The 56104-nt window shown below is 73.4% G+C and carries 51 protein-coding genes, 1 pseudogene and 1 riboswitch (2 of these 53 only partly in view); of the genes and pseudogenes, 24 read left to right on the top strand and 28 right to left on the bottom strand.

The window, feature by feature from the left end:
- From OG245_RS02545 to OG245_RS02490, 12 genes are all read left to right on the top strand, one after another.
- Positions 1–205 carry the final stretch of an alpha/beta hydrolase gene (locus OG245_RS02545; protein ID WP_371621901.1) on the top strand. 1340 nt of this gene lie to the left of the window's left edge, so 205 of the gene's 1545 nt are visible here — the last part of the coding sequence; the start codon falls outside the window, past its left edge; the stop codon is at positions 203–205.
- Positions 206–281: 76 nt separating this feature from the next.
- On the top strand, positions 282–983 hold the full coding sequence (locus tag OG245_RS02540; RefSeq protein WP_371621900.1) for a helix-turn-helix domain-containing protein: 702 nt from the start codon (positions 282–284) through the stop codon (positions 981–983).
- On the top strand, positions 970–2349 hold the full coding sequence (locus OG245_RS02535; protein WP_371621899.1) for an MFS transporter: 1380 nt from the start codon (positions 970–972) through the stop codon (positions 2347–2349). Before OG245_RS02540 ends, OG245_RS02535 begins: the two co-directional genes overlap by 14 nt.
- A gap of 252 nt (positions 2350–2601) precedes the next feature.
- Positions 2602–3534 carry a carbohydrate kinase gene (locus OG245_RS02530; RefSeq protein WP_371621898.1) on the top strand — a complete coding sequence of 311 codons (933 nt, stop codon included), beginning with the start codon at positions 2602–2604 and terminating at the stop codon, positions 3532–3534.
- Between the two features lie 169 nt (positions 3535–3703).
- Positions 3704–4750, top strand: coding sequence for a beta-ketoacyl-ACP synthase III (locus tag OG245_RS02525; protein ID WP_371621897.1), 1047 nt, complete (start codon positions 3704–3706; stop codon positions 4748–4750).
- On the top strand, positions 4734–5990 hold the full coding sequence (locus OG245_RS02520) for a beta-ketoacyl synthase (RefSeq protein WP_371621896.1): 1257 nt from the start codon (positions 4734–4736) through the stop codon (positions 5988–5990). Before OG245_RS02525 ends, OG245_RS02520 begins: the two co-directional genes overlap by 17 nt.
- Before the next feature lie 73 nt (positions 5991–6063).
- Positions 6064–8073, top strand: a complete 2010-nt coding sequence (locus OG245_RS02515; RefSeq protein ID WP_371627790.1) for an acyl-CoA dehydrogenase — start codon at positions 6064–6066, stop codon at positions 8071–8073.
- A 105-nt stretch (positions 8074–8178) separates the two neighbouring features.
- Positions 8179–8454, top strand: a complete 276-nt coding sequence (locus tag OG245_RS02510) for an acyl carrier protein (protein WP_371621895.1) — start codon at positions 8179–8181, stop codon at positions 8452–8454.
- A complete protein-coding gene (locus tag OG245_RS02505) occupies positions 8451–9674 on the top strand; it encodes a beta-ketoacyl synthase (RefSeq protein WP_371621894.1) in 1224 nt (407 codons plus the stop codon). The genes OG245_RS02510 and OG245_RS02505 overlap by 4 nt, the downstream gene beginning before the upstream one ends.
- 116 nt (positions 9675–9790) lie before the next feature.
- Positions 9791–9977: riboswitch (cobalamin riboswitch) on the top strand.
- A gap of 59 nt (positions 9978–10036) precedes the next feature.
- A complete protein-coding gene (locus OG245_RS02500) occupies positions 10037–11086 on the top strand; it encodes an ABC transporter substrate-binding protein (protein ID WP_371621893.1) in 1050 nt (349 codons plus the stop codon).
- Between the two features lie 56 nt (positions 11087–11142).
- Complete coding sequence (locus OG245_RS02495; protein ID WP_371621892.1) at positions 11143–12192, top strand: FecCD family ABC transporter permease; 1050 nt, start codon at positions 11143–11145, stop codon at positions 12190–12192.
- Positions 12189–13013, top strand: a complete 825-nt coding sequence (locus OG245_RS02490) for an ABC transporter ATP-binding protein (RefSeq protein WP_371621891.1) — start codon at positions 12189–12191, stop codon at positions 13011–13013. The genes OG245_RS02495 and OG245_RS02490 overlap by 4 nt, the downstream gene beginning before the upstream one ends.
- Before the next feature lie 102 nt (positions 13014–13115).
- On the opposite strand, the gene OG245_RS02485 is transcribed toward OG245_RS02490, so the two are convergent.
- Positions 13116–14165, bottom strand: coding sequence for a PRC and DUF2382 domain-containing protein (locus OG245_RS02485; protein WP_371621890.1), 1050 nt, complete (start codon positions 14163–14165; stop codon positions 13116–13118).
- Between the two features lie 228 nt (positions 14166–14393).
- On the opposite strand from OG245_RS02485, the gene OG245_RS02480 reads away from it, so the two are divergent.
- Positions 14394–15188 carry an adenosylcobinamide amidohydrolase gene (locus tag OG245_RS02480; protein WP_371621889.1) on the top strand — a complete coding sequence of 265 codons (795 nt, stop codon included), beginning with the start codon at positions 14394–14396 and terminating at the stop codon, positions 15186–15188.
- A gap of 16 nt (positions 15189–15204) precedes the next feature.
- Here OG245_RS02480 and OG245_RS02475 read toward each other — a convergent pair whose 3' ends face one another.
- The 8 genes from OG245_RS02475 to OG245_RS02440 all read right to left on the bottom strand — a co-directional run bounded on the left by OG245_RS02475 (position 15205) and on the right by OG245_RS02440 (position 23878).
- Positions 15205–16458, bottom strand: coding sequence for a sulfite oxidase (locus OG245_RS02475; protein WP_371621888.1), 1254 nt, complete (start codon positions 16456–16458; stop codon positions 15205–15207).
- A 16-nt stretch (positions 16459–16474) separates the two neighbouring features.
- Positions 16475–17707 carry a homoserine O-acetyltransferase gene (locus tag OG245_RS02470; RefSeq protein ID WP_371627789.1) on the bottom strand — a complete coding sequence of 411 codons (1233 nt, stop codon included), beginning with the start codon at positions 17705–17707 and terminating at the stop codon, positions 16475–16477.
- Positions 17704–19065: a bifunctional o-acetylhomoserine/o-acetylserine sulfhydrylase gene (locus tag OG245_RS02465; protein WP_371621887.1), complete on the bottom strand. Its 1362-nt coding sequence runs from the start codon at positions 19063–19065 to the stop codon at positions 17704–17706. The genes OG245_RS02470 and OG245_RS02465 overlap by 4 nt, the downstream gene beginning before the upstream one ends.
- Positions 19066–19309: 244 nt before the next feature.
- Positions 19310–19843 carry a thioesterase family protein gene (locus tag OG245_RS02460; protein WP_371621886.1) on the bottom strand — a complete coding sequence of 178 codons (534 nt, stop codon included), beginning with the start codon at positions 19841–19843 and terminating at the stop codon, positions 19310–19312.
- Complete coding sequence (locus OG245_RS02455) at positions 19840–20850, bottom strand: 3-hydroxyacyl-CoA dehydrogenase NAD-binding domain-containing protein (protein WP_371621885.1); 1011 nt, start codon at positions 20848–20850, stop codon at positions 19840–19842. The genes OG245_RS02460 and OG245_RS02455 overlap by 4 nt, the downstream gene beginning before the upstream one ends.
- 78 nt (positions 20851–20928) lie before the next feature.
- The gene (locus tag OG245_RS02450) at positions 20929–21822 is read right to left on the bottom strand and encodes a 3-keto-5-aminohexanoate cleavage protein (RefSeq protein WP_371621884.1); all 894 of its coding nucleotides are present in this window, start codon (positions 21820–21822) and stop codon (positions 20929–20931) included.
- Positions 21823–21905: 83 nt separating this feature from the next.
- Positions 21906–22841, bottom strand: a complete 936-nt coding sequence (locus tag OG245_RS02445) for a TetR family transcriptional regulator C-terminal domain-containing protein (RefSeq protein WP_371621883.1) — start codon at positions 22839–22841, stop codon at positions 21906–21908.
- Between the two features lie 155 nt (positions 22842–22996).
- A complete protein-coding gene (locus OG245_RS02440; RefSeq protein ID WP_371621882.1) occupies positions 22997–23878 on the bottom strand; it encodes an RNA polymerase sigma factor SigF in 882 nt (293 codons plus the stop codon).
- A 661-nt stretch (positions 23879–24539) separates the two neighbouring features.
- Between OG245_RS02440 and OG245_RS02435 the strand changes: the two genes are divergently transcribed.
- The 6 genes from OG245_RS02435 to OG245_RS02410 all read left to right on the top strand — a co-directional run bounded on the left by OG245_RS02435 (position 24540) and on the right by OG245_RS02410 (position 31820).
- The gene (locus tag OG245_RS02435) at positions 24540–25301 is read left to right on the top strand and encodes a GNAT family N-acetyltransferase (RefSeq protein WP_371621881.1); all 762 of its coding nucleotides are present in this window, start codon (positions 24540–24542) and stop codon (positions 25299–25301) included.
- Positions 25302–25604: 303 nt separating this feature from the next.
- The gene (locus tag OG245_RS02430; protein ID WP_371627788.1) at positions 25605–26894 is read left to right on the top strand and encodes a PP2C family protein-serine/threonine phosphatase; all 1290 of its coding nucleotides are present in this window, start codon (positions 25605–25607) and stop codon (positions 26892–26894) included.
- 120 nt (positions 26895–27014) lie between these two features.
- Complete coding sequence (locus OG245_RS02425) at positions 27015–27746, top strand: TetR family transcriptional regulator (RefSeq protein WP_371621880.1); 732 nt, start codon at positions 27015–27017, stop codon at positions 27744–27746.
- Entirely contained in the window at positions 27743–28543 is an 801-nt protein-coding gene (locus OG245_RS02420; protein WP_371621879.1) for an SDR family NAD(P)-dependent oxidoreductase, read from the top strand. Before OG245_RS02425 ends, OG245_RS02420 begins: the two co-directional genes overlap by 4 nt.
- 88 nt (positions 28544–28631) lie before the next feature.
- Positions 28632–29672 carry an NAD(P)-dependent alcohol dehydrogenase gene (locus OG245_RS02415; protein WP_371621878.1) on the top strand — a complete coding sequence of 347 codons (1041 nt, stop codon included), beginning with the start codon at positions 28632–28634 and terminating at the stop codon, positions 29670–29672.
- Positions 29673–30047: 375 nt separating this feature from the next.
- Positions 30048–31820: an ABC-F family ATP-binding cassette domain-containing protein gene (locus OG245_RS02410; protein WP_371621877.1), complete on the top strand. Its 1773-nt coding sequence runs from the start codon at positions 30048–30050 to the stop codon at positions 31818–31820.
- On the opposite strand, the gene OG245_RS02405 is transcribed toward OG245_RS02410, so the two are convergent.
- From OG245_RS02405 to dhaK, 4 genes are all read right to left on the bottom strand, one after another.
- Positions 31784–32287, bottom strand: a complete 504-nt coding sequence (locus tag OG245_RS02405; RefSeq protein WP_371621876.1) for an NUDIX domain-containing protein — start codon at positions 32285–32287, stop codon at positions 31784–31786. The two genes, OG245_RS02410 and OG245_RS02405, sit on opposite strands and share 37 nt — an antisense overlap.
- 66 nt (positions 32288–32353) lie before the next feature.
- Positions 32354–32764, bottom strand: coding sequence for a PTS-dependent dihydroxyacetone kinase phosphotransferase subunit DhaM (locus tag OG245_RS02400; protein ID WP_371621875.1), 411 nt, complete (start codon positions 32762–32764; stop codon positions 32354–32356).
- Entirely contained in the window at positions 32761–33372 is a 612-nt protein-coding gene (gene dhaL / locus OG245_RS02395; RefSeq protein ID WP_371621874.1) for a dihydroxyacetone kinase subunit DhaL, read from the bottom strand. Before dhaL ends, OG245_RS02400 begins: the two co-directional genes overlap by 4 nt.
- 124 nt (positions 33373–33496) lie before the next feature.
- Positions 33497–34489 carry a dihydroxyacetone kinase subunit DhaK gene (dhaK, locus tag OG245_RS02390; protein ID WP_371621873.1) on the bottom strand — a complete coding sequence of 331 codons (993 nt, stop codon included), beginning with the start codon at positions 34487–34489 and terminating at the stop codon, positions 33497–33499.
- A 294-nt stretch (positions 34490–34783) separates the two neighbouring features.
- Here dhaK and OG245_RS02385 point away from each other — a divergent pair, with 294 nt between their 5' ends.
- On the top strand, positions 34784–35287 hold the full coding sequence (locus OG245_RS02385) for a hypothetical protein (RefSeq protein ID WP_371628100.1): 504 nt from the start codon (positions 34784–34786) through the stop codon (positions 35285–35287).
- Here OG245_RS02385 and OG245_RS02380 read toward each other — a convergent pair.
- The 5 genes and pseudogenes from OG245_RS02380 to OG245_RS02360 form a co-directional block, all read right to left on the bottom strand.
- Positions 35246–35341, bottom strand: a pseudogene (locus OG245_RS02380) (IS5/IS1182 family transposase); the annotation flags it as partial. The gene OG245_RS02385 and the pseudogene OG245_RS02380 sit on opposite strands and share 42 nt — an antisense overlap.
- A 167-nt stretch (positions 35342–35508) precedes the next feature.
- Entirely contained in the window at positions 35509–36147 is a 639-nt protein-coding gene (locus tag OG245_RS02375; protein ID WP_371621872.1) for a hypothetical protein, read from the bottom strand.
- A 570-nt stretch (positions 36148–36717) separates the two neighbouring features.
- The gene (locus OG245_RS02370) at positions 36718–36906 is read right to left on the bottom strand and encodes a hypothetical protein (protein ID WP_371621871.1); all 189 of its coding nucleotides are present in this window, start codon (positions 36904–36906) and stop codon (positions 36718–36720) included.
- 513 nt (positions 36907–37419) lie between these two features.
- Positions 37420–37575, bottom strand: coding sequence for a DUF6131 family protein (locus tag OG245_RS02365; RefSeq protein ID WP_371627787.1), 156 nt, complete (start codon positions 37573–37575; stop codon positions 37420–37422).
- Between the two features lie 580 nt (positions 37576–38155).
- Complete coding sequence (locus OG245_RS02360; RefSeq protein ID WP_371621870.1) at positions 38156–38302, bottom strand: hypothetical protein; 147 nt, start codon at positions 38300–38302, stop codon at positions 38156–38158.
- Positions 38303–38660: 358 nt separating this feature from the next.
- Here OG245_RS02360 and OG245_RS02355 point away from each other — a divergent pair, with 358 nt between their 5' ends.
- Positions 38661–39560, top strand: coding sequence for a type II CAAX prenyl endopeptidase Rce1 family protein (locus OG245_RS02355; protein WP_371621869.1), 900 nt, complete (start codon positions 38661–38663; stop codon positions 39558–39560).
- Positions 39561–39672: 112 nt separating this feature from the next.
- Here the strand turns inward: OG245_RS02355 and OG245_RS02350 are convergent, their stop codons facing one another.
- The 3 genes from OG245_RS02350 to OG245_RS02340 all read right to left on the bottom strand — a co-directional run bounded on the left by OG245_RS02350 (position 39673) and on the right by OG245_RS02340 (position 42687).
- On the bottom strand, positions 39673–40476 hold the full coding sequence (locus OG245_RS02350) for a hypothetical protein (protein ID WP_371621868.1): 804 nt from the start codon (positions 40474–40476) through the stop codon (positions 39673–39675).
- Between the two features lie 255 nt (positions 40477–40731).
- Complete coding sequence (locus OG245_RS02345) at positions 40732–41946, bottom strand: S8 family peptidase (protein ID WP_371621867.1); 1215 nt, start codon at positions 41944–41946, stop codon at positions 40732–40734.
- Positions 41947–42192: 246 nt separating this feature from the next.
- The gene (locus OG245_RS02340) at positions 42193–42687 is read right to left on the bottom strand and encodes a MarR family winged helix-turn-helix transcriptional regulator (protein ID WP_371627786.1); all 495 of its coding nucleotides are present in this window, start codon (positions 42685–42687) and stop codon (positions 42193–42195) included.
- A 127-nt stretch (positions 42688–42814) separates the two neighbouring features.
- On the opposite strand from OG245_RS02340, the gene OG245_RS02335 reads away from it, so the two are divergent.
- The 3 genes from OG245_RS02335 (at position 42815) to ligD (ending at position 46510) form a co-directional block, all read left to right on the top strand.
- Positions 42815–44308: an MFS transporter gene (locus OG245_RS02335; protein ID WP_371621866.1), complete on the top strand. Its 1494-nt coding sequence runs from the start codon at positions 42815–42817 to the stop codon at positions 44306–44308.
- Positions 44309–44513: 205 nt separating this feature from the next.
- Entirely contained in the window at positions 44514–45527 is a 1014-nt protein-coding gene (locus OG245_RS02330; RefSeq protein ID WP_371621865.1) for a Ku protein, read from the top strand.
- A gap of 20 nt (positions 45528–45547) precedes the next feature.
- The gene (gene ligD / locus OG245_RS02325; RefSeq protein ID WP_371621864.1) at positions 45548–46510 is read left to right on the top strand and encodes a non-homologous end-joining DNA ligase; all 963 of its coding nucleotides are present in this window, start codon (positions 45548–45550) and stop codon (positions 46508–46510) included.
- Between the two features lie 102 nt (positions 46511–46612).
- Here the strand turns inward: ligD and OG245_RS02320 are convergent, their stop codons facing one another.
- From OG245_RS02320 to OG245_RS02290, 7 genes are all read right to left on the bottom strand, one after another.
- A complete protein-coding gene (locus OG245_RS02320) occupies positions 46613–47383 on the bottom strand; it encodes a trans-aconitate 2-methyltransferase (RefSeq protein WP_371621863.1) in 771 nt (256 codons plus the stop codon).
- Positions 47384–47492: 109 nt separating this feature from the next.
- Entirely contained in the window at positions 47493–48251 is a 759-nt protein-coding gene (locus tag OG245_RS02315) for an SDR family oxidoreductase (protein WP_371627785.1), read from the bottom strand.
- A 20-nt stretch (positions 48252–48271) separates the two neighbouring features.
- A complete protein-coding gene (locus OG245_RS02310; protein WP_371621862.1) occupies positions 48272–49156 on the bottom strand; it encodes a TauD/TfdA family dioxygenase in 885 nt (294 codons plus the stop codon).
- A 107-nt stretch (positions 49157–49263) separates the two neighbouring features.
- On the bottom strand, positions 49264–50532 hold the full coding sequence (locus tag OG245_RS02305) for an aspartate aminotransferase family protein (protein ID WP_371621861.1): 1269 nt from the start codon (positions 50530–50532) through the stop codon (positions 49264–49266).
- A gap of 64 nt (positions 50533–50596) precedes the next feature.
- Entirely contained in the window at positions 50597–54976 is a 4380-nt protein-coding gene (locus tag OG245_RS02300) for an AMP-binding protein (protein WP_371621860.1), read from the bottom strand.
- On the bottom strand, positions 54973–55533 hold the full coding sequence (locus OG245_RS02295) for a DUF6309 family protein (RefSeq protein ID WP_371621859.1): 561 nt from the start codon (positions 55531–55533) through the stop codon (positions 54973–54975). The genes OG245_RS02300 and OG245_RS02295 overlap by 4 nt, the downstream gene beginning before the upstream one ends.
- A gap of 20 nt (positions 55534–55553) precedes the next feature.
- Positions 55554–56104, bottom strand: the 3' portion of a protein-coding gene (locus tag OG245_RS02290) for a phytanoyl-CoA dioxygenase family protein (protein WP_371621858.1). Its footprint extends 298 nt past the window's final position; 551 of the gene's 849 nt are visible here — the last part of the coding sequence; its start codon lies beyond the right edge, outside the window; the stop codon is at positions 55554–55556.

Here is a 56104-nt window from a genome sequence, read left to right as displayed (position 1 = left end):
CGTGGAGGAGGGGCAGGGCCACGGCGTGTACGCGCTCGGCGTCAGTGCCTGCGCGGACGAGGCCGCCACGACGTACCTGACCACCGGGCGGCTCCCGGCCCGGGACGTCACCTGCGCGGCCGACCCGCTCTCCGCGGCCACCTCACGGTCCGCCCCGCCGGGCCCCGCCCCGGCGCCGGTCCGCCTTCCCTTCTCCGGTCGATGATCTCGGCGGCAACTCTCCAAAAAATATTCTGCAAAAATACTTTGGGAAAGTGCTCCTCCCGTTCTACGCTGAGGCCATGGACAGCGAAGACGGCCGTCGCGTACTCGATCCGGCGCAGGACGGGGCCGCCCTGAAGGCCCTCACCCACCCACTGCGCCTCACCCTGCTCGGACTCCTGCGGCAGCACGGCCCGGCCACCGCCAGCGAGCTCGCGGCCCGGACGGGGGAGTCCTCGGCCTCCACCAGCTACCACCTGAGGGTGCTCGCCAGATACGCGTTCGTCACCGAGGCCGAACACCGCGACAGTCGGGAGCGGCGCTGGAAGTCCGTGCACGGCATGACCTCCTGGAGCAACGAGGCGATGCGCCGCAGCCCCGGCGGCAGCACGATCCTCAGCGCCCTGCACCGCCGCCAGGTCGAGCACCTCCAGCAGTCGCTGGACCGCCACGAGATGGATCTGGAGAGCGGCCGCCTGGATCAGGAGTGGCAGGAGCCGTCGGGCGTCAGCGACTCGATGCCCCGGCTGACCCCTGAGTCGCTCGCGGAGTTGTGGGAGGCGATCCAGGCGAAGACGGACGAGCTGACCGCCCGTGATGCCGGGGACCCCCGCGCCGAGCAGGTCGTCCTCTTCACCGCCGGACTGCCGCTGGCCCCGGACCCGGTGCCCGGTCCGGGCCACGTGGACACCCCCACCGGGTCCGCCGCGACCGACGCCGGAGCGTCGGGCGCCAGTGGTGAGGGCGCCGCAGACGAGGGGGCGCCCCGTGGCCGGCGCTGAGGCCCTCGCCGCCTCCGCCCCGGGCGGCGGCCTCGACGAGGTGACCGCGCGCCGCCGGTTCGTCACGGTCTCCTTCCTCTTCTGGCTCCCCATCGGCATGTCCATCGCGACGGGAGTGCTCCTCTTCACCGAACGGGGCATGGGCCTCGCCGCCATCGCCGGCTTCTACGCCGTGCACTCCCTCACGGCCGCCGCGATGGAACTGCCCACCGGAGGCCTCTCCGACGTCATCGGGCGGCGCCCCGTCCTCGCCATCGCCGGACTGCTCAACCTGGCCGCCTTCACCCTCATCGGCCTGGGCGCCGCGGGCTGGGCCATCGTCCTCGGCATGGGGCTGATGGGCCTGGCCCGCGCCCTGTCCAGCGGGCCCGCCGAAGCCTGGTACGTCGACACCGTCCACGCCCACGCGGGGCCCGACGCCGATCTGCGTACGGGGCTGGCGCGCGGCGGCTCCGCCACCTCGGCCGCCCTTGCGCTCGGCACCCTGCTCGGCGGCGGGCTCCCCTGGCTGCTCGGGCTCGCCCCGGGCCTGGGGGAGTGGCTCACCGATACGACCGGCGGGCTCGTCATCCTGCTCTCCGTGCCCGCCCTGCTCGGCGCGCTGGTCGAGGTCGTCTTCGTGCTCTACGTGCTGAGCGCCCTGACCGAACCGCCCCGGGTCCGGACAGGTGTGCGAGGGGTTGTGGGTGGTGTGCCCGCCGCCATCGCCGCCGGGCTCCGGCTCGGCGCCCGGGACGCCCTGATCCGGCGCATCCTGCTGACCGCGAGCGCCGCGGGCGCCGCGCTCGCGGCCCTCGAACTGCTCACTCCCGGCCGGGCCGCCACCCTCATGGGGACGGCGGAGTCCGGGGCCCTGGTCTTCGCGGGGCTCGCCTGCGCCGGATTCCTCTGCCACGCCCTGGGCAGTCAACTCGCGCCGCTCGTCGCCCGGTTCGCCGGCAGCAGTGAGCGCGCCGTGCTCGTGAGCCTCGGGCTGGTGACGCTGGGGCTGACGTTCCTCGGCCTCACCGCGCACGCGATGAGCCCCCTCGCCACGACGGCCGCCGTCACCGGCTACGGGCTGGTGTATCTGGGCCTCGGAGCCGCGGGCCCCAACGAGAACGACCTGCTGCACCGCCGGGTCGACGCCTCGGGCCGCGCCACCGCTCTCTCCGTCCAGTCGCTCTCCCTGCAACTGGTCGCCGCCGGCGCCGGACTGACGGCGGGCTCCCTGCCTCCGGGCCCGCTGCCCTGGCTGCTGGCTGCCGCGGTCGTGCTGGCCGGAGCCCTCCTCTGGGTGCGCCGGGCCGCACCCGCGAAGCCGCTCCCGGGCGGCGTACCGCGTACGGAGACGGACGGCACCGCACCGGTGTCGGCGCATCCGTAGGAATCACTGTCCGGCCGGCCTCTCGGCACCGCCGGTCCATCGCTCGAACGGCCGGCTCGGGCTGTTGCGCGAAGTGGCCGTGTCCGGCGCGGGACTTCTCCACCGCCCTGCCTCCGGATCGTCGCCCTCGACGTGCACCGGCAGGCGGACGTCCACCGACGGATCGACGGGGCAGGATCGGTCCGAACGTGTTCGGAGGCCGCGCCGCCTACCAGGACACCCACGCCACGGCACTCTAGGAGACCCCACCCCATGCTCGACCACAGCGAACTGCTGGTCGTCGGCGAATGCGTCGCCGACATCGTCCGGCTGCCGGACGAGGCCCCCCGGGTCCACCCGGGCGGCAGCCCCGCCAACGTCGCGTACGGCCTGGCCCGCCTCGGCCACCGCGCCGTCCTGCTCACCCAGCTCGGCCCCGACGGGAACGGGCGGCTCATCCGGGAGCACCTCGCCTCCGGCGGAGTCGACGTCCGCACCGACGGATCCACCGCACCCACTCCGTCGGCCGCCGTCACCCTGGACGGGGCCGGGCAGGCCAGCTACGCCTTCGACGTCTCCTGGACCCTCGCCCCGGTCGCCGTCGAACCCGCTCCGGTGCACGTGCACACGGGGTCGATCGGTGCGGTGGCGGAGCCCGGTTCCGCCACGGTCCTGGACCTCGTGCGCGCCGCCCGGGCCACCGCGACCGTCAGCTACGACCCCAATGTGCGGCCGGCCCTCATGGGCGACCACGCGGCGGCCGTGCGCCGGGTCGAGGAGTGCGTCGGGCTGAGCGATCTGGTCAAGGCGAGCGACGAGGACCTGGAGTGGCTGTATCCGGGAGAGGAGCCGGAGCGGGTCGCGGCGCGCTGGCTGGAGCGCGGGCCCGCCGTCGTGCTCGTGACCCGGGGCGGCGCCGGGGCCCTGGCCGTTCTGCCCGGCGGCCGGATCACGGTCGGGGCCCCGCCGGTCGACGTCGTCGACACCGTCGGCGCGGGCGACGCGTTCATGTCGGGCACGCTCCACGCCCTCGCCGCGCACGGCCTCCTCGGTCCCGGCGGCCGTGACCGGCTGCACGCCGTGGACCGGGACGTCGTCGCCGACGTCCTGCGCCACGCGGTCGCCTCCGCCGCCGTGACCGTCTCCCGGGCGGGGGCCAACCCGCCCGGCGCGGACGAGCTCCGCGAGGCGCTCGCCGACAGCTGACGCCACGTCATGACCCGTTCGGCGCAGTCGAACGCACCCTCGTGAGACGTTCCGCCGTTCGTCAACCGGATGCAGTACGGCAACGGGATCGGGGCAACGGGTGGCGAGGAGACGGACGGCCGACAGCACTGCGGAGCCGGGGACGCGGACGGGCGTCTTAGGGGCCGGGGTGCGCACGGCGGTGCTGGAGAGCGTGGCGGGATGGGTACCGGGGGAGCCGGTCGGCAACGACCGGCTCCCCGCGGACTGGGACGTCGACGACGCCTGGGTCCGCCGCCGCACCGGCATCGGCAGCCGGCACCGCGCGGGGCCGGGCGTCGCCACCGGGGACCTCGCCTACGAGGCGGCCTCCCGGCTGCTGGCCCGCGCCCCGGCGGCGGTCGGGGTGGACGCGGTGGTCCTCGCCACCGCCACCCCCGACCACCTCTGTCCGGGCACCGCCCCCGCGCTGGCGGCCCGGCTCGGGCTCGGCACCGTACCGGCCCTGGACATCGCCGCCGTGTGCAGCGGCTTCGTCTACGGGCTCGCCGTCTGCCACGGGCTGGTGGCCTCGGGCCTGTACGGGCGCGTCCTGCTGGTCGGCGCCGATGTCTACTCGACCTGGCTCGACCCGGCCGACCGCTCGGCGGGCGTCGTCTTCGGCGACGGGGCGGGCGCCGCGCTGGTCGCGGCCGGGCGCCCCGGCGATCCCGGAGAACTGCTCGCGTTCGACCTGGGCAGCGACGGCACGGGCAACGACCTGATCACCGTCCCCGGCGGCGGGGCCCGCGCGCGGGCGAGCGGAAGGCCGCCGGCCCCGGACGACGGGTACTTCCGGATGCAGGGCGGCACCGTCTACCAGCACGCCGTCGAGCGGATGACCGGCTCCTGCCGGACGCTCCTGGCCCGGGTCGGCTGGGACCCGGCCGAGGTCGACCGCTTCGTGCCGCACCAGGCCAACGCCCGGATCCTGCACGCCGTCGCGGAGCGGGTCGGCATCGCGCCGCAGCGCTGCGTGACCCATGTGGAGCGGGTCGGCAACACCGGCGCCGCCTCCATCCCGCTGGCCCTGGCCGACGCGGCGGGCCGCGGCCGCCTCCGCTCCGGCGACCGGGTGCTGCTCACCGCCTTCGGGGGCGGACTGACCTGGGGCTCGGCGGCACTGCGCTGGCCGGGTACCCCGGGGACCATTTCCACGGATTCTACGGAAGGAACACAGCATGTCGCTCCCCGCTGATCAGGGCACCGAGACCGGAGCCGGCACCGCCATCGCGGTGACGGGGGTCGGCCTGGTGACACCCGCAGGGGCGGACGAGCACAGCTTCTGGGAGAAGCTGTGCTCCGGGCACTCCACGGCCCGGCGGTGCGAGGAACTGGCCGGTCTCCCGGTCGACTTCGCCTGTCCGGTGGACGGCGTCGATCTGGACGCGGCGGTGGGCGGCCGGTCGGTGTGGCGGATGGCCAGGTTCGTGAAGCTGGCACTCGTGGCCGCCCGGCAGGCCGTCGCCGACGCCGGTCTCGACCCGGCACGGTGGGACGGCAGCCGGGTCGGGGTGGTCCTCGGCGTGGGCGTGGGCGGCGTCTCCGTCCTGGTGGACAACGCGGCCAAGCTGGCCGCCTCGGGCCCCGACGCGGTCTCCCCGCTGCTCGTCCCGATGATGATCCCCAACGCGGCGGCGGGCGAGGTCGCCATCGCGCTGAAGGCCGGCGGCCCGAGCCTCGCCCCCGCCACCGCCTGCGCCTCCGGGGCCACCGCCCTCGCCGTCGCCCGCGACCTGCTGCTCGGCGGCAGTTGCGACGTGGTGGTCGCGGGCGGCGCGGAGTCGGTGCTGACCCCGCTGGTGGTCACCGCGTTCGCCCGGATGGGCGCGCTCTCCACCCGCACCGGCGACCCGGCGGGCGCGTCCCGCCCGTTCGCCGCCGACCGGGACGGCTTCGTCATCGGCGAGGGCGCCGCGATGCTCGTCCTGGAGCGCGAGGCGGGGGCCCGCGCCCGCGGCGGCCGCCCGCGCGCCCTGCTCACCGGGGCCGGCTCCAGCACGGACGCCCACCACCCCACCGCCCCGGCCCCCGACGGGTACGGCGCCCAGCGGGCGGTCCAGGCGGCGCTGGACCAGGCGGGCTGGACGCCCGGCGACGTCGACCACATCAACGCCCACGGCACCTCCACACCCCTCAACGACGCGATGGAGACCACCCTCATCTCCCGGCTCTTCCCGCACCGGCCGCCGGTGACCGCGCCCAAGGGAGTCGTCGGGCACACCCTGGCGGCGGCGGGCGCGATCGAGGCGGTGGCCACCGTCCTGACGCTGGAACGTTCCGTCATCCCGCCGGTCGCCAACCTGGACGCGTTCCCCGACGCCTTCCCGCTCGACTGCGTGACCAAGGAGCCCCGTCACCAGCGGGTCGAGACGGCCCTGAGCCACTCCTTCGGCTTCGGCGGCCACAACGTCGCCCTGGCGTTCCAACGCGCCTGATCCACAGGGGCATTTCGGGACGGCGAGGGTGTCCTCGCCGTTCCTTGATCGTTACTCTGTCGTGACCGTAATCATGAACGACGCGGCCCCGCCGTCCACGAACGACCTGCTCACAGCGGTGCTCTTCGGACCGAACTTCCGCCAGGAGCACGGGTTCTGGCGTCGGCTGCTCACGACAGAACCGTTTCGCCGTCCCGGTAGCGGCACCCCCGACGAACGACTCGCCCTCTCCTACCACCGGCTGCGGATCCTCAACAACACGCTCGACAGCGGCGCGAGGCTGGCAGCCGACCCCCGGGCGCTGGCCGCCCTGCACGAGTGGCTCGGCCCCGTCGACCCGGCACTGACCACGGTGGCGGGCATCCACTACAACCTCTTCCTCGGCAGCCTCCTCGACCACGACGCGGGCACGCTCCGCGACTTGTCGGAGTTCCTCGCCCTGCGGCGCGTGGGCACCTTCCTCTGTACGGAGGTGGCGCACGGCAACGACGCGGCGGCCATCGAGACGACCGCGACCTACGACCGCGAACGCGACGGCTTCGTGCTGCACACCCCGCACGCCGGGGCGCAGAAGTTCATGCCCAACACCAGCCCGGCCGGAGGTCCCAAGTCCGGTGTCGTGACGGCCCGGCTGCTCGTCGACGGCGCCGACCACGGTGTCTTCCTCTTCCTCGTCCCGCTCACCGACGCCCACCGCGCCCTGCCCGGCGTCCGGGTGCGGCGGCTGCCCGCCCGGATGGGTTCCCCGGTCGACCACTGCCTGACCTCCTTCGACCGCCGCTTCGTCCCGCGCGGCGCGCTGCTCGCCGGAGAGCACGGGCGGATCGGCGACGACGGGCGCTTCCGCAGCGAAGTCCCCAACCGCAGAAGGCGGTTCCTCGCCTCCATCGGCCGGGTCACGCCCGGCAAGCTCTCCATGAGCGCCTGCGCGGTCGGCTCCGCCCGGGTCACCCTGGCCATCGCCGTCCGCTACGCCGGTCACCGGATGATCTCCGGTTCGCGCCCCGCCCAACGGGTCCCGGTGTACGCGCACCGCACCCACCACGGGCCGCTGGCCGGAGCGATGGCCACCGTCTACGCGATGAGCCTGCTGCACCGCAGGGCCCTGGACCGCTGGGAGTCGGCCCCGGCGGCCGGCCGGGGCGAGGCGGAGCGCCTGGTGGCGGTCGCCAAGGGGTGGATCACCTGGCAGGCGCGTGCCGTCATCGTCGAATGCCGCGAACGGTGCGGCGCCCAGGGCCTCATGGAGAACAACGGCATGACCGAGCTGTTCACCGGCATCGAGGGCGCGATCACCGCCGAGGGCGACAACCTCGCCGTGCACGCCAAGGCGGCCGCCGAGATGCTGTTCAGCGCCACCGCCCCGGAACCGCCCCCGGAAGGCCCCGGCGACACGGGCGACCCCGCGTTCCTCGGCCGGCTGTTCGCGGCCGTGGAGGACCTCTGGTTCGCCCGCGCCCGCGAGCGGATGGCCGCCGCCCCGCCCGGCGACCCGCTCGGCCGGTGGAACGCCGCCTCCTCGGCCGCGCTGCGCGGCGTCGAGGCACACGCCTACCGGCAGGCGGACGAAGCGTACGCCGAGGCCGTCGCCTCCCTGCCCGAGGGTGCGGCGCGCGAACGGCTGACCGAGCTGCGCCGGCTCTTCGCGCTCCGGTGGATCGCCCGCAACAGCGGCGACCTCCTCGCCTCCGGACGGCTGACAGCCGATCAGGTCACCTTTCTGCCCGACGCGGTGGAGGACGCGGTCGCCGTCGTGGCCGAACACACCCCCGCCCTGGTGGAGTCCTTCGCCCTCCCCGAGCGCCTGATGTCGGACTGGCCGATCGCGGGGCCCGGCTACGCGGACGTCTACGACGACCCGGAGGGGCCCTGGCACCGGGGCCGCCGGGCGGGAATCCGGGGCCGCGCGGCGGAGTTCCGGCGACCCGTCTGCGGCAGCAGGAGGCGCCCGCTGCGCGAGAAGGTGGCGGCGCTCGGTACCCGGGGGGTCCTGCTGGCGTACTGGGGGACCACCTCCATGCTCTCCCGATGGTTCGAGAAGCCGCAGGTGAGCGTAGATGAATCGGTTCGCCCGAAGGCGTAACCGGAGGGTCGCCATCCAGTTACATCGGGCGGTGGGCCGTCGCGTTCGCACACCCGCCGCGCGGCACGAAGCCAAGCCGATGAGACGCCGATGAGAGGAATCACCATGAAGACCATCCACCCCAAGATCACCGAGGTGCTGACCGGGACGTTCAAGGTGCCCGCCGCCGAGATCCTGCCGGAGTCCACCATGGACAGCCTGGAGATGGACTCCCTCGCGGTCGCCGAGTTCGCCGTCGTCATCAAGGAGACCCTGGGCGTCGACGCGGACTCGCAGAAGCTGTACAAGGACGCCACGCTGGCCGACATCTCCGCCTACATCGACGTGGCCGTCGGCAGCGCGGCGGCGGAGGCCACGGTGCCGGTGAGCAACACCCGATGAAGCGACCCGCCATCGCCGTCACCGGGCTCGGAATGATCACCCCGGCCGGCCACACCACCGACACCACCTGGGACGGCGTCTGCGCGGGCGTGTCGCCCGCCCGCACCGTCCCCGAACTGCTGGGCTGCGAAGTCGACTTCGCCTGTACGGTCTCCGGCGTCGACCTCGACGACGCGGTCGGCGGCCGGACCGCCTTCCGGATGGGCCGGTACGTCAAGTTCGCCGTCCTGGCCGCCCGGGAGGCGGTCGCCGACGCCGGGCTCGACCCCGCGCACTGGGACGGCACCCGCGTCGCCGTCGTCGTCGGCACCAGCAGCGGAGGATCCGCCGGACTCACCGAACAGGCCGTCGTCCTGGAGCGGCGGGGCCCCGGCGCCACCTCGCCCTCGGGCATCCTGCTGACCATCCCGAACATGCCCGCGGCCGAGATCGCCATCGGGATGCGGGCCACCGGCCCCAGCCTGGCGCCGTGCACGGCCTGTTCGTCCGGGGTGACCGCGCTGTCGGTGGCCCGGGACATGCTGACGCTGGGCCAGTGCGACATCGCCATCGCCGGGGCCACCGAGTCGATCGTGTTCCCGGTCGCCATGACCGGCTTCGCCCGCTCGGGCGCGGCGGCGCTGCGGGACGGCGACCCCGCCCGCCTCTGCCGCCCCTTCTCGGCGGACCGGGCCGGGATCGTCATGGGCGAGGGCGCGGCCATCATGGTCCTGGAGCGGGCGGAGGACGCCCGGGCGAGAGGCGCCGTCCCCCGGGCGCTGATCGCGGGCGCGGGCGCCACCACCGACGCCCACCACCCCACCAGCCCCCACCCGTCCGGGGACGTCGCACGGGCGGCGGTCGACGCCGCGCTGCGCGACGCCGGCTGGCGCGCCGAGGACGTCGACCACGTCAACGCGCACGGGACGTCGACCCCCCTCAACGACGCCACCGAGGCCGCCCTCATCGCCCGGTCCTATCCGCACCGGCCGCCCGTCACCGCACCCAAGGGCGTGCTGGGTCACTGCATGGGGGCGGCCGGCGCCATCGAGGCGGGCCTGACGATCCTGACGCTCCAGCACGGAGTGGTCCCCCCGATCGCGAACCTGGACGCCCCCGAGCCCGGGTTCGACATCGACTGCGTCACCAAGGTCCCGCGCGAGGTGCCCGTACGGCGGGCCGTCAGCCACTCCTTCGGCTTCGGCGGCCAGAACGCGGTGATCGCGCTCCAGGCTCCGTAACCCCCGCTCCGGAGCCGGGCGGAATCCGCCGGGCCGGTGTGGCGGGCCGATCCCGCGCCGCACCGGCCTCGTGCACAGCGGCCCGCCGCACCGCCTCCGACCTGCGCGAAGGCCCGTGATAGCTTGCCGGGGCCAGTCGAACCCCACGACGGGGTCAGGGAATCCGGTGCGAATCCGGAACTGACGCGCAGCGGTGAGGGGGACGGGCGGGGCCACGGCCACTGGAGCACGGATGTGCTCCGGGAAGGCGTCCCGCCCGGACGAACCCGAGTCCGAAGACCTGCTGGCACCCGCGCCCGCACCGTGGCGCGGGAACCGTACGACGGGCTCCGCGGCTGGGCCCAGAGACACCGAGGTCCTTCGTGCTGCCCACGGCCACCCCCGCCCCGATACGCACCGCCGCCCTGCTCGCGGCGGGACTCCTCCTGCTGACCGCCTGCGGCGGCGACGGGAGCACCGGCACGGCCGCCGCGGGCGGCACCGCCGACGGATTCCCGGTCACGCTCAAGAACTGCGGGCGCACCGTCACCGTGCAGGCCCCGCCCGAGCGGGCCGTCTCCGTCGACCAGGGATCGACGGAGATCCTGCTCTCGCTCGGACTGGCCGACCGGCTCGCCGCCACCGCCACCTGGACCGACCCGGTCATGAAGGGGCTGGAGAAGGCGAACGCGGGCGTCGAGCGGATCTCGGAGAACCGGCCCTCCTCGGAGAAGGTCCTCGACCAGGAGCCCGACTTCCTCTCCGCGTCCTTCACCTCCACCCTCGCCAAGGGCGGTGTCGCGCCCCGCGAACAGTTCGAGCAACTCGGCGTCCCCACCTACATCTCGCCCGCCGACTGCGCGGGCAAGGACAACAGCGGTGGCGGCGACGGAGCCCGCACCGCGCCGCTGACGATGGACTCCGTCCACACGGAAGTCCGCGAACTGGCCAGGGTGTTCGGCGTTCCCGAGCGCGGCGACGCCCTGGTGAAGAAGCTCCGGGCGCGCGTGGAGCGGGCCACCGACGGCGTCGACGCGTCGGACACCTCCCTCCTCTACTGGTTCTCCGACTCCAAGGCCCCCTACCTCGCGGGCTGTTGCGGAGCCCCCGGCGTCATCACCGAGGAGCTCGGCGCGAAGAACGTCTTCGACGACACCCGCGACGAATGGCCCCGGATCAGCTGGGAGACCGTCGCCGACCGCAACCCCGACGTCCTGGTCATCGGCGATCTGACCCGTACGACGCAGACCGCCGAGAGCGCCGCGAAGAAGATCGAGTTCCTGGAGTCCAACCCGGTCACCAGGACCATGGACGCCGTGAAGAACCGCCGCTACGTGCTGCTCAGCGGACAGGCCCTGAACCCCACCATCCGGACGGTCGAGGGCCTGGAACGCGTCGCGGCCGGACTGCGCGGCTTCGGGCTCGCGGGGTGAGCACCGGGAACCGTACGGCGGCGGAGCCTGCGCCCCCGGCCGGGGAGAGGGACGCGGTGCCACCCGCCTCCCGGCCCGGCCCCTTCCGGAACGTCGCCCGCCTCGCCGTGCCGCTCTCGGCGGGCGGGATCCTGCTCCTGCTGCTCTCCGTCGCGGTCGCCGTGACCATCGGGCCCGCCCGGATCTCCGTGCCCGACGTCTTCTCCGCCGTCGCCGCGCACCTCGGGTTCGGCGACTCGGGGCTCAGCCCGATCCGGGACGGCATCATCTGGAACCTCCGCATGCCCCGCACCCTCCTCGCCGCCGTGTGCGGCGCGGGGCTCGCGGTCTGCGGCACGGTGATGCAGTCCCTGCTGCGCAACCCGCTCGCCGACCCCTTCGTCCTCGGCGTCTCCTCCGGGGCCTCGACCGGGGCGGTCGTGGTGGTCGTCCTCGGGGTCGGCGGGGGAGCTGTGTCGCTGTCGGCCGGGGCGTTCGTCGGGGCGCTGCTCTCGTTCGCCCTGGTGCTGCTGCTCAGCCACACCCTCGGCGGCTCCACCGACCGGGTCGTCCTCTCCGGCGTCGCCGCGATGCAGCTCTTCTCCGCCCTCACCTCCTTCGTCGTGATGACCTCCGCCGACGCCGAACAGACCCGCGGGGTGCTGTTCTGGCTCCTCGGCTCGCTCAGCGGGGTCGGCTGGAGCGAGGTCGTCCTCTGCTCCGCCGTCCTCGCCGTCTGCCTGGTGATCTGCCTGGCCCACGCCCGTACGCTCGACGCCTTCGCCTTCGGGCAGGACGCCGCCGCCGCTCTCGGCGTGAACGTCGCCCGCACCCGGTTCGTGCTGCTGTGCACCACCGCGCTGCTGACCGCCGCCCTGGTCAGCGCCGCCGGGGCGATCGGCTTCGTCGGCCTGGTCCTGCCGCACGCCGCCCGCGCCCTCACCGGCTCCGGGCACCGGCGGCTCCTCCCGGTCACCGCGCTCGCCGGGGCCGTGTTCCTGGTCTGGGTCGACACCCTCGCCCGGACCGTCCTGGACCCGCAGGAGGTACCGGTCGGCGTCGTCACCGCGCTGATCGGCGTCCCCGCCTTCGTCCTCGTCCTGTACCGCACCCGGAGCACGTCATGAGCCGCACCACGAACGGTCCGGAGCACGTCGTGAGCCGCACCCCGAACGGCTGTGAAGGCCTGCGCGCGGAGCGGGTCGGCCGGGAGGCGGGCGGCCGGCTCATCCTCGACGGCGTGTGCATCACCCCGCGGCCCGGCTCCACCGTCGGACTGCTCGGCCCCAACGGCTCCGGCAAGTCCACCCTGCTGCGGATCCTCGCGGGCCTCCTCGCCCCGGACACCGGCGTCGTCACCCTGGACGGGAACCCGCTGGCCGGGCTCGCCCGCCGCACCGTCGCCCGCCGGATCGCCGTCGTCGACCAGCACGCGGCCACCCAGGTCGACCTCAGCGTCCTGGACGTCGTACGCCTCGGCCGCATCCCGCACCGCCGCGCCTGGGCCGCCCCGGACCGCACCGACGAGGAAGCCGTCACCGAGGCACTGCGCCGCACCGGGCTCGACGGCCACGCCGGGCAGTCCTGGCACACCCTGTCCGGCGGTGAACGCCAACGCGTCCAGATCGCCCGCGCCCTGGCCCAGCAGCCCCGCGAGCTCCTGCTCGACGAACCGACGAACCACCTCGACATCCAGCACCAGCTGGACCTGCTCGCCCTGGTCGCCGACCTCCCCGTCACCAGCGTCGTCGCGCTGCACGACCTCAACCTCGCCGCGATGTTCTGCGACCGGATCACCGTGATGAAAGCCGGCCGGGTCGTCGCCGGCGGCACCCCGGCCGAGGTCATCACCGAGGAACTCATCGAGGACGTCTACGGGGTCGGGGCGGTCGTCACCCCGGACGGGCCCGACGGACGCCCCTCCGTACGTTTCCTGCCGCGCCGCTGAGCCCGGACGGCGCCCCACAGCCCTCCGGGCGGACCCGTGGTACGGGTCCGCCCGGAGGCCGAGGACGTGGGAGCGGCCGTGCGGCCCCTGTGGACGTGCCGGTCAGCGGCGACGACCCTGGCCGAACTCGCCACCGGCGTCCTTGCCCTTGCCCATCTCCGTGCCGTCCGCGTAGTCGATCTTCTCCTTGCGGACCTCGGCGGAGACCTCCTTCTGCTCGGTGACCCGGTTGGTCTCCAGCCGGACCCGCTCCACCGGCACGGCCTCCTTGCGCACCGTGGCGCGCTCCGCGTGCAGCGTCACCTCGACGTCCTGCTCGCCGAAGTCCGTGGTCCCGGTGGTCTTCTCACCGGGCTGCACCGGTTCGCGGACCACACGGACCTCTTCGTGGGACACGGGCACGGTCCGGGTGACCTCCTCGGTCACCACGTACTTGTGCAGCCGCGCCCTGCCGCTCTCGTACTCCTCCTTGCCCACGTGCAGCTGCTCCTCGGAGCGGATCATCTCCTCGCGGCCGCTCATGTCGGCCGACCGGGACGTGCCCGCGCCCGCCATCGGGCGTGCCGTGGTGGAGGCGTCCGTGTCGCGGTGCCTGCCCGTGCCGCTGCCTGCTCCTGCCATGCCCGCTCCCGTCGTTCCCGCGCCGGTCGTCCCGGCACTCGTGCCCGCGGTGGTGGCCTTTCCGGTCGCCCCCGCGCCGGGGGCCGGCTTCCCGGTCCCGCGGGCCGCGCCCGCCGCACCGGCGGCGCCCGCCGCCCCCATCGCACCGGTCCCGGCGACGGTCGGCGCGTCCATGCCCGCCGAGCGGTTCTCACCGAGATTGCCGGACTTCCTGGTCAGGCCGTAGTGCCGGTACAGCTCCTCCTCCTCGGCCACGGAGAGGTGCGCGTCCGCGTCGACGCGCGGTGCGTCCTTGACGCTGTCCTTCGGATGCGCGACGTGCAGGTCGGAGCCCACCCGACGGGCTCCGGCGAGCGGGACGAAGCTCTCCTTCATGCCGAACAGGCCGGTCTTGACCGTGACCCAGTCGGGCTTGCCGGTGTCGTCGTCGACGTACACCCGGCCCACACTGCCGACCTTCTCGCCGTCGTTGTCGTACACGGTCAGACCGTCGAGTTCTCCGGAATCCGTGAAACCGTCAGCGGCTCCCATAACCGATTCCTCCTCTCGGGCACGCCCTGTGGGTGGCTCCACCAGAGGTGGCGCGTCCGGATTCCATCGCGCCTCACCCGCATGGACGCTGCAACCGCCCGCCCGCCCGGATCAGGGCTCCCGGAAGCCCGGTGCGGGGCCCCGGGCCCGTGCGGCGGCACCGGGCCGCCGCAGAACCCATTAGCCCAATCGGGTGAGACCCCGGGGCCCGCATATGATCGGCGGACCGTGGCGGCCGAAGGACGGACCACCGCCGACCCGCCGAGCCACCAGGGGTGCGCCATCTCTTCCGTACGCCTCCGGCCGCCCGCGCAACGCGGCGAACTGCGCGACCGGCACGAGGACGGGCACCGGCTCCACCACCTCCTCTGGCGGCTGGGGCCCGGTGTCCGGGTCTGCAGCAGCGCCGTTCTCGGCGGCGGCATCGGCACCCGGGCCTGGATCCTCAACGCCCAGGTCCCCGGTGGCTACCCGCGCGTCGACCCGGACCGGCACCTCGCCGAGATCGCCGCCGCGGAGGGCCTCACCGGACCGGGCGCGGGGCTGATGACCGCCGCCGACGTCGCCGCGTACACGACCGGCCAGGACGGCGGAGTCACCGCGACCGTCACCGCCGGTCTCGGCGTACGGGGCTGGGCCGCGGCCCCGGACACCGCCACCCGGGCGGCGCAGGTGCCGGGGGCGGCGGAAGCCCCGGCACCCCCGCACCGGCCGGCGTCCGGGGAAGTCCCGGCGGCCCCGTTCCGGCCGGGCACCGTCAATATCGTCGTCACGCTGCCCGTCGCACTCTCCGACGCCGCCCTCGTCAACGCCGTCGCCACCGCCACGGAGGCCAAGGTCCAGGCCCTCCTGGACGCCGGACTCGACTGCTCGGGCACCCCCACGGACGCCGTGTGCGTCGCCGCCCCCGAGCCGGGGCCCGACGGCGGCGAACCCTTCGCCGGGCCCCGTTCCACCTGGGGCGCGCGGATCGCCCGCGCCGTGCACACCGCCGTGCTCGCGGGGGCCCGCACCGCACCGTGACGGGGCCCGGTCCGGCTCAGACCACGGTCACCGGATGCCGCACCACCGCGTCGAACAGATAGCCCTGCGTGTTGTGCGCGGTGGCCGCCGGCTGCGTACGCCCCGAACGGTCCGTCGCCCGCGCCAGCAGCACGGCCGGTCCCGGCTCCCTCGGCACCCAGTCGGCCGTCCAGCGCACCCAGCTCCCGGCCCGCGGCTCGTCCCGCAGCCGGACCGGCCGCCAGTGCGTCCCGCCGTCGGTGCTGACCTCCACGGCCCGCACGGGTGCCCCGCCCGACCAGGAGCGCCCGGTCAGCAGCGTGCGCCGACGGGCGGGGAACGAAGCGCCCGGGGCCAGCTCGAAGGCGCTCTTCAGCGTCTGCCGGGTCAGCGGCGCGCTTCCCCCGGGCGGATGCCCGGGGCCGAACAACCGGTAGAGGCCGGTGTTCCAGGGGGTGAGCAGCGGCTCGGCGCTCACCTCGATGTCACCGACCCACTTGATGTTGGCGATGCCCACCCACGACGGCACGACCAGCCGGACCGGGAAGCCGTGGTCGGGCGGCAGCGGCTCGCCGTTCATCTCGTACGCGAGCAGGACGTCGTCCAGGGCCTTCGCCACCGGCAGCGGACGGCGCACCCGCCCCAGGTTCACCCCGTCGGTGACGACCTCCGCGTCCAGGCCGCGCGGCAGGACGTCGACCGCGTGCCGCCCGATTCCCGCCCGGCGCAACACGTCCGCCAGCCGCACCCCGCGCCAGCGTGCCGTCCCGATCGCCCCGAGCGTCCACGCGGTGCCGCTGACCGCCTGGCCCTGCTGCGAGGTGAAGAAGCTGCGGCCGTTGCCCGCGCACTCCACGTACGCGGTGCGCGTCACCGCGGGGAGGGCCAGCAGATCCGCGAAGGTGAAGTCCACCGGGCCGCCCCTCAGGCCGTCGCCCCGGACCGTCAGCTTCCAGTCGGACCGGTCGATGCGCGGGGTGGCGGTGTGATTGCGGACGAAGAACCGGTCGGCGGGCGTGAGCAGCCCGGTGTCCCGCAGCGCGGCGAAGTTCGTCTCCGCGTTGGTGCCGCGCAGCGTGAACAGCTCCGGCGGCAGTGGTTTGACCACTCCGGGCAGCCCGCCGGCCGCCCGCGCGGGTGCGGCGACCGAGGCGAGAGGCACGGCGGCCGAGGCCGCCGCGACCAGCTTCAGCAGATCGCGGCGGTCGATCCCGGCGGAGCGCGCCCGGCCGGCGGCCCACTGCCGCATCCGTATCCGGTCGTAGGCGTCCTCGGTCGGAACCGGGCTCATGGAAGCTCCTCGCAGGTCAGGTGGGAAGGCGGGGCGGGGTGGAGGCCGAAGGGGACAGAGAGGGCTCGGGGGCGGGGTGTGCGTGCGGTTGCGGCAGGCTCGCCAGCAACTCCCGTACGAGCAGGCCCACCTGCTCCGTCTCGATGAGGAAACCGTCGTGCCCGCAGGCCGAGGAGATGGTGCGCGGGGCGTCCGCCCCCGGCAGCAGCGCGGCCAGCCGCTCCTGCTGCGCCAGGGGGTAGAGCCGGTCCGAGTCGACCCCCGCGACCAGCGCGGGCATGTCCGCCCGGCGCAGCGCGCGGGCGATCCCGCCGCGGCCCCGGCCGACGTCGTGGCCGTTCATCGCCTCGGTGAGCGTCACATAGCTGCCCGCGTCGAACCGGCGCACCAGCTTGTCCGCGTGGTGGTCGAGGTACGACTCCACCCGGTAGCGGCCGCCGTGCCCGGGCTGCTCCCCGGGCTGGGCCTCCCCGCCGAAGCGGGAGCCCAGCTCGGGTTCGGCGCGGTACGTGATGTGGGCGATGCGGCGCGCCTGCCCGAGGCCCCGGTGGGGGCCGCCGCCCGGGGGCTCCCCGTGGTAGTCGCCGCCCCGCCACCCGGGGTCGGAGCGGATCGCGCCGATCTGTACCGAGCCCCAGGCGATCTGCTCGGCGGAGGCGACCGCCGGGGCGGCGAGCACGAGCAGCGAACCGGTGCGCCCCGGCCTGCTCACCGCCCACTCCAGGGCCCGCATGCCGCCCATCGACCCGCCGACGACGGCCGCCCACCGCTCGATGCCCAGCACATCGGCGAGCGCCGCCTCGGCCGCCACCTGGTCCCGGACGCTCAGGTACGGGAACAGCGGCCCCCACGGCGTGCCGTCGGGCCCGGGGGAGGACGGTCCGGTGCTGCCCTGGCAGCCGCCCAGGACGTTGGGGGCGACGACGAACCAGCGGTCGGTGTCGACCGCGCGGCCCGGACCGACCAGCGCGTCCCACCAGCCGGGCGTCGGATGCCCCGGACCGGCGGGCCCGGCCACATGGCTGTCGCCCGTCAGCGCGTGCAGCACCAGCACGGCGTTGGACCCGTCCGCCGCCCGCTGCCCCCAGGTCTCGTACGCCAGGCGCACCCCCGGCAGCCGGACGCCGGACTCCAGGGGCAGCGGGTCCTCGATCGCCGCCCAGCGGCGACGACCGGGCGGATCCCCCTCCCGCCGACCGCCGGACGCGGGCGGGAGGGGAAGCGCGCGGTGCGGGTCCTTGTCGTTCAGGACGCCGCCTTCGCCGCCCGGAAACCCGCCTCCAGGTCGGCCTTGAGGTCGTCCACGTTCTCCAGCCCCACGGACAGCCGCACCAGGCCGGGAGTGGCACCGGTGGCGAGCAGCTGCTCCTCGGTGAGCTGACTGTGCGTGGTGGAGGCCGGATGGATGATCAGGCTCCGTACGTCACCGATGTTGGCGAGGTGGCTGAACAGCTCCACGGCGTCCACGAACCGGCGGCCTGCCTCGGCTCCATCCTTGAGTTCGAACGCCAGCACGGCCCCGGCCCCGCGCGGAAGGTAGCGCTGCCCGGCCTCGTACCAGCGGTTCGACTCCAGGCCCGCGTAGTGCACGGTCTCCACCTCGTCGCGCCGCTCCAGCCAGCGGGCCAGTTCCAGCGCGTTGGAGGTGTGCCGCTCCAGTCGCAGGCTGAGCGTCTCGACGCCCTGGAGCAGCAGGAACGCCGAGTGCGGCGAGAGCGCGGGGCCCAGGTCGCGCAGCAACTGCACCCGGAGCTTCACCGCGAACGCGCTCGGGCCCAGGTCGGGCCAGTAGCGCAGCCCGTGGTAGCTCGGGTCGGGATCGTGGAAGTCGGGGAAGCGTGTCGCGTGGGCCCCGAAGTCGAACGTGCCGGCGTCCACGACCACGCCGCCGATCGTCGTGCCGTGCCCGCCGAGGAACTTGGTCGCCGAGTGGACCACGATGTCCGCGCCGTGCTCGATCGGCCGCAGCAGGAAGGGGGTGGGCACGGTGTTGTCGACGATGAGCGGCACCCCGGCCGTGTGCGCGGTGTCCGCGACGCCCCGGACGTCCAGCACGTCGCCGCGCGGATTGCCGAGGGTCTCGGCGAAGAACGCCTTCGTGTTGGGCCGCACCGCGGCCCGCCAGGCATCCAGGTCCTCCGGGTCCTCGACGAACGTCACCTCGATGCCGAAACGGGGAAGCGTGTGACGGAAGAGGTTGTAGGTGCCGCCGTACAGGGACGGGGAGGAGACGATGTGGTCCCCGGCTCCGGCCAGCGTCAGGATCGCCAGCGTCTCGGCGGCCTGCCCCGAAGCCAGCGCGACGGCGGCGACCCCGCCCTCCAGCGCGGCGATGCGCTGCTCCAGGACGTCCTGGGTGGGGTTGTGGATGCGGGTGTAGATGTTGCCCGGTTCGGCCAGCGAGAACACGTCGGCCGCGTGCTGCGTGTCGCGGAAGACGAAGGACGTCGACTGGTAGATCGGCACCGCGCGGGCGCCGGTCGTCGGGTCCGGGGCGGCGCCGGAGTGGATCTGCTTGGTCTCGAACGACCAGGCGGCGCCGGGCTCCTGACGGTGCTGGTCCTCGGGGGTGTGGCCTGCGGTGACGGAGTCGAGGGGCTGGCTCATGTGGTTCCTCGCACGGGGCGGTGACGGCTGAATACGGACCGTAGGCCGCACCGCGCACCCCCGGAAGCGTGTCGCCCGCCCGGCCACGAACCCGCAACGGCACGTCATGCCCCGCAACACTGCGGCAACGGAGACGTCACACCCGGCCGCTCCCGGCCGCTCCCGGCCGCCGCCCCCGCGCCGGCCGGGTCGGCGCGGCGACGGAGGGCGGAGACGGAGGGCGGAGACGGAGGGTGGGGCCGGCTCAGCGGGCCGCCGGGACCTCGGCGATCGAGCGGCCCGCCCAGGCGGGCGCCGGCTCGACGAGCGCGGCCAGCCGTTCCCGTACGGGGTCCGGGAACGGGACGGTGCGGCCCGCCCGTTGGTCGACGTGGAGCGCCAGCAGCTCGCTCGTCGCCACCGGGGCGGCATCCGGCTCCGGTACGCCGTCGGGTGCGCCGACCACGTACAGCTCGTGGCTGAAGCGCGCCTTCTTCGCGTCCACGCCCAACAGGCTGGTGCGGACGGCGAGATGGGCGCCCTCGGCCACGTCGCGGAGATAGCGCAGATGCGACTCGACGGTGTAGAGCGAGCAGCCGGTGCTCTCCCGGTACCCGGCGTGCAGACCGGTCTCGATCATCATCGCGTCGGTGGCGTACCCGAAGACCAGGACGTAGAACGCCTCGCTCATATGGCCGTTGTAGTCGATCCACTCGGGCCGTACCGTCCGGTGGACCAGGGGGAGTTCCGTGGCGTCGTCGGTCACGGTCGTCTCCTCGGGGGGCGCGTGCTCGCTCACCGGGTCGCCTCCTCGGCGGTCCGGGGCAGGCGGCCCGTCGCCCGCAGGACGTCGATGACGCCCCGGTCCCGTTCGGCGACCAGATCGGCGATGCTCCGGCCACCCGCCGCCTCCTCGCAGCCGGCCACCACCGCCCCGTACAGGGCACGGTCCAGTTCCGGTGCTTCGAGCCGGGTCCAGGGCGACTTCAGCGACGGCCCGAAGTGGTCGAGCATGTGGGCCATCCCGCCCTCGCCGCCCGCGAGCGCGAAGGTCAGCATCGGGCCCATGACGGCCCAGCGCAGCCCCGGGCCCTCGGTGATCGACGCGTCGATCTCCGCCACCGTGGCCTCGCCGTTGGCGACCATGTGCAGGGCTTCGCGCCACAGGGCCTCCTGGAGCCGATTGGCTATGAAGCCGGGCACCTCGCGGTCCATGGTGATCACGGACTTGCCCGCGACTCCGTAGAAGCGCGAGGCCCAGTCGACCGCGTCGGGCGCGGTCCGTTCACCGCCGACGACCTCGACCAGGGGAATGAGGTAGGGCGGGTTGAAGGGGTGCCCGACGACGAGCCGCCCGGGGTCGGCGGCCTCGGTCTGCATGTCCGTCATCGGATAGCCGGAGGTCGACGAGGCGATCACCGTGCCGGCGGGCGCGGCGGCGTCCAGCCGGGCCAGCAGATCGCGCTTCAGCTCCAGCTTCTCGGGGGCGCTCTCCTGGACGAACTGGGCGTCGGCCACGGCCTCTTCGAGGGTCGCGGTGACGGTGAGCCGGTCCTGCGACGCTCCGGGAGCCAGTCCGAGCTGCTCCAGCGCGGGCCAGGCGGCGGCGATGAGCCGGCGCAGCCGGACGGCCGCGTCGGGGGCCGGGTCCCAGGCGGTGACGTCGTAGCCGCGGGCGAGGAAGTGCGCCGCCCAGCCTCCGCCGATCACCCCGGCCCCGACACACGCCACACGGCGTACGTCCTCCGGGGCGCAGGGGGCGGCGGGGCCGTCGGTCGCGGCGGCGGCAGAGGGGGTGACAGTCATGGGCGACACTCCAGAAAGATGGTGGGGGGAGAGCGGGAGGAGGAACGGGGGGAGAGCGGGAGGGAGAGGGGCGCTTGGTCAGGCGCGCGGGCGCAGGCCGAGCTTCGCGCGTGCCTCGTCGGGCGTGGCGACCCGGGAACCCAGGGATTCGGTGATCCGCACGGCGCGCTCCACCAACTGGCCGTTGGTGGCCTTGACTCCCTTGCCCAGGTAGAGGTTGTCCTCCAGGCCGACCCGGACGTGTCCGCCGAGCAGGATCGACTGGGCGGCCCAGGGCATCTGCATCCGGCCGAGCGCGAAGCTCGCCCACTGGGCGCCCTGCGGAAGCATGTTGACCATCGCCTGGAGGACGCCCGGGTCTGCGGGCGCGCCCCACGGAATGCCCATGCAGAGCTGGAAGACCGTGGGGTCGTCGAGCAGTCCCTCGGCGAGGAGCTGTTTGGCGAACCACAGCTGGCCGGTGTCGAAGATCTCCAGCTCGGGCCGGACCCCGAGTTCCTGGATGCGCTTCGCGCCGGTGCGCAGCATGTCGGGGGTCGAGACGTAGAGGTTGCTGCCGTCGCCGAAGTTGAGCGAACCGCAGTCGAGGGTGCAGATGTCCGGCAGCAGATCCTCCACGTGCGGCAGCCGTTCGAGGCCGCCGACCAGATCGGTGCCCGGCAGCTGCCGGAGCGGCGCCTCCGGGTCGATGACGAGGTCCCCGCCCATTCCGGCGGTCAGGTTGATGACCACATCGGTGCCGGTCTCCCGGATCCGCTCGACGACCTCCCGGTAGAGCCGCGGATCGCGGGAGGGCGCGCCGGTCTCCGGCTCGCGGACATGGATGTGGACCACGGCGGCGCCGGCTCCGGCGGCCTCGACGGCGGAGGCCGCGATCTGTTCGGGCGTCACCGGGACATGGGGGCTGCGGCCGACGGTGTCGCCGGCCCCGGTGAGGGCGCAGGTGATGATGACGTCCTGGTTCACGGGCATGCGGGAACGTCTCCTCTCGGGGAGTTCGGGGAGTTCGGGTTCGAGGGTTGGGGGTGCAGGGCTGTACGGGGCGGGCGCGGGCGTCAGTCGGTCACGGGCGCGGTCAGGGCGGCGTCCACGTGGGAGATGAGCGCGTCGTGCATGGCCTGTGCGCCGGTGCCGGGGCGGCCGGGCTCGGTGGCCAGGACCTGGGAGGCCAGCCCGTCGATCAGCGCGGTGAGGGCGAGGGCCGTACTGTCCGCGTCGACCGGACGGAACACGCCCTGTTCGATGCCGCGGCGGATCACGTCGGCGACCGTTCCCCGCCACTGGCGGTAGTACTCCACATGGAGCCGTCCGACCGTGGTGGACCGGGCGGCCTCGGCCCACAGGTCGAGCCAGACGCACCACTGCCGCCGTTGCTGTTCGGTGCGGGGCGTCTGGAGGTCGATCAGCAGGCGCAGTTCGTCCCCGGCGTGACGGGTACCGGCCGTGGCCTCGGCGCGGCGACGGGTGTCCTCGTCCATGCACCAGCGGACCGCCGCTTCGAGCAGTTCGTCGCGGCCGGGGAAGTGGTAGTGGATCGCCGCCGTGCTGGTGTGGCAGGCCGCGGCGATGTCCGCGACCCGGACGGCGTGGAATCCGCGTTCGGCGATGAGCCGCACCGTCTCCCGCACGATCTGCAAGGGCCTGCCGCCCTCCGGCGGGGGCGACGGCGACGGCGGGCGAGAGGGCGACGGGGCGCTTACGGTCGAGGGCGTCGCCGCCGGACCGCCCGCCGCGCTGCCCGTCGTGCCGCTCGCCGCACCGGGCGTCGCGTCATCGGCGGTGCCGGCCGTCGTCCCGATCAACCGGCCGACGTCCACACCGCCGATGTCCGCGATCCGGGCCAGTTCGGCGGCGGTGAACCGCCGTGTGCCGTTCAGGGAACGGGACAGCTTCGACGGATCGATCACGATCCGCCGCGCGAACTCGCGCGCGCTGACACCCGTGGCGTCGATCACCTGCCGGACCCGTGCGGCCACCTCGTCCTGCTGCATGGTCAGCCACCGTAGCCATGTGTTGAGAAAACCTCAACATCAGCAGGTGTAACCCCTGAAAAAATTAGGCGTTGTGGTTCTGACTGATGCATCAGTCAGAACCACAACGCCTTCTCATGCGCCGTTCACCCGCCCGACGGGCAGGCTCGGGATGCTCACTCCTGGACGAGCATCCCGCTCCGCAGCTTGCCCAGCATCCGGCTCAGCAGCCGGGACACGTGCATCTGCGATATCCCGAGCTCCGCGCCGATCTGCGCCTGGGTCATCTCCTGGCCGAAGCGCATGTCGATGATCCGACGCTCCCGCTCGTCCAGCTCACCGAGCAGGGGCGCGAGGGCGTGGAGATTCTCCACGGTCTCCATGGCGGGGTCCGGCTCGCCCAGCACATCGGCGAAGGTCCGCCCGGCGGTCTGGCGCGGCCCGGACTCCGCGGTGTCGGTCGGCATGTCCAGGGAGCCCGCCGTGTAGCCGTTGGAGGCGACGATGCCCTCCGTGACCTCGGACTCCTCGATGCCCAGGACCTCGGCCAGCTCCTGCACCGTGGGGTCCCGGTCGAGGTCGGCCGCCAGGGACTCCTTCGCCTTGGCGAGGTCGACCCGCAGCTCCTGGAGGCGCCGCGGCACATGCACCGCCCAGCTCGTGTCACGGAAGAACCGCTTGATCTCCCCGACGATGTACGGCACCGCGAACGAGGTGAACTCGACCTCCCGCGAGAGGTCGAAGCGGTCGATCGCCTTGATCAGCCCGATGGTGCCGACCTGGACGATGTCCTCCATGTCGCCGCTGCCCCGGTTGCGGAAGCGGTTGGCGGCGAAGCGGACGAGGGACAGGTTCATCTCGATGAGGGTGTTGCGCGCGTACTGATACTCGTGCGTGCCCTCCTCCAGGACCTGGAGACGGTCGAAGAAGAGGCGCGAGAGGCGGCGCGCGTCCATCGGGGCGACCTTTCCGGCATCCTCGATCCACGGAAGTTCCCCGGTGGCGCCCGCCTGCTCCGTACCGGCCGTCTGTGCGGTCTGTGCGGTGTGCGCGGTCATGTCCGTTCACCCTCCCTGGTTCGTGGGCCCTGAGCCCTGTTCGCCTTCCCAGGGGTATGGCTCTCATGCGTGAGACAGGGAGTTGATTCGGCCATCCGGTGCGAGTTGGCCGGAAACGGGCCCAGTTCGGCTCTGAGGCGCCGTCATGCGAGGGGCGCGCGTCACGGGACGCCGGTCAAGGGGCGTGGGGTGCGACGCGGGAGGTGTGAGGCGGGAGGCGCGACAGGAAGGGCGCACCGGGAGGAGGCGCGCGAAGGGCGCGAGCAATGAATGCGCAAACAACCGCCCCACCGGTACGGGGGAGCCCGGTGGGGCGGTCGTCACCAGAGTGCCACAGCCAGGCGGTCGTTGGGACCGGACCGGCGCGTATTGGCCTACGGATGAGTCGATTTCGCCGCTCGCCGGTTCGGGCGTACGCCGGTGCGTCCGGCCACCACGGCAGGCCGTCCTGCCGCGGGAGACGCGAGGCCGGACGGCCCGCGTTCCGATGATCCCGATCCCATGATCCCGGTCCCGATGATTGCAACACCATGAACAGCTCCGCCTCGCGGAATACCCGCCGTATCCACCGGCTTCTCCTGCCAGGCAGGTGCGCCGCACGCCACCCCGAGCACCCGCCGCCGAGAACCGCGCGATGGACGGAACGAGAACGAGGAAGACGATGACCCAGAACCACACCAGCTCCCTGACCGGTGCCCCTTCCCGGCTCCACCCGCTGGACAACCCCGCCAGGGCCTCGCTCACCGGTCCCCACGCCCACTTCGCCGAGAGCCGCGGGCGCGTCCTGCGCTATCCCGCCGACGTCACTCCCTGGATCGCGCTCCCCGACGTCCCGGACGTCCAGGACTGGGCCGACGTCGCGGGGCTCGCCGGACCGGGCGGCTCCGTCACCCTGGCCGCGTTCCAGGAGCCGCCGCCGCAGGACTGGGAGATCGTCTTCCGGGCCGAGGGCGTCCAGCTGGTCGACGCGTCGGTGGACACCGCGCCCGATCCGGAGGCGGTCCTTCTCGGCCCCCGGGACGTGCCGGAGATGCTGGCCCTGGTGGAGCGCACCCGCCCCGGCCCCTTCCTGCCGCGCACGGTCGAGCTGGGCACGTATCTGGGCATCCGTCGGGGCGGCGCGCTGGTGGCGATGGCGGGGGAGCGGTTGCACCCGCCCGGCTGGACCGAGATCAGCGGTGTCTGCACGGATGAGTCCGTACGGGGTCAGGGGCTGGCGAGCCGACTGGTCCTGGCGGTCGCGCACGGGATCCGGGAGCGCGGCGAGACGCCGTTCCTGCACGCGGCCGCCTCGAACACCGGGGCCGTCCGGCTCTACGAGTCCCTCGGCTTCCGGCTTCGCCGGCGTACGGAATTCCTCTCCGCCCTCGTCCCCGCCACGCTCCCGGCGGCGGACGGGACCCGAAGGCCCTCACTCCGCTGACCCGGCCGCCGGAACCAGGTACCCCAGGGCATCGGGTGTCGGCGGCCCGGACCCTTACGCGGACCTGGGTCCGGTGACGGGTACCCGCCACCGGCCCGGGACCAGTGGCACCCCCGGCCCGGGACCAGGGCCCCGGGCCGGGGGTGCCACTGGTCCCGGGCGGGACCTTCGGCAGCCGCTCGGGGCCCTAAGCCCCCCTGCGCGGACGCCCGCCGGCCGGTCCACTGGAAGGGACCGGCCGAAACTGCGGGCGGCGCCGAGAGATCAGCGGGAGGACAGGCCGTGCCCATGAGGTTGCTGGACATGGCGCAGAAGCGGAACGGGATACGGGACCGGGATGGTGCCGCCCCCGGTGCGGACGGTGGTATCGCGGCGGTGTCCCAGAGCCGGATCGGCAACTGGGCACTGGTCGGCGGCCTCGCGCTGCTGACCGTACTCGTCGTGATCCTCGATATCAGCACCGGCAACGACCTGCGGGTCGTGCCGCTGCTCGTGGTCGTCCCCGCACTGGCCTCCGTCTTCTGCAGCCTCCGCCAGACCATCTGGATCGCGGTGTGGATCACCACCGTCGTCGTCGGGTTCCGGGCCGGGGCGGACGGCACCTTCTGGGACTTCGTCTTCGGCATCGGATTCGCCGTACTGGCCTGTGCGCTCGGCGTCGCCGCCTGCGCGGCACGCATCCGGCACGCGATCGAGATGGCACGGCTGCGGTCCGCCGCCGTCACCCTCCAGCGCCAGATCCTGCGGCCGCTGCCGGTCGGTACCGACCACGTCGTCGCGCACGGGCTCTACGAGCCGATCGAGGAGGACCGCTTCGTCGGCGGAGACATCTACGAGGTCGTCGAGTCGCCGTACGGGACCCGGGTGATCATCGGGGATGTCCAGGGCAAGGGGCTCGCGGCCATCGGCGCCGGATTCGCGGCCATCGCCGCGTTCCGTGAGGCGGCCATCCGCGAACCCACGCTCACGGGAGTGGTGGGCGCGCTGGAGGACGCCGTCGTCCGGCACAACGCGTTCTCCGCCCAGACCGGTGAGGCCGAACGGTTCGTGACCGCGCTCGTCCTCGGGTTCGACGAGGGCGGCCGGGTGGAGGCCGTGAACTGCGGGCACCTGCCGCCGCGCCTGCTGCACGAAGGCCGGTCCTCGGCGGTCACGCTCCACCGGACGTACGTCCCCCTCGGCCTCGCCGGACTCAGCCGGGAGACCCGTACGACCGAGTCCTTCGACTTCCCGCCGGGCGCGACGCTCCTCGTCGTCACCGACGGGGTGACCGAGGCCCGCGACGCCGCCGGCGGCTTCTACCCGCTGGACGAGCGGATCGGGGCCTGGACCGGGCAAGGGCCGCGTGAACTGCTCGACGCGCTCCACGTCGACCTGGAGGACTTCTCCGGAGGCGTCCGGCGCGACGACGTCGCCGCGCTCGCGCTGCTGCGCACCACCGCCGACGTCACACGGCGGCCCGCGGTCGCAGGTGTCGCGGTCCTCGGCGACACCGCTTCCGGCGCTGTGCTTCCCGGCGCTCCCGCTCACGCTCCCGGCGCTGCCGCCGACGCGGGCGACAGCGAGAGCGAGTGGCGCATCGCCGCGGTCTGAGCGCGCGCCGCGAGTCCGTGCAAACGCGCCGAGCACGCGCCGAGCACCCCTGATGCCCCATAAGGATGTCCCCACGAGACGAATGTCGCGTGGGGACATTTTCAGGTGTACGGTGCATGTATGACTCCGGAACGGAAGATCCCGGAACGGCGCGGCCGCAAGGCGCGCCGCACCCGCGACACCCTGGCGCAGGCCGCGTTCGAGCTGGTGCTCGACCGAGGGCTGCGGAACGTGACGGTCGAGGAGATCGCGGAAGCCGCGGACGTCGACCGCCGTACGTTCAGCCGGTACTTCACGAGCAAGGAAGCCGCCGCCCTCGACTCCCTGCGGGGCGACGGCGACCGCATCAACGCGGCCCTGCGCGCCCGCCCGGCCACGGAACCCCCGCTCCTCGCCTACCGGCGTGCCGTCCTCGACTGGCTCGCCGATCCCGCGGCGGAGCCCTGGCACCGCCGCCCCCGGATCTTCGACCTGCTGGTCGTCGCCGAGGAGGAGCCGACCCTCTACGCCGTCTTCCATCACATCCGGGTGGACGCCCAGGAGGACTCGGTCGCCATCGTCGCGGACCGGCTCGGCGTCGATCCGCGGCAGGACATCCGACCCGCCGTGACCGTCGCCGCGGGAGCGGGCGCGCTGCTCGCCGCCCAGGCCGCCTGGGTGCGCGGGGGCCGGCCGGACGCCCTGCCCGCACTGGTCGCCGAGGCGTTCGACGCGCTCGCCGCCGACCTGCTCGGAGAGCCGCGTCCCGCTCCGGACCAGCGCCACGTCTCCAGCGGCGTTACTGGCACCAACAGCACCAACAGCACCAACAGCACCACAGAAGAAGCAGAAGAAACCGAGGCAACCTCATGAGCACCGAGCACAGCTCCACCCCCGCAGCCGAGTCGAAGACCGAAGCCCGGACCGAGTTCGCCGGCCGCACCGCCCTCGTCACCGGCGGCGCCTCCGGCATCGGCCTCGCCCTGGCCCGGCGGCTCGCCGCAGGCGGCGCGGCGGTCGTCGTCGCCGACTACGACGCGGAGAGCGCGCGCAAGGCCGCGGCCGAGCTGGAGGGCGCCGGAGCCAGGGCCGCCGCCGTCGCGATGGACGTCACCGACCCCGCCTCCGTCGAAGCGGGCGTGCGGTTCGCGGTGGACACCTTCGGCGCCCTCCACCTGGCCGTCAACAACGCCGGCATCGCGGGCCCCAGCAGCCCCACCGGTGAGTACCCGGTCGAGGACTGGAACCGCGTCGTCGCCACCAACCTCAGCGGCGTCTTCCACTCGATGCGCTACGAACTGCCCGCCATCGTGGCGGCCGGCGGCGGCGCGATCGTCAACATGTCCTCCATCCTCGGCACCAACGGCTTCGCAGGGTCGCCCGCCTACGTCGCGGCCAAGCACGGCGTCGTCGGCCTCACCAAGACCGCCGCGCTCGAATACGCCGGGAAGAACGTCCGGATCAACGCGGTCGGCCCCGGCTTCATCGACACCCCGCTCCTGCGGAACACCGACCCGGCGGCCCGCGAGCACCTGATCTCCCTGCACCCGGCCGGACGGCTCGGCACCGCCGAGGAGGTCGCCGAACTGGCCGCCTTCCTGCTCTCCGACAAGGCCTCCTTCATCCACGGCAGCTACCACCTGGTGGACGGCGGCTACTCCGCCCCGTGACGGAGCCCGAGTGGCGCGCGCGGAACACGGGGGCGACAAAAGAAGCACGGGGCGACAGAGCGAACCGAGGAAGAAGCGAGGAGACCCCATGAAAGCCGTTCAGTACCGAGCCGTCGGCGCCGCCCCCGAGGTGGTCACCGTCCCGGACCCCGAGCCCGGCCCCGGCCAGGTCCTGCTGAAGGTCACCGCCGCCGGCGTCTGCCACTCCGACATCGCCGTGATGAGCTGGCCCGCCGACCAGATCCCCTTCCCGCTGCCCCTCACCCTGGGGCACGAGGGCGTCGGCACGGTCGCCGCCCTCGGTGACGGCGTCGAGGGCTTCGGCGTCGGCGACTCCGTCGCGGTGTACGGGCCCTGGGGCTGCGGCACCTGTGTGAACTGCGCCGAGGGCAAGGAGAACTACTGCCTGCGCGCCAAGGAGCTCGGCATCATGCCGCCCGGACTCGGCGCACCCGGCGCGATGGCCGAGTACATGATCGTCGACGATCCCCGCCACCTGGTCCCGATCGGCGACCTCGACCCGGTGAAGACGGTGCCCCTCACCGACGCCGGGCTGACCCCGTACCACGCGATCGTGCGCTCCCTGGCGAAGCTCGTTCCCGGCTCCACCGCCGTCGTCATCGGCACCGGCGGCCTCGGCCACGTCGCGATCCAGCTGCTGCGCGCCATGACGGCCGCCCGGGTGATCGCCCTCGACGTCACCGAGGACAAGCTCGCCCTGGCCAGGACCGTCGGCGCCCACGAAGCCGTCCTCTCCGACGAGAAGGCGGCCGCCCGCGTCGTGGAACTGACCGGCGGACTCGGCGCCCATGTGGTCCTCGACTTCGTCGGGGCGCCGCCCACCGTGGCGACCGCCGGAGCCGTCGCCCGCGTCGACGGCGACGTCACCATCGTCGGCATCGGCGGCGGCGCGCTCCCGGTCGGCTTCGGGACGCTTCCGTACGGCGCCAACGTCTGCGCGCCCTACTGGGGCTCACGCAAGGAGCTCGCCGAGGTCCTCGACCTGGCCCACGCCGGAGCCGTGGACGTCCACGTGGAGACGTACTCCCTGGACGAAGCCCCGCTCGCCTACGAGCGCCTCCACGACGGCCGGATCAACGGCCGGGCGGTCATCCTCCCCGGCGGCTGAACCTCCCGGCTCCCACCGCCGAGCGTTCACACGTCCGCCCTCGTCGCCCAAGGTTCACCGTCGGCCCCGACGGTTGCCCCGGATCCTTTCCGGCGGCAACCGCCGGGGCCGACGCGGACCGAGAACAATCCCCGGCGTCGGGAGGCCGACCCCCGTTAAACTGTCCGACATGGGTTCGTACAGCTACTACTTCTTCCGCTGATTCCCGGCCGGGACGGCCGCACCGCGCGCACCGCGCGTCCCTCCGAGACGCCCCGGTGACCTCGACGTCACCCCGCGCGCCCGCCGCCGTCCCCTTCGCCGTCCGGCATCCACGCCCCGCCGCCGCGCCCTCGCGCGCGCCTCCGCGGGCCGTCACCCAGGGAAAAGGCACCCATGCACCCCCAGCGCGACCGCGCTCAACTGGCCATGAAGGACGTCTCCAAGGCGTACGGGGACCGCTCCGTACTCGACCAGGTGACCCTCACCGTCCGGCCCGGTGAGAAGACCGCCGTCATCGGCGAGAACGGCTCCGGAAAGTCCACCCTGCTCCGGCTCCTGGCCGGAGCGGAACGACCGGACACCGGTGAGCTCACCGTCCGCTTCCCCGGCGGCGCGGGCTATCTCGCCCAGACCCTCGACCTCGACCCGACCGACACCGTGCAGGACGCGGTCGACACGGCCCTCGCCGAACTGCGCGACCTCGAACACCGCATCCGCGAGGCGGAGGCCGGCCTCTCGCAGAGGAAGCCCGGCGACCCGGGGCCCACCGACGCGAAGCTCGCCGCGTACGGAGACCTCCTCACCGCCTACGAGGACCGCGACGGCTACCGGGCGGACGCCCGCACCGAAGCGGCCCTGCACGGCCTCGGCCTCGCCCACCTCACCCGCGATCGCGCCCTCGCCACGCTCTCCGGCGGCGAGCAGTCGCGGCTCGCCCTCGCCTGCGTCATGGCAGCCGCCCCCGAACTGCTCCTGCTCGACGAGCCGACCAACCACCTCGACGCCCGCGCCGTCGGCTGGCTGGAGGAGCACCTGCGCGCCCACCGGGGCACCGTCGTGGCGATCACCCACGACCGGGCGTTCCTGGAGCGTGTCACCTCGGTGATCCTGGAGGTCGACCGGGACCTGCGCACGGTCACCCGGTACGGCGACGGCTGGGACGGCTACCGCACCGCCAAGGCCGCCGCCCGCCGCCGCTGGGCCCAGGAGCACGAGGAGTACCTGGCGGACCTGGCCCGCACCGAGGAGCTCGTCGAAGCGGCCGGAGCGCGGCTCGCGGCCACCGGAGGAGACCCGAAACAGGGCTTCGGCAAGCACCGCCGCTCGCACGAGGCCAAGCTGTCCGGCCAGGTCAGGGCCGCCCGGACCCGGCGGGACGCCTTGCGCAGGTCGCCCGTGCCGCCCCCGCCCCGCCCGCTCGCCTTCACCGGCCGCCCGGCCGTCGTCGAGACCGGCGCGGGGGACGGGGCCGGTACGGCGGACGCGACCGGCACCGGTACCGGCACCACGGCGGACGGAACGGGCACCGGAACCGCGAACCGTGCGAGGACGCTCGTCGAACTGGACGCCGTCTCCGTCGGGGACCGCCTCCGTCTCCCCTCCCTGCGCGTGGAGTCGGGAGCCCGCCTCCTGGTGACCGGTGAGAACGGGGCCGGGAAGACCACCCTGCTGCGGGTCCTCGCGGGTGACCTGGCCCCCGACGCGGGCACGGTCACCCGCCGGGCCCGCATCGGCTACCTCCCGCAGGAACTGCCCGCACGCCCGACCCGGCGCACCCTGCTCGCCACCTTCGCGGCGGGCCGCCCCGGCTTCCCCGACGAGTACGCCGATGAACTCCTGGCCCTCGGCCTCTTCCGCCCCGAGGACCTCGACGTGCCCGTCGCGTCCCTCTCCGTCGGCCAGCAGCGCAGGCTGGCCCTGGCCCGGCTGGTGACCAGGCCGGCCGATCTGCTGGTCCTGGACGAGCCGACGAACCACATCGCGCTGAGCCTGGTGGAGGAGCTGGAACAGGCCCTCGACGAGTACCCGGGCGCGGTCGTCGTCGTCTCGCACGACCGCAGCTTCCGGGCCCGCTTCACCGGCGACGTACTGGAACTGCGGGCAGGCCGCCCGGCGGGCGCGGCGCCGCTCTACGCGTCGGGGGAGGCGGTGCTCCCGCGCACCTGAGCGCGCAGCCGGTCGGCGAACACCCGCTGGCCGACGATCAGCCGCTCGGCGGCCTGCTCCGGCGTGCACCAGGCGAACCGGTCCATCTCCGGGAACTCCTGCTGCACGCCGGACCCGCGCGGCCACTCCATCGTGAAGGTCCCGGGCACGACGGACTCCACGTCGAGATCCGCCTCCAGGGCCCAGGCGGTCACCGTCTTGCCGCTGCGCTGCCGCGACTCGCCCAGCGCGATCCACTCGCCCGGCGGGACCGGCAGGCCCAGCTCCTCCACGAACTCCCGGCGGGCGGCGGCCTCCGCGTCCTCCTCCGGCCCGTACTCGCCCTTCGGCACCGACCAGGCGGCCGCCTCCCGGCCCGCCCAGAACGGCCCGCCCATGTGCCCGATCAGCACCTCGACATCCCGCCCGTCCACGCCCTCCACGACCCGGAAGAGAAGGAGCCCCGCACTGCGCCTGCCTGTCGACATGTCGTCAAGTCTGCGGCGGCGCGGTGCGGGGCGCCACGCGGGCCCGGCACGATCCGGCGAAAGGCGCTACGTCTTGCGGTAGCCGTACGCCTCCGAGGCCGCGGCCTCCACCGCCGCGAGGTCGCCGCCCGCCGAGGCGGTCACCACGGCGGCCACCGCGCCCTCCACGAACGGCGCGTCCACCAGCCGCGTGCCCTCGGGCAGCTCGTCGCCCTCGGCGAGCATGGCCTTCACCGTGAGGACCGCGCTTCCCAGGTCCACCAGGACCGCGACCCCCGCACCCCGGTCCACCGAGGCGGCGGCCCGGCCGATCAGCTCCGCGCTCGTCCCGAGCCCACCGTCGGGCAGCCCGCCGGCCGGGGCGACCGGTGCGATGGCCCCTCCGGCGGCGAGACCCCGGGCCAGCTCGGCGACCGACTCGGCGACGGGACCGCTGTGGGAGACCAGCACGATGCCCACCTGCCGTCCGTCGCTCATGCGTCCGCTCCGTCCGCCGCCGTCGCCGCCAGGGCCTCGACCAGCAGGGCGGACGAGGTCGCGCCCGGATCCTGATGGCCGATGCTGCGCCCGCCGAGATAGCTGGCCCGGCCCTTGCGCGCCTGCAACGGCACCGTCGCCTCGGCCCCCGCACGAGCCGCGTTCGCGGCGCCGTCGAACGAGGTGGCCAGGGCCTCCGCCGCGGGCAGCAGCGCGTCGAGCATCGTCTTGTCCCCGGCCTGGGCGCCGCCCAACTGCCCCACCGCCGAGACCCCGGCCGCGAACGCCTGGGCCAGCTGGTCCTGGGTCACCTCCGCGCCGTCCCCGAGAGCCTTGCCCGTACGGCGCAGCAGCGTCCCGTACAGCGGTCCGGACGCCCCGCCCACGGTCGAGATGAGCTGCCGTCCGGCCAGGGTGAGCACCGCACCGGGAGTGGCGGGGGAGTCCTTCTCCAGCACCGCCGTCACCGCCGTGAAGCCGCGCTGGAGGTTGCTGCCGTGATCGGCGTCCCCGATCGCCGAGTCCAGCTCGGTCAGATGGTTCGCCTCACGCTCCACGGATGCCGCGACAGCGGCCATCCAGCGGCGGAAGAAGTCGGTGTCGAGCACATGATCTCCTGTTCCTCGGTCCCGCCCGGAACGGACCGTTCCGGGCGGCGGCACGTGCCGTACGGCCGACCCGTACGGCGGACCCGCACCGGTGTCGCACCCGGTCACGGGATCCCGCCGGCGCTCAGCGGCCCCAGCGGAGCGCGGCCGTCCGCACGGGTGCGTCCCACAGGCGCAGCAGCTCCTCGTCGACCTGGCACAGCGTCACCGAACAGCCTGCCATGTCGAGCGAGGTCACGTAGTTCCCCACGAGCGTACGAGCCACCGGGACGCCCCGCTGGGACAGGACCCGATGGACCTCGGCATTGAACCCGTACAGCTCCAGCAGGGGGGTCGCCCCCATGCCGTTCACCAGCGCGAGCACCGGGCCGGTGGGCCGCAGGTCCTCCAGCACCGCGTTCACGGCGAAGTCGGCGATCTCCCCGGACGTCATCATCGGCCGTCGCTCACGCCCCGGCTCCCCGTGGATGCCGATGCCCAACTCCAGTTCCCCGGCGGGCAGATCGAAGGTGGGGCTGCCCTTGGCCGGAGTGGTCACGGCGCCCAGCGCCACCCCGAAGCTGCGCGAGGCCCCGTTCACCTGCCGTGCGACGGCGGCCACCCGCTCCAGCGGAGCGCCCTCGTCCGCCAGGGCTCCGGCGATCTTCTCGACGAACAGCGTCGCTCCCGTACCGCGCCGCCCGGCGGTGAACGTACTGTCGCTCACGGCCACGTCGTCGTCCACCACCACCTGGGCGACCTGAATCCCCTCGTCGTCGGCGAGTTCGGCGGCCATCTCGAAGTTGAGCACGTCACCGGTGTAGTTCTTGACGACGAACAGCACCCCCGCCCCACTGTCGACGGCTGCCGCGGCCCGCAGCATCTGGTCGGGCACGGGGGAGGTGAACACCTCTCCGGGACAGGCGGCCGACAGCATTCCGGGCCCGACGAACCCGGCGTGCAGCGGCTCGTGCCCGGAACCGCCCCCGGAGACGAGGCCGACCTTCCCCGCCACGGGCGCGTCCCGCCGCATGACGACCCGATTCTCCACATCGACGGTCAGCTCGGGATGCGCGGCCGCCATGCCCCGCAGAGCATCGGCGACCACGGTCTCCGGGACGTTGATCAGCATCTTCACGTCTGTCTCCTAGCGAACCTAGCAAAGCCTTGTTGACCTGCGTCTTCCCTGACGGGAAGAGGTGTGACGAGTTCTTGGTCCTGGCGGCCCCGACGCCGGCTGTTTGACGAGTTTCCCGACAGGCTGTCAGCCTGCTGGCGTGGTGTTGGTGAGTGATCGGCCGGAACGGGTGTGCTCCCACGATCCTGCCGAGGAGCCGCGTTCGATGCCATCTGCCGAACGAGTTGCGAAGTTTGATCCGGACAGTGGATGCATTGAGTAGGGCCGGAGCGTGGCCCGGGCCCCTGAAACCACATGGAGGCGACGGCCACCGCAACCGAAGCGACAACGGCGAGACTCCTGGAGGGATTTTGCCGCCTTCCCCGGGATCTGGCCGCGCACCTGCTGCGCCCCCGGGTACAGCAGGTGATTCAGGCAGCGGCCGAGGCCGGCGGTCTCGGGCCACGCCAGGAGGCCCAGATGGCAGCGTGGAAGGCTCGCGCGGGCCTCAACAAGCCGGCCCCGGTCCAGACCGAAGCGCCCCGCGCGTCGGTCGAACAGCCGCGTCGGCGCCCGCAGCCGCACAAGCAGATCGCGCGGCGCCACTGGAATGTATCAAGCCGCTACTACGACGTTCGGGCGGCCGCCGAACGCGCCGGGCTGACCCGCATCGCCCCGCCGGCGGCCGCACCCAGCGGCTGGACCGTACGGCATGAGGGCAGACGCACGCCGACGCGTTACACCGGTCACGCAGGGGACCAGGAGGCAAGAACGGGCGGGCTTGCGGGCGGTGACCTCCATGTCGATGCCGAGGGTTGAGGCGTGCTCGACGCGGTGTTGGCGGTAGCCGCCGTCGACCCACGCCTCCACCACCCCGGAGGCCACCGCGGCCGTCGTCACGGCGCAGCTCGGCTACCCGGCCCGCACCGCCCTCGCCGCCGCACAGAACCGGACGGCACCCAGCGCATCTGTGCGAGCCGGGACGTGACGCCTCAGCCGTGATCCCTCTGGGGTTCCCGGGCTGCCCCGGGTCCCGCGGCTCAGAGCCGCTTCTCCTCGTAGCACTTCCACTGCTCGTCGACGTCGTCCTTCCGACCCACTGCGTCGCGGGACTGGTAGTGCCAGCTGCATACCAGTGTCGGATCGACAGCAGTACGGCAAATCCACTTGTGCGGCGGACTGGACAGGGCCTTGACGTTGTGAGCCTGCTTGTACTTGTCGCGGCAGTACTCTGGCAGGTTGTCGACGCCCTTCTCCGTATTGCGCCCGGAAGCCGTGACGCACACGCCGGTGTTCGGGTCGTCGGGGTCGGTGAACTTCATGGTGTCGCCGCCCCTGTCGAACCGTTTGTCGCAGGCATCTCCCAGGTCGATCAGGGATTGGCAGCCCATCCCCTGGGTCCCCTTGAATCCGTACGAGGTGCAGTAGCCGCTCAGGTCTACGCCACCCAACTCCTTTGTCACGGTTGTCCGTTGGGACATCAGGTACCCGCTGATCGTGAGCCCCGTGGCGACCGCGCCCACCACCACGAAGACCAGGATCGCCTTCCACCATTTCTTGCCTGAGATCCAGGCCGGCCAGCGGATCCGCCGCGCCTCCAGAATGATGGTGATGATTCCGGCGACTATGCCGACCAGTACGCCTATGGTGCCGAGTGTCGCGATCGTGAGGTCAAACACCCCGTTACCCCCCGCAGTAGCACCAGCGTCCGATGCGGTGCCCCACTCTCTTACTGAGTCAGTGTTGCGGCGTCAAGGTATTGAGCAAACATCGGAACGCAGGGGCCGGGACAGCGTTCCGGCGTGGGACCGTCGGGGCAGCTGGTGTTCCAGGTCCGGGTATCTCCGTAGGGCGCGGTGCGCACCTCCTCGATCGGCTGGGCCGCCTGACCTGCCACCCCCGCGCAAGGTCCGCCCCGGCACTGGAGCTGCCGGGGCGGACCTTCCGCATGTCAGCCCGCACGACCGTGGCCGGCGCGCGAACACGGCCAGGGCGGTGCGGACCCAAGAACGGCTGTGCGGGGCCGCCCAGGCGGGTCAGGGGGGCGTGCCATGCGACGGCCAGAGCCTGCGCTCAGAGGGCCGACGCGGGGTTCTGTGTGGCGTCGAGCTGGTCGAGTGCCCGTACGGGGCCCCGATCAGCCGGGCCCGGTTCTGCACCCTTGCGTGCCTGCGTCCAGCAGCGTGCGAAGGACCACGGGTATCGACTGGCCGTTCAGTGCCGGTAGGCCGGCGGCCACACGACGGGGCTCACTCCGAGGAGGTCTCGTCCCGGCCTTCGAAGACGCGGCGTGCGGAAGCACCTTCGTCGTCGATGAGTCCGCCGCTTTCCGGGGAGAACACGGCACCGCAGTGTTCGCACAGCTTCGCCGTTCCGGCGGGAGTGCCACATGCCTTGCAGAACCGCTGGTTTCCTTGTGCCTCTGATATCCCTGTCATGGCCCTCCTCAGTGGTGATTGGCTTCGCCGGGTACCCGTATATGGAGGGACGATTCAGCCCGGGACGGGTGGACGGGTGGTGGTCGCCGCGTGTGCCGCCCTCGGCGCCTCGATTTGGAGCCTGCCCGGCCCACGAGCCAGGAGTGGGCCGCCGCGCGCTACGGTGTTCGGCGAGCCCGAGGGTCGGCGAGTCGGTCCCCGTAGAAGCATCCGGCCTGCGGACAGGGCCTGTACGGGCGCACCACGGCCTCGTCTCCTACCTGCCGCCCCGTGTCGCTCCGCTGTGCATGGCCCGGTTCGAAAGGAGGACTGCTCCGGCTGGGCCATCGATGGGCCGGGAGCGAACACGGATCTTCTGTCCCCGGCACGCCTGTACCCGTGCCCGGGGACCAAGGGGCCCGCGCATACCTCAACACGCGCTGTTGGCCGACGAAGCCACGACAGCGCCCCGGGGCAGAATTCTTCGGCGTCAATCGATGAAGAGCGTTCGCTGGGGCTGTCAGGATCGGCCCGCTACCAGTAGTGCCGTCGCCCTCCCACCGCGTGCCCCAGGGCTCCGAGGGCCCACAGCGCGAGGCCGATGGCCACCAGGATGATCCCGATGGTCCACAGGACTCCGATGCCTGCCACCAGGCCGATGATCAGCAAGATAAGGCCGAGGACGATCATGGTGCCTCCGATGCCGGACTCACTCCCATGGTCGCGCTGTGGTGCCCGGCGCACAACAGCAGCAGCCGGGGCTACCGCGCCGGCAGAGCGTGTCGTCCTCGCCGGTGTTGGACGGAGTGATTCGGCTACGCGGCGCTGCGTAACCATCCGAGCCCAGCTGTCACAGGAAGTGGGTATGTCGACTGCCGGGCCCCGCGCGCCGGTACCGCTTCATGGGCGACGGGGAGGCCCTCTCCTGGCTTGCTGCGCACGCCAGGCCGGAAGAGGCCGAGCGCCTCCTCCGCGGGGCAGTCCAGGAGCCCGGGCCCGTGGGGCGCTCCGAAAAAATCGGCCAGCCCGTCCAAGTGAGGCTCGGAGCGCTCCTGCCCGCTGTCGACGAATGGGCCGCCAGCCGCGACTGCTCACGGGCGGCCGCAGTGCGCCGGCTGATCAAGATCGGCCTGGCGCAGGCCATGACCCCCGTCGACCACACGAAGCCCGCCCGAGTCACACGCGACACCACAACGCAGCCCTTCCAGCCCGTCTACGGCGTAGCGGTGTCAGTCGGTCCACTGCCCGGTCGTTCGCCGATGCGCCGAGGTCACCGGCGTCCGCGCAGTCGGCCGAACAGGCTGCGGGCCTGGGCGCGCTTGCGCGGGTCGGCAGCGGCACGCCGTGCCGACGCGATGGTCCGCCGGCCCTGGGGGCTGCGGGTGAACTGCGTGAGACGGGCGATCAGTCCGGACATGGTTCCTCCTCGGGGTGGTGTGCCATTCGTCTACCCCGCGAGGACGCGAGGATGTTCGCGCGTCCTCGCGGGGCCTGTCGCCGCACGGAGCCCGTCGCAGCACGGAGCGGATCAGAGGCCGAAGCGTCGTTCCGGGTCGCGACGGGGAGCTTCCTCATGGGGATGGGCAGCAGGGGCACCGACAAGGGTGGCCCGGACGCCCCGGGGCGTCCCCTCATGTGACGCCCGTGGTCCGCTGCGCCGAAGGATGTAGCGGGAGATCGTCCGCGCGTACGACGTTCCTGACAGGTGGCCGGGCCAGCCTGGAAGGTACACGGGGTGGTCGATGGGAGACGGCCCTGCCGTCATCAGGAGCGCTGTGACCGAGCTGCACGCAGGACATCCCGCGACCACGCCCACGGCCCCCGGGGCCATGGGCCGCGCATGGGCCGGCGGTTTGATCATGGCGGTGGCTCTCGGTGTCGGCAACGGCCTCGGACCCGTGCTCGCGGACGCCGCCGGAGTCGGTGGTCCGGCCGCCCGGCTGATCGCTGCGGCCCTCGTCACCGTCGTGGCCGTGCCCTTCGTCCTGCGTCTGTCACACCCCCGGGCGGTCGGCTTCGGCAGCCCCGGCGCGAGCATACGGGCGTTCCTCACCGGCGTCGGAGTGACGGCCGCCGGAGCGGTGGTGGTGCTGGGCGCCGGCACGGCCGTGGGGCTACTCGTGTGGCGGCAGTTGGACCTCGACACCCTGGTCGGCTTTCTCGTCACCAACGCCGTCGTCGCGTTCCTGCTCGAAGCCCTGCCCGAGGAGACGACGCTGCGCGGCTACACCTGGACATCGCTGCGCGGACGCTTCGGGTCCGCACCGGCGGTGTTCGGCACCACGGCGGTCTTCTTGCTCGTACCGGGCGCATCGATGCTGGTGACGGGCGGCATCGCCCGGTTGGCCGGTGACGATGCGGGCCACATCGGCATCGCCCCGGAGGGGCAGCACCCGGTCGACTACCTCATCCTCCTGACGGTCTTCGGCCTCACCCTTGTCGCCGCCCGTACGGCCTTGGCCCACGCCCCGCTGTGGGCGGCGATCGGCACACACCTGACCGTCCTGACCGTGAACCGCATCATGCTGCAGGGCGAGGACCGCGACACGGGCGTGACGGTGGAGCAGACGTCCGGTGACACGGTGCTGCTCGTACCGCTGTACCTGGTGGTCGTCGCGATCGGGTTCCTGGTGTGCCGCCGGGTCACGCGCGGGCGCACGACCGGCGAGGAGTAGGCGCAGCCCGGGAGAGGGGCACCCCGGACACGGCGTGCCGGTGGACACCCACGCTCGAATGGCTCACGTGACCGGGCCCCCGCGCCGGCCTCTCGCCCTCAGCGCCGGCTTCTCACCTTCCGGCCTCGCTGATCTGCTCAGCCGGCCGTGTGTCCTGTGTCGCCTCGTGTGCCTCGGTGAGCGCCTGCTGCCTGAGGTCGACGCCGAACAACTGAATCGTGGTGGCGGCCAGGACGTCGTCGCCGCCGATGGTCCGCCCGTCCCCTCTGCGGGCGTACGGGGCCCGGGGGGAGTCGCTGAGGAGCGGGGGCGGGGCCGGTTCGCCCGACGTCACCAGGGTGACCGTGCCGAAACGCTGGAGCCCGCCCTCGCGGACGACCATGGCGGCGTCCCGCGCCAGGTCCGTCAGGAACACGCTCGCGATTCCGTTCAGGTCGCGAGCCATCGCCGGGACGGCCGTCACTCCCTGGCTCCACAGCAGCCTCTTGACCCCGGCCTTGAACCTGTGGGCGCCGACGACAGCACTGGGCTTGCGCGACCCTCTGCGCTGACGAGGAGGCACGATGACCCCGTCGGCGTCGTACAGGACTCCGGTCAGGCCTTTGAAGGTCGGGCTGTGGTCGTACCACTTGCTCCCCACCTCAAGCTCGACGTTCCGGTCGATCGCCGCGACGAGGTCCTCGGGAAACAGCTTCGTCCGGGCCTCCGCCGCCGCCGCTCTCCTCGCGCCCCGGATGATTTCCGTCAGCACTGTCCGCGTCACCGAGGAGGCGGCCCACGTGGCCGACCGGGAGACGTGCATCGAGGTCACGTTCCGGAACACCGCTTTGACGAGAGAGGGCTTGAACGGCGAGTCGGCCGTGGTCGAGGCGGTCTCGGTGCCGCCGTGTTCAGGGCGTGCGGCCTGTGCGGTCATCGGAAGGAACGCTCCCAGCTGTCGGAGTTGTCGGAGGGACACGGCATAGACCCGATCCGCCCCCATCCTCCGTCGAAGCGGCGCCCGGTCAAAGGCCTGACGGACGCGTCTCGACGGCCGGGCCGGTTCTCCTGGGTGAGCGCCTTGCGTGTCCCCGCTGCCGTGGGCGTCGAACTCCTCGGGCCAGGCACGGACACAGGGAGGTCGTCCTGTCCGTGCCTGGCCGTCGAGCGTCGCGTCAGGTCGCTTCCGTGGTTACGGGACGAGCCTCAGCAGCTTGTTCGGGGAGCCTGTTCCGACGCCGGTGAGGACGTTGGAGGTCGCGCCGTTCACGAGGGCCGTGCCCACGGCTGCCGGAGAGGAACCCGGGTGGTTCGTCAGATAGACGGCGGCCGCGCCGGCGACGTGCGGGGCGGCGAAGGACGTGCCGTTTCCGGTGTAGGTGGCGGTGTCCGAGGTCGCCCAGCCGGCCGTGATGTCGGACCCCGGTGCGAAGAGGTCCACGAGGGGGCCGTGGTTGGAGTAGGTGGCGCGGGCGTCGGTCCTGGTCGTGGCGCCCACGGTGAGCGCGGTCTCCACCCGGGCGGGCGAGAAGCCGGACGCGGGCGCGTTGGAATTGCCGGCCGCGATCGAGTACGTCACTCCGGACGCGATCGACCGGCGCACCGCGGTGTCCAGGGCGGTGCTGGGGCCGCCGCCGAGCGAGACGTTGGCGACGGAGGAGGCGACGTGGTTGGCGGTGATCCAGTCGACGCCCGCGATGACTCCGGCGGTGGTGCCGGAACCGCTGTTGTTGAGGACCCGCACGGCGACGATCTTGGCCTTCTTGGCCACGCCGTAGACGGTTCCGGCGGCGGTCGTGGCGACGTGGGTGCCGTGGCCGTTGCCGTCCTGGGCGACGTTGTCGTTGTCGACGAAGTCGTAGCCGTTCGAGGCCCGGCCGACGATGTCCTGGTGCGTGATGCGCACGCCGGTGTCCAGGACGTAGACGGTGGTGTTGACGCCTGCCGAGTCCGGGTAGGTGAAGGTGCCGTTCAACGGCAGGTTCGGCTGGTCGATCCGGTCGAGGCCCCAGGGTGCGTTGGTCTGGGTGGCGGTCGAGTGGACCTTCTGGTTCTGCTCGACCGAGGCGACCGCCGGGTCGGCGGCGAGCCGCTTGGCCGCGGTGCTGCTGAGCTGGGCGGCGTAACCGTTCAACGCCGACGTGTAGGTGCGCTCGATCCGGCCGCCGTAGCCCGCTATCAACTGTTTGCCCTGCGCCGCGGACGCACGGAGACCGGCAGTCTCCTTCAGCGTGACGATGTAGCTGCCGGGAATCGCCCCGGCCGCCCCGGCGTGCAGGACTCTGCCCTCGGGCGCGGGAGCCGCCTGCGCCGGTAAGGCCGTGCCCGCTCCGACGGCGAGTGCCAGTGTGGAGGCCGCGGCGATCGCTGCGGCGATCCGTCGCCTGGTGGTGCGCACTGCTGTCATGAAGATGTCTCCTCGAACGGTGACGCGTCGGAGGTTCACGCGTCGGGGGATGCGGCGTACGGGGTCCCGTGCGCCGCATCCGACGATGCCGCCGCGTGTTCCGGCTGAGCAAGCACGAACGAGGTGATGTCATGTATGCGCCACACAGCTGACCCTCCGTCAACTCCCCCTACACGCAACGCAATGAGGTTGTCGCATGGCGTCCACAGTGGCTCCGGCCCGACCCGTGGTCGCCGTGCGGTGGGTTCAGGGCGCAGAGGGGTGTGGCGCCGCCGGGTTCCGCTCGGCGAGGTGGGCGTCCATGGTGGCGTTCAGATCGGTCATGAACTCCTCGAACTGTTCGAGGAGTTGTGGCGGGTAGGGGGACATCGCGGCGTCGAGCCGCCCGGCGAGCGGGCCGAAGAACTCGTCCGCCCGCTCCTGGATGTGCGGGCCGCCGCGCAGGGTGACGATGCGCCGGTCGGAGTGCTCGCGGGTGCGGGTGACGTGTCCGGCCGCTTCGAGGCGGTTCAGGAGCGCGGTGGTGGCGCCCGTGGACAGGGAGATGCGCTCGCTCAGCCGGGCCGGTGACAGCAGGGTCCCGCGTTCTTCGGCGGCGGCGATCTCCAGCACCGCGGTCGCGTCGGTGGAGTGCAGGCCCAGCCACGCCGCGAAGCGCCGGCTCAGCTCGGCGTAGTGGCCGCCGTAGATCCGTAGCCCCTCCATGAGCCGCTCGCGCCGCGCCGCGACGCCGTCGCCCATCGCTTCCTCCACCGGGCCTGCCACCTCTTCTCTCCTGCCGGGCGTCCAGGTGGGCGGCCCGCTTTGACAACCTACCCTCATCACTTTACCTTCATCGTGGAATTACTTCACCATGGAGGTATCTGACGTGCGTGACCCGTCCCCCACCCCTGACGAGACGACCGAGCCCTACCGGTGGCGGTGGCTGATCCTGGCGGTGATGATCGTCGCGGAGATCATGGATCTCCTGGACGCCTCGATCGTCAACGTCGCCGGGCCGGCCCTGGAGGACTCCCTCGGCGCCGGTTCCGTCGGACTGCAATGGGTGATCGGCGGCTACGCCCTCACCCTGGGCGCCGGGCTCGTGCTCGGCGGCCGGCTCGGCGACCGCTACGGCCGGCGCCGGATGTTCCTGATCGGCCTGGCGGCCTTCACCGCGAGTTCGCTGCTGTGCGCGATCGCGCCGAACATCGAGTCGCTGATCGTCTTCCGCCTGGTGCAGGGCACCGCCGGAGCGATGCTGCTGCCCCAGGGGCTGGGGCTGCTGCGGGAGAACTTCTCCGGCCCCGAGCTCACCAAGGTCTTCGCGATCTTCGGCCCCGTCCTGGGCCTGGGCGGCATCATCGGCCCGGTCCTGGGCGGCTTCCTCATCGAGGGCGACTTCTTCGGCCTGGGCTGGCGGTCGGTGTTCCTGATCAATCTGCCCGTCGGAGTCGCGGCGCTGATCGTCGCCGCGAAGTTCGTGCCCAAGAAGGCGGGCGACCGCACGGTACGGGTCGACATGACCGGCGCCGCACTGGCCGTGGCTTCCTGCGCCCTGCTCGTGCTGCCGCTCAACCAGGGACAGGAGAACGGCTGGCCGCTGTGGACCTGGCTGTCCATGGCCGCCTCGGCGACCGGGTTCGCCCTCTTCGCCCTCCAGCAGCGCCGCACGGCCGCCGCGGGGCGCGACCCGCTGGTGACCCCGGGCCTGCTGCGCAAGCCGGCTTTCACCGTCGGCCTCGGCGGCATCGCCCTGTTCTTCGGCGGACTGATCGGCACCCAGCTCGTCCTGACCCTGTTCCTCCAGATCGGCCGGCACTTCACCGCGGGCGAGGCGGGACTGGGCAATCTTCCCCTCGCCGTGGGAACCGCGATCGGCGGCGCCATCAGCGGCGCGTTCCTCGCCGACAGGATCGGCCGCAAGGTGCTCCAGATCGGCCCGCTCGTCCAGCTGGCGGGCGCGGCCGTGCTGTGGGTCGAGGTCGACGGCCTCGACGCCGCCTCCTTCTCGATCTGGGACATCGTTCCCGGCACGGCGGTGGCGGGCATCGGCGCCGGCATGGTGATCGCCGCCCTGTTCAGCTTCATCCTCGCCGCGGTCGACGACGACGAGATCGGCTCCGCCTCCGGCGTCCTGTCGGCCGTGCAGGCCATCGGCGGCTCCATCGGCGTCGCGGTCTTCGGCTCGGTCTTCTTCGCCCAGGTCAAGACCGGTGACTTCACCGGCGGATTCCACCGCGCCCTGCTCGTCCAGGCCGGGCTGCTGACGGCGTTCCTCGCGATCACCTTCCTGCTGCCCAGGAAGGGCCGCCCCGACGACGAGCAGCACGGCACCGCCCCCGGGCCCGCCCCCGACGCCAAGCAGCACCTCACGGTGTGAGACACGGCCGGGAAGAGCCGGGGGCGACGACCACCGTCGGATCACGGGCGTGACCGCCGTGGGTGGCACGTACCGCCCCGCCCTCATAGCGTTGTGCGCAAGACGATCCGTCGGGTCCCGGCGTCGGCCCGGTGCCGGCCCGGCGTCGGCACACCCGACGCGAGACCGGACGGCGACCCGGCCCGGGACGGGCATGGAGGTAGGTATGCCGAGGCCCTTGTGGACCGGCGCGATCAGTTTCGGCCTGGTCACCATCCCGGTGAAGGTCGTCTCCGCGACCCAGGACCACGCGATCCACTTCCGCCAGGTCCACCTGGAGGACCTCGGCCGGGTGCGCACCCGGAAGGTCTGCGAGCTGGACGGCGAAGCACTGTCGCAGGACGAGATCGGCAAGGGCTACGAGCTCTCCAAGGACCAGACGGTCCCGATCACGGACGAGGAACTGGACCGGATTCCGCTGCCGACCGCGAAAGCCATCGAGATCGTCGCCTTCGTGGACGCCGACAGCGTCGATCCGATCCGGATCAGCGACTCCTACTACCTCGCGATCGACGGCAAGGTCGCCGAGAAGCCCTACACGCTGCTGCGCCGGGCGCTGGAGCGCTCGGACAAGGTGGCGGTGGCGAAGTTCGCCTGGCACAACCGTGAGCGGCTGGGGCTGCTGCGGGTCAGGGAAGGGGCGATCGTGCTGCACGCGATGCGCTGGCCGGACGAGATCCGCAGCCCCCAGTCCCTGGCGCCGAGGGAGGTGGAGCTGGACGACGACGAGATCGAACGGGCCGTCCAGCTGACCGACTCCATGGCCCTGGACAGCATCGACGGGTTCCGGGACACCTACCGGGACGCCCTGGAGGAGCTGCTCACGGCGAAGTCGGAGGGCAAGGAGCTTCCGGAGCCCGCCGAGGGCGGGGAGCAGGAGGAGGGCAAGGTCGTGGACCTGATGGCCGCGCTGAACGCGTCGGTCGAGGCGGCCAGGGAGAGCCGCGGGGAGGACGGGGAAGGGGAGGCCACCGTGCACGAGATGCGGCCCCGGAAGAAGACCGCAGCGGGATCGAAGAAGACCGCGTCGAAGAAGACGGCCTCGTCCGGGAAGCCGGCCGCCGACCGGAAGACGGCGCCCCGGAAGGCCACCGGCCGGAAGGCGGGCGCCAAGAAGACGACCGCGGCGAAGAAGACGACCGGCGCCAAACGCACGGCGGGGAAGCGGAGCGCCTCCTGACCGGGGGCCGGGAGGATTCCGTGGCGCCCCTGCCCCGTATCGCACCGATGCTCGCGACCCCCGGGCGGCTGCCCCCGGCCTCGGAGGACACCTCGTACGCGTACGAGGTGAAGCAGGACGGGCAGCGGTGCATGGTCTACCTGCCCGGCGACGGTTCGGTACGGCTGCGCTCCCGGTCCGGCGCCGACATCACCCCCGCCTATCCCGAGCTCGCGGGCCTGGGAACGGCGCTGGGCTCCCGCCCCGCCGTGCTGGACGGGGAGATCGTCGCGCTGGACGACGAGGGACGCGGCGACTTCCAGCGGCTCCAGCCCCGGATGGGACTGGCCGGCTCCCGGGCCAGGGCGGCCCGCATGGCCGCGAAGGCGCCCGTGCACCTGATGCTCTTCGACGTCGTGTTCCTCGGCACGAGCCGCATCACCCGCACTCCGTACTCCGAGCGCCGCGCCGCCCTGGAATCCCTGGGCCTGGTCGGGCCCGCGTGGTCGACCCCGGCGGCGGTCGTCGGGCACGGGCCGCGGGCGCTGGAGATGACGCGCACCGCCGGCTTCGAAGGCCTCGTCGCCAAGCGGCGCACCTCCCTCTACGAGCCGGGGGTCCGCTCCCGGGCGTGGATCAAGATCCGGCACGTGCGGACCGAGGACATCGTCGTCGGCGGTTGGCTGCCCGGCCACGGCCGTCTCACCTCCCTGCCCGGCGCCCTCCTCATGGGCCGGCCGGACCCCGGCGGGGGACTCCGCTACGTCGGCGGCGTCGGTACCGGCTGGAGCGACGCCGAACGCACCACCCTCGCGGCCCTCCTCCACGCCGCGGCGACCGACACCTGCCCGTTCACGGAGCGGCCCGCGGTGACCGGAGCCCGGTGGGTGGCGCCCCGGCTGGTCGGCGAGGTCCGCTACACGACCCGCACCAGGGCCGGACGCCTGCGCCAGCCCTCCTGGCACCGCCTGCGGCCCGACCTCACACCCGATGACCTCCAATGAGTCGGCCGAGGGCGTCCGTCCACGGTCGGGCGAGCGTCGTACGGCCGCCTCAACGGCCGGCCACCCGCGACCCCGTCGGCCGACCGTTGGCCGTTCACCGGTTCAGCGGACGGCCACCAGCACGCTGTCGTCGCCGCACTGCCAGACGGTGGCGGCACCGCTGAAACCGGCCTCGCGGAGCAGCGTGATCTGCTCGGCGGTCGTCAGGCCGTGGGGTTCCCTGAACGTGCGGTGCGCGATGGGCGAGCGGGCACGGGCCTCGGCGAGCGGGGCGAGTTCCGGGGCGGAGAGGAAGGTCTTCCACCAGCCCGCCCAGGCCTCGCTGCCCTGACGGCCCGTCCGGTGGGCGCGGCGGGCCCGGACGTGACGGGCGATGTCGACCAGCTCCGGGTCGTCGGCGGGCCTGCGGTTGTCGGCGTCGACGAAGACGCCTCCGGGGCGCAGCCGGGCGGCCAGGGTGCGGTAGAGCGCGGCGAGTTCGTCGGGGGTGAGCCAGTGGAGCGCGGTGGACGAGACGGCCGCGTCCCAGGGCGCCGGCCCGATGTCGTCCGCCCAGCCGGGTGCGGCGAGATCGCGCGCCAGGAGGCGGAGGTCCGTGCCCGTGACGGCCTCCTCGGCGAGGCCGAGGAGGAGCGGGTCCGCGTCGACGCCGACGGTGTCGGCCCGCGGGAAGGCGCCGGCGAGCCGGGTGGTGAGCGAGCCGGTGCCACAGCCCAGGTCCACCAGGAGCGGCCGGGCGGCCGTCCCGCTCCGGTCGAGGGACCGGCCGACGATGTCGATGACGACCTGGAAGCGTTCCTCCCGGTCCGGGCTGTAGCGCTCCTGCTGCTGGTCCCAGCGTCGCAGCCAGGTGCGGGCGGTCTCGCCGAGCATGTTCGCCTCTTTCGGTCGAGGGACGGGGGAGGAGGACGTCGTGCGGCGTGAGGAGCGAGGGGCGGTACGGGTACCGGTGCGGCGGGTCCGTCCGCCGGTCGCGAGGTGCTCAGCCACGGCCGACGAAGGGCATCGTGGTGGGGAGGACGGTGAGGGACTGCACGTTGGAGGTGACGGGCAGGGAGGCCATCAGCAGGAGTGCGTCGGTGAAGTGGGACACCGGCAGCGTCGCCTCGACCGCCTTGCTGCCGTCGGCCTGGCGCGCGGGGGGCTGCGGGGCGCCGTCCGGGGGCTCCACGTTGCCGACGTCGATCTGGCCGCAGGCGATGCCGTGGGCGCGGCCGTCGAGGGAGAGCGCGCGGGTCAGGCCGAGGACCGCGTGCTTGGCCGCGGTGTAGGCGGCGGAGTGCGGGCGGGGCGCGTACGCGGACGGCGCGCCGTTGTTGATGATCCGTCCGCCGCGGGGGTTCTGCTCGCCCATGACGCGGAACGCCTCCCGCGAGCACAGGAAGGTGCCGGTGACGATCGTGCCCAGCACCCGGTTCCAGTCGTCGAGGGCCACCTCGGCCACGGGGACCCGGGGCGCAGGGGCGCCGGCGTTGTTGAAGAGCAGATCGATCCTGCCGTACCGGTCGCGGGCGGCACGGAACAGCGCCGCGACCTCGTCGGGGCGGGTGATGTCGGTGGGGACGGCGAGAGCGTGTCCGGCCCCGGCCGGGGAGAGGGCCGCGGTCCCGTCCAGGGCGTCGGGGCGCCGGCCGGCCAGCACCACGTTCCAGCCGCGCCCGAGCAGGGCGAGGGCGGCGGCACGGCCCAGTCCGCTTCCCGCGCCGGTGACGACCGCCGTGCCGATCACGGTCTCACTCATGGCGTTGCTCACGGTGTCGCTCACGCCGCCACCTCGTCCAGCCACAGGCGCAGGACCCGTCGATGGTGCGGTTCGGGGCTGTCGGTGAACGGGGAACGCCCGTGCATGACACGGCTGTTGCGGATGATCAACAGGTCTCCGGAGGTCAGGGTGACCGGGTGGGCGGTCTCCGGGCGGTTGAGGACCTCGTCCAGGACGTCCAGGGCCTCGGTGCGTGCGGCGTCGAGCGGAGGCCGCCCGTCGCGCCCGGCGGAGGCCCGTACCGTTCGGGACTGGTAGTAGCAGGTGACCGCGCCGTCCGGGCCGGTGGTGAGGACCGGGGTGACGACGAGCTGGCTGCCCGCGCGGCCGGTGCGGTCGAAGTGCCACTTCTCGCCCAGGAGTTCCAGCACGTCGGGGCGTTCGGCGGCGAGGACGTCATGGATGTACGGCGCTCCGGCCACCCGCGTCGCGCCGCCCCGGGCCGCCGGCCGCAGGCAGAGCAGGACGAGGAGGTCGCACGTGTCGCAGTGGAAGGCGATCTCGTCCGGGTCCCCTTCCCGGCGCCGCAGCACCTGCGTCAGGTCGCCCGCGCCGTTCTGCGGCACGATCTCGCCGAAGTCCCGGACGAGACGGGAGACCCGCTCGGTGGCGTCCGCCTCCCGGTGCACGTCCGCGACGAGGTCGGCGGGGAAGAGCTGCCGCACGAGGGCGAACCCGAAGGCGTCGAGGCCCGCGCGGATACGGGAGCGCAGGGCTTCCCAGACCGGGTCGGGCTCCCCTTCCGGGCCGCCTGCGGCCGACCACAGCCGGACGCGGTACCGCTCGGCCGGCTCCAGGCACCACACCTCATGCCCGGCCTTGAGCCTGCTGGTGTCCCAAGCCCCGGAGGGCGTGGGCGCGTTGTGTCGCGAAGCGTTCTCCATCGAGGGGTCCCTTCCGCTGCTCTGCGTAGGTTGCGTCGGCTCGGCCCGGCTCGCCCCGGCCGGGTCCCGCGCCGGGTGAAGGATCGGCCCTGCGCGGCGGTGGGCGCTCAGTCCTCTTCCCGTACGGCGGCCGTCACGGCCTTCGACCAGAGGGCGAGCGCCTCGTCGACCTGCTCCCCGGTGACGGTCAGGGCGGGGATCATCCGGACGGTGTTCCCCCAGACCCCGCAGGTCAGCAGCAGCAGGCCCAGTTCGGCGGCGGCCTGCTGGGCTCGGCCCGCGGTGTCCGGGTCGGGTGATCCGTCGGGCCGGCGGAACTCGCTGCCCAGCATCAGCCCCCGGCCGCGGACATCGGCGACGGCCGCCGTCCGTGCCGCGACGGTGTGCAGGCCGCGGGCGAGCCGCATGCCCTGCTCGGCCGCGTTGGCGACCAGCTTCTCGTCGCGGATGACGTCGAGCGTCGCGAGGGCGGCCGCGCAGGCGACGGCGTTCCCGCCGTACGTACCGCCGTGCGAGCCGGGGCGGGCGAGGCTCATCAGGTCGGCGCGCGCGGCGATCGCCGAGAGCGGAAAGCCGCTCGCCAGGCCCTTGGCCGTCACGAGGATGTCGGGGGTCGCGGCCCCGGTCTCGTACGCGTGCGCCCAGAACCGCCCGGTGCGGCCGAACCCGCACTGCACCTCGTCGAGGACGAGGACGATGCCGTACCGGTCGGCGCGTTCGCGCAGTCCGGCGAGGAAGCCGTCGGGGGCGGGAACGTAGCCGCCTTCGCCCAGCACGGGCTCCACGATGAACGCCGCGGTCTCGTCCGGGGCGCTGGTGGTGGCCAGGACCCGGTCGAGGCCCCGCAGGGCGTACTCCACCGCGGCCGGCTCGTCCAGGCCGAGTTCGAAGGCGTGCGGGAAGGGCGCGACCGCGACGCCCGGCATCAGCGGGCCGGTGCGGGCCCGGAAGCGGGAGCCGGCCGTGGTCAGGGAGGCGGCGCCCATGGTCCGGCCGTGGAAGCCCCCGTCGAAGACGACGGTGCCCCCTCGCCCGGTGGCCTGCCGGGCGAGGCGCAGCGCCGCCTCCACGGCCTCGCTCCCGGAGTTGACGTAGAAGAGGGTGTCCAGGCCCTCGGGCAGGACCTCGCCCAGGCGTTCGGTCAGGGCGAGCAGCGGTTCGTGCAGGACGGTCGTGTACTGGCCGTGGACCAGCCGGCCGGCCTGTTCGCGGACCGCCTCGACGACCCGCGGATGGCAGTGGCCGGTGCTCGTCACACCGACCCCGGAGGTGAAGTCGAGATGGCGTCGCCCCTCCGCGTCGTAGAGGTACAGCCCTTCCCCCCGGACGGCGGTGACGGGAGTGGCCTGCTTCAGTACCGGTGACAGCCGGGGCATGGTTCACCTCACGGTTCGGGGGCCTGCGGCGGGAGCCTGCGGCCCGGGGCGGGAGTGCGTGCGCTCAGCGGCCGGCGGAGTCCGGCCGGGGCAGGAAGCCGGACTCGGTGGCCCAGGCCAGTGCGGACGACCACCACCGGGGCGTCGGGGCGGTGAACCGCACCCCCAGCCGGTCGAGTACGGCAAGGGTGTGGGAGGAGTCGGTACGGACGTTGCGGTCCTCCAGCAGACTCCAGGCCGCGGCCAGCCGGACCTCTTCGGGGTGATCGCCCTCCGCCCGGTCCAGCGCGGCTGCGAAGTCCTTCGCCTCGCACAGCTCGATCCGGTGGCCGGACCGCCTGATCCAGCCCACCAGTTCGTCGTGGGCGACCTGGTGCGGCGTCTCGACGTGGTGGGCCCCGGGGGCCGCGTCCGCGTACAGGGCCAGAGCCGCGATCCCGGCGGCCACCGTGTCCACGTGGCTGAAGGCGAACGTCGCCCCCTCCAGGCGCGGGGCGGCTCCGGCCAGCAGATAGCCGCGCAGGGTCTGGTAGACGCGGTTGGTGGCGATGCCCCCGTGGAACGCGCCGGTGCGGCTGTGGGCGGCGACGTGGCCGCTCCGGTGGATGTGGCAGCGGCGGCCGGAGGCGGCCCAGGCGCGGACCGCCTCCTCGGCGAGGAACTTCGACCGCTCGTACGGGGTGCGGAAGTGCTGGCCGATGTGCAGATCGGCCTCGCTGAACCGGCGGTTGGGGGCCGCGGGATCGATCCCGCCGGCCACGGCGAGGGTCGAGACGTGGTGGAACCGGACCCCGCCCATGGCCTCGGCGTCGATCCAGGCCAGCAGCCGCCGCACCCCGTCGTGGTTGGTGCGCTCCAGCTCCTCGGGCGGGGCGACCAGACGGACGTCGGCGGCGGCGTGGACCACGACCTGGGCGTCCCGGGCGAGGGCCCGCCCGGCCGCGGAGAGGCCCAGCCCCTCGCGGCCGATGTCCCCGGCCACCACACGCAGACCGGGTGAGCCGCGGCGCAGCCGGCCCGCGGCGTCGTGGTCGCGCTCCCCGCGTACCAGACAGGTGACGTGCGCGCCGCGTTCCAGCAGGGCGTCGAGGAGGTGCCCGCCCACGTAGCCCGTCGCCCCGGTCAGCAGGACGCGGGCCGGTTCGCGCACCACATGGACCGCGGGGGACGGGGGCGGGGCGAGGGGCGCCCCCGGGTGCAGGGGCTGCCCGGAGGTGGAGCGGGCGAGCCGGGCCGGGCGGGGCGCCGCGGCGGCGGCGGTGGCCGCGACCACCCGGGCGAACCGGGCCATGACCTCGTCGGCCTCGGCGTCGGGGACGTCCGGCCGGGCGTGTACGAGGTCGGTCACCAGCCTGCCCTCGACGATGCGGGCCGTCAGCCGCAGCCGGTACACCGGATCGCCGCTGGGGCACCGTGCGACGCCCACCTGCTCCGCGGCGGGACACCAGCCCAGCGTCGGCTCGGCCGGCAGCCGGAACGTGCCCAGGAAGTTGAACGCCACGTCGGGACGCGGTCCTGGTGTGTCCATCGGGAGCAGGCGCGCACGGCGCAGCCTGCTCTCCGCCCCGGAGACACGCGCCGCGATCCCGACGCCGGGCTCCGCGCCGGTCGCCGTGGCCGGGGGGTCCGCGCTCACCCGGATGACCGCCGTGAACCAGCCGACGGTGTCGAGGTGTTCGCCGGTGGTGTCCCGGCCGTGCGTCTCCACCTCGACGAGAGTCGGTGCGGCGGGAGCCCGGACGGAATCGCGGGGCCCGCCCCGGTCCGCGTCGTGGGCGACCGCGTCCGCGAACGCGGTGAACAGCAGCGCCTCCAGCCGCCGGGACCCTCCGTACCGTTCGACGAGTCGGGCGGTGGCCTCCTCGTCGAGGCCCCAGCCCACCGTCCCGGGCGGGGGAGGGGGCTCGGACCGGACCCCGGGCGGCGGGGCGTCCGGGCCACGGCCGGGGGAGGGGGGCGCCGGCCGCGCCGGCTCGGGCCTGCCCGCCGCCCACCGGTAGAAGTCGGCCGCGGGCGGCAGACCGGGCGGTCGGCCCGACAGCGCGGCGCGGTAGGCGTGGGCCAGGTCGTCGAGGACGACGCGCCACGAGAGTCCGTCGACGACGAGGTGATGGGCGATCAGCGCCAGCCGGTCGTCGGTGTCCGGACCGCCCGAGAAGAGATGGAAACGGATGAGGCGGCCGGCCTCGGGATCGAGGCTCCGCTGCAGTTCGGTCCCCAGGGCCGCGATCTCCTCCGCGACGTTCCCGGGGTGCCGGATCCTGGAGAAGCTGGCGGGCTCCAGGTCGCCCACCGGACGGGGAGCCCCCGGCCCGTGCGGGCCGACCGGGCGGCGCAGCGCCGGGTGGCGTTCCACCACGGCCGCCGCCGCGGTGGTGAGGGCGGCCGGGTCGACGTGCTCCGTACAGCGGAGCAGCACCGACTGGTTCCAGTGACGGGGTTGGTCGACCCCCTGGCCGAAGAACCACCGCTGGGCGGGGGCGAGCGCACCCGGCCCGACGGGCAGGTCCGTGGCGGGGTCCTCGGCATCGGCCCGCGGCGCCGTCGCGCGTACGGCCGACGCCAGGCGCCGGGAGGTGGGGTGGCGGTAGAAGTCCGCGTAGGCGGCGCGGTGTCCGTGGCGGCGGAGCTGGGAGACCGTGCGCATGGCGAGGATGGAGTCGCCGCCCAGCTCCAGGACGTCGGCATCCGGATCCACCGCGGGCAGGCCCAGTGCCTCGGCCCAGAGCTTCGCTATCTCCTGTGCCAGCGGCGGTAATCCGGTTCCGGGAGACGGCGGATCCCCGGCCCGTCCGGCCAGCACGGCGTCGAGGGCGGCAGCCAGCCGTGCGGTGTCCAGCTTCCCGTTGGGGCCGAGGGGGAACTCCCTGAGCACGATGAGCGGCTGGGGCACGGAGTACGCGGGCAGGCGGCCGTTCAGGTGGGCGCGCACGGCGTCGAGCAGCCGCGGCTCCTCCACCGCACCGTCGACGGGCCGGACGGCGGCCAGCAGCCGGTTGCCGGTGGCGGTGCTCCGTACGACGACGGCGCAGCGCTCGACTCCGGGGACCTGCCGGACGAGGTGCTCGACCTCGGTGGGGTCGACCAGATAGCCCCGGACCTTGGTCTGCCGGTCCAGCCGGCCGAGGAAGACGAGCTGGCCGTCGGGACGCCGCCGGCAGAGGTCGCCGGTGCGGTACGCACGGGCCCCCGCGTGCGGGACGAAGCGCCGTGCGGTCTGCTCGGGCCGGCCGAAATACCCGGCGCTGACGCCGCGCCCCCCGATGTGGAGGTGGCCGGACTCGCCGTCGGCGACGGGGGCCCCGGCGCTGTCGAGCAGGTCGAGGGTCGCCTCGCCCAGCGGTGTGCCGATCGGGACCGTCTCCTCGTCCGTGGGCAGTTCCCCGGCCGAGGTGGCGAGGAAGCAGGCCGCCCCGACCGTCGTCTCGGTGGGGCCGTAGTGGTTGAGGAGCCGGTGGACACCCCCGTCGTCCAGCAGGGAGGCTCCCAGGGACCGGGGGAGGGCCTCGCCGCCGAGGATCAGCGTCTTCGGACGGTAGGGAATCGTCCCGGGCCGCGGATCCGGGCGGTCCCTCCAGAGCTCCGCCATGTGGGAGGGGGTCGTCTTCACGACCGAACACCCCGCCTCGCGCAGCGCCGCCCAGCAGGCGGGGGCGTCCCTGGCGTGCTCGTCGCCGACCACATGGGTGCGCCCGGCCGTGGCGAGGGCCAGCAGCCAGCTGGTGTGCCCCAGGTCGGCGGCGAGCGTGGTGAGGTGGGCGACGCACGGCGCGTCCGCCTCGGTGAGTTCCAGCCTGCCGCGCAGGGCCGACGCGTAGTGCACCGCGTTGCCATGGGTGACGACGACGGCCTTGGGCTCGCCGCCCGAGCCCGAGGTGAAGGAGAGATAGGCGGGATCGCCGCTTCCGGCGCGAGGAGTGGGACGGTCCGGTGGGGACGGGGCGCACGGTGCGGCGAGGAGAAGGCCGACCTCGGTGTGTTCGACGTACCGGACCCCGGTGGCCGACAGGGCCCGGACCTCCTCGTCCGACAGCGCGGTGGTGGTGAGCACCCCGGCGGCGCGTACGGCCGCCAGCCGGCGCAGCCGGTCCTCCGGGCTCCAGGCCGTGTCGAGCGTCACCACGGCCGCACCCGCGCGGAGCACTCCGTGCAGCAGCACGAACAGCCGGCTGTCCCGGCGGCCCAGGATCGCCACCCGGTCGCCCGGTCCGATGCCCGCCTGCCGGAGTCCGGCGGCGACCCGGCCGGCCGCGGCCCCCAGTTCCGCGTAGGTGATCACCCGGGTGTGGTCCGTGACGGCCGGGCGGTGCGGGTGGAGCCGCTCGGCCCGGTGGAGGAGCCCGGACAGGGTGGCGGTGTCCGTGGCCGGTGCGGCTGTGCGGCCCGGCGCCGCGTCGGGGGGTACCGGCGTCAAGGACCGGGGGCCGGCGGCGGACGTCGTCATACCGGTTTCCCTTCGACGGGGGTCCCCGGGCAGGCGGGAGGGCTCTCGGCCGCCAGGTAGGCCGTCACGGGGGCCCCACCGCCCAGCCGGCCCGCGACCTCCCACCCGACCATGCGGTGCAGACCGTCGAGGTGGATGAGTCCCTCCCGGACCCGTACGTCGGAGTAGTCCGGGTGATCCACCGGGCGGGTGCTGAGGTAGACCGCCGTGAACGCGGCACCGGAGAACAGGTCGAGCTTCGCCGCGCAGACCGGATCGGCCTCGGTGTATCCGGCCGGATCGGCACGGATCAGGTCCGCGGCGCCACCGACCGTCAGACCCGTTCGCGGCACCAGTTCACGCGCACCGCCCTCGCTCGTGTGCCAGGGCAGAACCACGCGGAGAATATCGGCCCGGCCGAGCTCGATCCGATACCAGGAACCGAACAGGGAATGCGCGCGGCGCAGATTGTCCTCGCCGTCCTCGTTGGTGTTCGCCCGGTGCGGGCGGTCCGCCGGATGGTCTCGCCCATAAACACGCAGAACTTCGGAGAATGCGACGGCTTCCACAGCGTTCATGGAAGATCTTCCCACAGTCGTCATCGGCCCACCGCTCCCGGGAACTCCGTGAAATGCCGTTCGTCGAACAGTTCCGGCCATTTCCCGCGATCGAGGCCGAGTTCCCTGGCCCGGGCGAGCATGTATCGCCAGTACGGCTTCACCGGTTGCCACCGCGCACCGGTGCGGCAGTAGGAGGCGTCGACGAAGTACCGGTTGCGTCCGGCCACGGGGGACCGCGCGGGGCGGCGGGCGTGGAAGACCGCCGAGTTGATCAGAACCGTCGAACCGCGGGGCAGCCGGTCGATCACCGTCTCCCCGGGCAGGGCGGTCGTGCCGAGTGCGGCGCGGAAGTCCTTGGGCACGTCCTCGCGGTGCGATCCGGGCAGCACGGCGAGGCTGCCCACCGCCTCGTCCAGACCGCCCAGGTAGTGCAGCGCGTGCACCATCGGCAACGATCTGTCCCCGAGGTCGTTGGGCTCGTGGTCGTGATGCCATGGTTTGCCGGAGTCCGTGACCCCCTGCCGCTGGCTGTGCAGGTGATGGTGGGCGAACGTGCCGCCCATGACATCGGCCAGGACGGCCATCAGGG

It is taken from the genome of Streptomyces sp. NBC_01116 (assembly GCF_041435495.1).
In the GTDB taxonomy this organism is placed as follows: Bacteria; Actinomycetota; Actinomycetes; order Streptomycetales; family Streptomycetaceae; genus Streptomyces.
This window is presented reverse-complemented; position numbering and strand designations above follow the sequence as displayed.

What these genes read in the sequence shown, in the direction of transcription:
- OG245_RS02465 (WP_371621887.1), bottom strand. Translation starts at nt 19,065, where the DNA reads ATGAGCCAGCCCCTCGACTCCGTCACCGCAGGCCACACCCCCGAGGAC.
- OG245_RS02415 (WP_371621878.1), top strand. Translation starts at nt 28,632, where the DNA reads ATGAAAGCCGTTCAGTACCGAGCCGTCGGCGCCGCCCCCGAGGTGGTC.
- OG245_RS02475 (WP_371621888.1), bottom strand. Translation starts at nt 16,458, where the DNA reads ATGAGCCCGGTTCCGACCGAGGACGCCTACGACCGGATACGGATGCGG.
- OG245_RS02505 (WP_371621894.1), top strand. Translation starts at nt 8,451, where the DNA reads ATGAAGCGACCCGCCATCGCCGTCACCGGGCTCGGAATGATCACCCCG.
- OG245_RS02445 (WP_371621883.1), bottom strand. Translation starts at nt 22,841, where the DNA reads ATGCAGCAGGACGAGGTGGCCGCACGGGTCCGGCAGGTGATCGACGCC.
- OG245_RS02320 (WP_371621863.1), bottom strand. Translation starts at nt 47,383, where the DNA reads ATGCTCGGCGAGACCGCCCGCACCTGGCTGCGACGCTGGGACCAGCAG.
- OG245_RS02345 (WP_371621867.1), bottom strand. Translation starts at nt 41,946, where the DNA reads ATGACAGCAGTGCGCACCACCAGGCGACGGATCGCCGCAGCGATCGCC.
- OG245_RS02520 (WP_371621896.1), top strand. Translation starts at nt 4,734, where the DNA reads ATGTCGCTCCCCGCTGATCAGGGCACCGAGACCGGAGCCGGCACCGCC.
- OG245_RS02310 (WP_371621862.1), bottom strand. Translation starts at nt 49,156, where the DNA reads ATGGAGAACGCTTCGCGACACAACGCGCCCACGCCCTCCGGGGCTTGG.
- OG245_RS02510 (WP_371621895.1), top strand. Translation starts at nt 8,179, where the DNA reads ATGAAGACCATCCACCCCAAGATCACCGAGGTGCTGACCGGGACGTTC.
- OG245_RS02490 (WP_371621891.1), top strand. Translation starts at nt 12,189, where the DNA reads ATGAGCCGCACCACGAACGGTCCGGAGCACGTCGTGAGCCGCACCCCG.
- OG245_RS02515 (WP_371627790.1), top strand. Translation starts at nt 6,064, where the DNA reads ATGAACGACGCGGCCCCGCCGTCCACGAACGACCTGCTCACAGCGGTG.
- OG245_RS02455 (WP_371621885.1), bottom strand. Translation starts at nt 20,850, where the DNA reads ATGACTGTCACCCCCTCTGCCGCCGCCGCGACCGACGGCCCCGCCGCC.
- OG245_RS02430 (WP_371627788.1), top strand. Translation starts at nt 25,605, where the DNA reads ATGGCGCAGAAGCGGAACGGGATACGGGACCGGGATGGTGCCGCCCCC.
- OG245_RS02315 (WP_371627785.1), bottom strand. Translation starts at nt 48,251, where the DNA reads ATGAGTGAGACCGTGATCGGCACGGCGGTCGTCACCGGCGCGGGAAGC.
- OG245_RS02385 (WP_371628100.1), top strand. Translation starts at nt 34,784, where the DNA reads ATGGAGGCGACGGCCACCGCAACCGAAGCGACAACGGCGAGACTCCTG.
- OG245_RS02435 (WP_371621881.1), top strand. Translation starts at nt 24,540, where the DNA reads ATGACCCAGAACCACACCAGCTCCCTGACCGGTGCCCCTTCCCGGCTC.
- OG245_RS02330 (WP_371621865.1), top strand. Translation starts at nt 44,514, where the DNA reads ATGCCGAGGCCCTTGTGGACCGGCGCGATCAGTTTCGGCCTGGTCACC.
- OG245_RS02530 (WP_371621898.1), top strand. Translation starts at nt 2,602, where the DNA reads ATGCTCGACCACAGCGAACTGCTGGTCGTCGGCGAATGCGTCGCCGAC.
- OG245_RS02340 (WP_371627786.1), bottom strand. Translation starts at nt 42,687, where the DNA reads ATGGGCGACGGCGTCGCGGCGCGGCGCGAGCGGCTCATGGAGGGGCTA.
- OG245_RS02450 (WP_371621884.1), bottom strand. Translation starts at nt 21,822, where the DNA reads ATGCCCGTGAACCAGGACGTCATCATCACCTGCGCCCTCACCGGGGCC.
- OG245_RS02405 (WP_371621876.1), bottom strand. Translation starts at nt 32,287, where the DNA reads ATGTCGACAGGCAGGCGCAGTGCGGGGCTCCTTCTCTTCCGGGTCGTG.
- OG245_RS02420 (WP_371621879.1), top strand. Translation starts at nt 27,743, where the DNA reads ATGAGCACCGAGCACAGCTCCACCCCCGCAGCCGAGTCGAAGACCGAA.
- OG245_RS02305 (WP_371621861.1), bottom strand. Translation starts at nt 50,532, where the DNA reads ATGCCCCGGCTGTCACCGGTACTGAAGCAGGCCACTCCCGTCACCGCC.
- OG245_RS02540 (WP_371621900.1), top strand. Translation starts at nt 282, where the DNA reads ATGGACAGCGAAGACGGCCGTCGCGTACTCGATCCGGCGCAGGACGGG.
- OG245_RS02360 (WP_371621870.1), bottom strand. Translation starts at nt 38,302, where the DNA reads ATGTCCGGACTGATCGCCCGTCTCACGCAGTTCACCCGCAGCCCCCAG.
- OG245_RS02350 (WP_371621868.1), bottom strand. Translation starts at nt 40,476, where the DNA reads ATGACCGCACAGGCCGCACGCCCTGAACACGGCGGCACCGAGACCGCC.
- OG245_RS02425 (WP_371621880.1), top strand. Translation starts at nt 27,015, where the DNA reads ATGACTCCGGAACGGAAGATCCCGGAACGGCGCGGCCGCAAGGCGCGC.
- OG245_RS02440 (WP_371621882.1), bottom strand. Translation starts at nt 23,878, where the DNA reads ATGACCGCGCACACCGCACAGACCGCACAGACGGCCGGTACGGAGCAG.
- OG245_RS02410 (WP_371621877.1), top strand. Translation starts at nt 30,048, where the DNA reads ATGCACCCCCAGCGCGACCGCGCTCAACTGGCCATGAAGGACGTCTCC.
- OG245_RS02365 (WP_371627787.1), bottom strand. Translation starts at nt 37,575, where the DNA reads ATGATCGTCCTCGGCCTTATCTTGCTGATCATCGGCCTGGTGGCAGGC.
- OG245_RS02370 (WP_371621871.1), bottom strand. Translation starts at nt 36,906, where the DNA reads ATGACAGGGATATCAGAGGCACAAGGAAACCAGCGGTTCTGCAAGGCA.
- OG245_RS02295 (WP_371621859.1), bottom strand. Translation starts at nt 55,533, where the DNA reads ATGAACGCTGTGGAAGCCGTCGCATTCTCCGAAGTTCTGCGTGTTTAT.
- OG245_RS02300 (WP_371621860.1), bottom strand. Translation starts at nt 54,976, where the DNA reads ATGACGACGTCCGCCGCCGGCCCCCGGTCCTTGACGCCGGTACCCCCC.
- OG245_RS02400 (WP_371621875.1), bottom strand. Translation starts at nt 32,764, where the DNA reads ATGAGCGACGGACGGCAGGTGGGCATCGTGCTGGTCTCCCACAGCGGT.
- OG245_RS02485 (WP_371621890.1), bottom strand. Translation starts at nt 14,165, where the DNA reads ATGGGAGCCGCTGACGGTTTCACGGATTCCGGAGAACTCGACGGTCTG.